Annotated in this window: 62 protein-coding genes and 1 pseudogene (1 of these 63 cut by a window edge); 22 read left to right on the top strand and 41 right to left on the bottom strand. The window is 71.7% G+C overall.

Annotation, left to right across the window (positions count from 1 at the left end; translation table 11 throughout):
* The 4 genes from IO39_RS08625 to IO39_RS08610 all read right to left on the bottom strand — a co-directional run.
* On the bottom strand, positions 1–640 hold the 5' portion of the coding sequence (locus IO39_RS08625; protein ID WP_043618820.1) for a hypothetical protein. The gene continues 17 nt to the left of window position 1, outside the view; 640 of the gene's 657 nt are visible here — the first part of the coding sequence; it begins with the start codon at positions 638–640; the stop codon falls past the left edge of the window.
* 71 nt (positions 641–711) lie between these two features.
* Complete coding sequence (locus tag IO39_RS08620; protein WP_043618817.1) at positions 712–1998, bottom strand: ArsB/NhaD family transporter; 1287 nt, start codon at positions 1996–1998, stop codon at positions 712–714.
* Between the two features lie 162 nt (positions 1999–2160).
* Positions 2161–2619 carry a CBS domain-containing protein gene (locus tag IO39_RS08615; protein WP_043618814.1) on the bottom strand — a complete coding sequence of 153 codons (459 nt, stop codon included), beginning with the start codon at positions 2617–2619 and terminating at the stop codon, positions 2161–2163.
* A gap of 56 nt (positions 2620–2675) precedes the next feature.
* Positions 2676–2945: a cation:proton antiporter regulatory subunit gene (locus IO39_RS08610; protein ID WP_043618811.1), complete on the bottom strand. Its 270-nt coding sequence runs from the start codon at positions 2943–2945 to the stop codon at positions 2676–2678.
* Between the two features lie 164 nt (positions 2946–3109).
* On the opposite strand from IO39_RS08610, the gene IO39_RS08605 reads away from it, so the two are divergent.
* On the top strand, positions 3110–4264 hold the full coding sequence (locus IO39_RS08605; protein ID WP_084772510.1) for a sensor histidine kinase: 1155 nt from the start codon (positions 3110–3112) through the stop codon (positions 4262–4264).
* Entirely contained in the window at positions 4261–4911 is a 651-nt protein-coding gene (locus IO39_RS08600) for a response regulator (protein WP_043618808.1), read from the top strand. Before IO39_RS08605 ends, IO39_RS08600 begins: the two co-directional genes overlap by 4 nt.
* Positions 4912–4965: 54 nt before the next feature.
* Here the strand turns inward: IO39_RS08600 and IO39_RS08595 are convergent, their stop codons facing one another.
* Positions 4966–6078 carry an NAD(P)/FAD-dependent oxidoreductase gene (locus IO39_RS08595; RefSeq protein WP_052422610.1) on the bottom strand — a complete coding sequence of 371 codons (1113 nt, stop codon included), beginning with the start codon at positions 6076–6078 and terminating at the stop codon, positions 4966–4968.
* Between the two features lie 91 nt (positions 6079–6169).
* On the opposite strand from IO39_RS08595, the gene IO39_RS08590 reads away from it, so the two are divergent.
* On the top strand, positions 6170–6535 hold the full coding sequence (locus IO39_RS08590; protein WP_043618806.1) for a winged helix-turn-helix transcriptional regulator: 366 nt from the start codon (positions 6170–6172) through the stop codon (positions 6533–6535).
* Between the two features lie 80 nt (positions 6536–6615).
* Positions 6616–7164: a hypothetical protein gene (locus IO39_RS08585; RefSeq protein WP_245641866.1), complete on the top strand. Its 549-nt coding sequence runs from the start codon at positions 6616–6618 to the stop codon at positions 7162–7164.
* 18 nt (positions 7165–7182) lie between these two features.
* Here IO39_RS08585 and IO39_RS08580 read toward each other — a convergent pair whose 3' ends face one another.
* Positions 7183–8094, bottom strand: a complete 912-nt coding sequence (locus IO39_RS08580; protein ID WP_052422609.1) for a MurR/RpiR family transcriptional regulator — start codon at positions 8092–8094, stop codon at positions 7183–7185.
* 168 nt (positions 8095–8262) lie between these two features.
* Here IO39_RS08580 and IO39_RS08575 point away from each other — a divergent pair, with 168 nt between their 5' ends.
* From IO39_RS08575 to IO39_RS08550, 6 genes are all read left to right on the top strand, one after another.
* Positions 8263–9642, top strand: coding sequence for an MFS transporter (locus tag IO39_RS08575; RefSeq protein ID WP_043618802.1), 1380 nt, complete (start codon positions 8263–8265; stop codon positions 9640–9642).
* Positions 9639–10094, top strand: a complete 456-nt coding sequence (locus IO39_RS08570; protein ID WP_211266939.1) for a GAF domain-containing protein — start codon at positions 9639–9641, stop codon at positions 10092–10094. The genes IO39_RS08575 and IO39_RS08570 overlap by 4 nt, the downstream gene beginning before the upstream one ends.
* A complete protein-coding gene (locus IO39_RS08565; RefSeq protein WP_043618799.1) occupies positions 10091–11296 on the top strand; it encodes a metal-dependent hydrolase family protein in 1206 nt (401 codons plus the stop codon). The genes IO39_RS08570 and IO39_RS08565 overlap by 4 nt, the downstream gene beginning before the upstream one ends.
* Before the next feature lie 125 nt (positions 11297–11421).
* Entirely contained in the window at positions 11422–12282 is an 861-nt protein-coding gene (locus IO39_RS08560; protein WP_063765237.1) for an alpha/beta hydrolase, read from the top strand.
* 58 nt (positions 12283–12340) lie between these two features.
* Positions 12341–13735: a penicillin-binding protein 1A gene (locus IO39_RS08555; protein WP_157548056.1), complete on the top strand. Its 1395-nt coding sequence runs from the start codon at positions 12341–12343 to the stop codon at positions 13733–13735.
* 28 nt (positions 13736–13763) lie between these two features.
* Entirely contained in the window at positions 13764–14333 is a 570-nt protein-coding gene (locus IO39_RS08550; protein WP_043618795.1) for a hypothetical protein, read from the top strand.
* Positions 14334–14401: 68 nt separating this feature from the next.
* Here IO39_RS08550 and IO39_RS08545 read toward each other — a convergent pair whose 3' ends face one another.
* Positions 14402–15478 carry a C45 family autoproteolytic acyltransferase/hydrolase gene (locus IO39_RS08545; RefSeq protein ID WP_043618792.1) on the bottom strand — a complete coding sequence of 359 codons (1077 nt, stop codon included), beginning with the start codon at positions 15476–15478 and terminating at the stop codon, positions 14402–14404.
* 339 nt (positions 15479–15817) lie between these two features.
* Positions 15818–16075 carry a hypothetical protein gene (locus tag IO39_RS54185; protein WP_157548054.1) on the bottom strand — a complete coding sequence of 86 codons (258 nt, stop codon included), beginning with the start codon at positions 16073–16075 and terminating at the stop codon, positions 15818–15820.
* Between the two features lie 187 nt (positions 16076–16262).
* On the opposite strand from IO39_RS54185, the gene IO39_RS08535 reads away from it, so the two are divergent.
* Genes IO39_RS08535 through IO39_RS08525 form a run of 3 tightly spaced genes read left to right on the top strand, consistent with a single transcriptional unit; the run spans position 16263 to position 17556 of the window.
* Complete coding sequence (locus tag IO39_RS08535; protein WP_043618786.1) at positions 16263–16934, top strand: hypothetical protein; 672 nt, start codon at positions 16263–16265, stop codon at positions 16932–16934.
* Complete coding sequence (locus IO39_RS08530) at positions 16931–17239, top strand: hypothetical protein (RefSeq protein WP_157548052.1); 309 nt, start codon at positions 16931–16933, stop codon at positions 17237–17239. The genes IO39_RS08535 and IO39_RS08530 overlap by 4 nt, the downstream gene beginning before the upstream one ends.
* Positions 17236–17556 carry a hypothetical protein gene (locus IO39_RS08525; protein WP_043618780.1) on the top strand — a complete coding sequence of 107 codons (321 nt, stop codon included), beginning with the start codon at positions 17236–17238 and terminating at the stop codon, positions 17554–17556. The genes IO39_RS08530 and IO39_RS08525 overlap by 4 nt, the downstream gene beginning before the upstream one ends.
* 1789 nt (positions 17557–19345) lie before the next feature.
* Here IO39_RS08525 and IO39_RS08515 read toward each other — a convergent pair.
* The 18 genes from IO39_RS08515 to IO39_RS08430 all read right to left on the bottom strand — a co-directional run bounded on the left by IO39_RS08515 (position 19346) and on the right by IO39_RS08430 (position 28470).
* Positions 19346–19861 carry a hypothetical protein gene (locus IO39_RS08515; RefSeq protein WP_043618774.1) on the bottom strand — a complete coding sequence of 172 codons (516 nt, stop codon included), beginning with the start codon at positions 19859–19861 and terminating at the stop codon, positions 19346–19348.
* Entirely contained in the window at positions 19858–20091 is a 234-nt protein-coding gene (locus IO39_RS08510) for a hypothetical protein (RefSeq protein ID WP_043618771.1), read from the bottom strand. Before IO39_RS08510 ends, IO39_RS08515 begins: the two co-directional genes overlap by 4 nt.
* Positions 20088–20363 carry a hypothetical protein gene (locus tag IO39_RS08505; protein WP_043618768.1) on the bottom strand — a complete coding sequence of 92 codons (276 nt, stop codon included), beginning with the start codon at positions 20361–20363 and terminating at the stop codon, positions 20088–20090. Before IO39_RS08505 ends, IO39_RS08510 begins: the two co-directional genes overlap by 4 nt.
* Positions 20360–20818 carry a hypothetical protein gene (locus tag IO39_RS08500; protein WP_157548048.1) on the bottom strand — a complete coding sequence of 153 codons (459 nt, stop codon included), beginning with the start codon at positions 20816–20818 and terminating at the stop codon, positions 20360–20362. Before IO39_RS08500 ends, IO39_RS08505 begins: the two co-directional genes overlap by 4 nt.
* Before the next feature lie 59 nt (positions 20819–20877).
* Complete coding sequence (locus IO39_RS08495; protein WP_043618762.1) at positions 20878–21732, bottom strand: helix-turn-helix domain-containing protein; 855 nt, start codon at positions 21730–21732, stop codon at positions 20878–20880.
* The gene (locus tag IO39_RS08490; protein WP_043618759.1) at positions 21713–22240 is read right to left on the bottom strand and encodes a DUF6879 family protein; all 528 of its coding nucleotides are present in this window, start codon (positions 22238–22240) and stop codon (positions 21713–21715) included. The genes IO39_RS08495 and IO39_RS08490 overlap by 20 nt, the downstream gene beginning before the upstream one ends.
* Positions 22237–22440 carry a hypothetical protein gene (locus IO39_RS08485; RefSeq protein ID WP_043618756.1) on the bottom strand — a complete coding sequence of 68 codons (204 nt, stop codon included), beginning with the start codon at positions 22438–22440 and terminating at the stop codon, positions 22237–22239. The genes IO39_RS08490 and IO39_RS08485 overlap by 4 nt, the downstream gene beginning before the upstream one ends.
* A 182-nt stretch (positions 22441–22622) precedes the next feature.
* Positions 22623–22868: a hypothetical protein gene (locus IO39_RS08480; RefSeq protein ID WP_157548046.1), complete on the bottom strand. Its 246-nt coding sequence runs from the start codon at positions 22866–22868 to the stop codon at positions 22623–22625.
* Positions 22865–23242, bottom strand: a complete 378-nt coding sequence (locus IO39_RS08475; protein ID WP_211266938.1) for a hypothetical protein — start codon at positions 23240–23242, stop codon at positions 22865–22867. The genes IO39_RS08480 and IO39_RS08475 overlap by 4 nt, the downstream gene beginning before the upstream one ends.
* 120 nt (positions 23243–23362) lie before the next feature.
* On the bottom strand, positions 23363–23710 hold the full coding sequence (locus tag IO39_RS08470; RefSeq protein WP_157548044.1) for an HNH endonuclease signature motif containing protein: 348 nt from the start codon (positions 23708–23710) through the stop codon (positions 23363–23365).
* Between the two features lie 137 nt (positions 23711–23847).
* The gene (locus IO39_RS54180) at positions 23848–24063 is read right to left on the bottom strand and encodes a hypothetical protein (protein ID WP_157548042.1); all 216 of its coding nucleotides are present in this window, start codon (positions 24061–24063) and stop codon (positions 23848–23850) included.
* On the bottom strand, positions 24060–24695 hold the full coding sequence (locus IO39_RS08465) for a hypothetical protein (RefSeq protein WP_043618751.1): 636 nt from the start codon (positions 24693–24695) through the stop codon (positions 24060–24062). The genes IO39_RS54180 and IO39_RS08465 overlap by 4 nt, the downstream gene beginning before the upstream one ends.
* 1 nt (position 24696) lies before the next feature.
* Positions 24697–25134: a helix-turn-helix domain-containing protein gene (locus tag IO39_RS55965; RefSeq protein ID WP_043618748.1), complete on the bottom strand. Its 438-nt coding sequence runs from the start codon at positions 25132–25134 to the stop codon at positions 24697–24699.
* Complete coding sequence (locus IO39_RS55960; protein WP_169789033.1) at positions 25131–25388, bottom strand: hypothetical protein; 258 nt, start codon at positions 25386–25388, stop codon at positions 25131–25133. The genes IO39_RS55965 and IO39_RS55960 overlap by 4 nt, the downstream gene beginning before the upstream one ends.
* Positions 25370–25597 carry a hypothetical protein gene (locus IO39_RS54175; protein WP_043618743.1) on the bottom strand — a complete coding sequence of 76 codons (228 nt, stop codon included), beginning with the start codon at positions 25595–25597 and terminating at the stop codon, positions 25370–25372. The genes IO39_RS55960 and IO39_RS54175 overlap by 19 nt, the downstream gene beginning before the upstream one ends.
* Positions 25594–27108: a winged helix-turn-helix domain-containing protein gene (locus IO39_RS08445; RefSeq protein ID WP_052422605.1), complete on the bottom strand. Its 1515-nt coding sequence runs from the start codon at positions 27106–27108 to the stop codon at positions 25594–25596. Before IO39_RS08445 ends, IO39_RS54175 begins: the two co-directional genes overlap by 4 nt.
* A complete protein-coding gene (locus IO39_RS08440; protein WP_169789032.1) occupies positions 27105–27890 on the bottom strand; it encodes a bifunctional DNA primase/polymerase in 786 nt (261 codons plus the stop codon). The genes IO39_RS08445 and IO39_RS08440 overlap by 4 nt, the downstream gene beginning before the upstream one ends.
* Positions 27891–28251: 361 nt before the next feature.
* Positions 28252–28470 carry a helix-turn-helix domain-containing protein gene (locus tag IO39_RS08430; protein WP_043618737.1) on the bottom strand — a complete coding sequence of 73 codons (219 nt, stop codon included), beginning with the start codon at positions 28468–28470 and terminating at the stop codon, positions 28252–28254.
* Between the two features lie 92 nt (positions 28471–28562).
* Between IO39_RS08430 and IO39_RS51845 the strand changes: the two genes are divergently transcribed.
* Both IO39_RS51845 and IO39_RS08420 read left to right on the top strand, forming a co-directional pair.
* Complete coding sequence (locus tag IO39_RS51845) at positions 28563–29015, top strand: helix-turn-helix domain-containing protein (RefSeq protein ID WP_157548040.1); 453 nt, start codon at positions 28563–28565, stop codon at positions 29013–29015.
* Positions 29015–30250, top strand: coding sequence for a site-specific integrase (locus tag IO39_RS08420; protein WP_043619263.1), 1236 nt, complete (start codon positions 29015–29017; stop codon positions 30248–30250). The genes IO39_RS51845 and IO39_RS08420 overlap by 1 nt, the downstream gene beginning before the upstream one ends.
* Before the next feature lie 23 nt (positions 30251–30273).
* Here the strand turns inward: IO39_RS08420 and IO39_RS08415 are convergent, their stop codons facing one another.
* Entirely contained in the window at positions 30274–30936 is a 663-nt protein-coding gene (locus tag IO39_RS08415) for a lytic polysaccharide monooxygenase auxiliary activity family 9 protein (protein ID WP_043618734.1), read from the bottom strand.
* A 298-nt stretch (positions 30937–31234) separates the two neighbouring features.
* Here IO39_RS08415 and IO39_RS08410 point away from each other — a divergent pair, with 298 nt between their 5' ends.
* Positions 31235–31810 carry a Uma2 family endonuclease gene (locus tag IO39_RS08410; RefSeq protein ID WP_052422602.1) on the top strand — a complete coding sequence of 192 codons (576 nt, stop codon included), beginning with the start codon at positions 31235–31237 and terminating at the stop codon, positions 31808–31810.
* A gap of 57 nt (positions 31811–31867) precedes the next feature.
* On the opposite strand, the gene IO39_RS08405 is transcribed toward IO39_RS08410, so the two are convergent.
* Genes IO39_RS08405 through IO39_RS08395 form a run of 3 tightly spaced genes read right to left on the bottom strand, consistent with a single transcriptional unit; the run spans position 31868 to position 34805 of the window.
* The gene (locus IO39_RS08405; protein ID WP_043618731.1) at positions 31868–32566 is read right to left on the bottom strand and encodes a sigma factor-like helix-turn-helix DNA-binding protein; all 699 of its coding nucleotides are present in this window, start codon (positions 32564–32566) and stop codon (positions 31868–31870) included.
* Complete coding sequence (locus IO39_RS08400; protein WP_157548038.1) at positions 32536–33654, bottom strand: hypothetical protein; 1119 nt, start codon at positions 33652–33654, stop codon at positions 32536–32538. The genes IO39_RS08405 and IO39_RS08400 overlap by 31 nt, the downstream gene beginning before the upstream one ends.
* Entirely contained in the window at positions 33651–34805 is a 1155-nt protein-coding gene (locus tag IO39_RS08395; protein ID WP_052422601.1) for a sensor histidine kinase, read from the bottom strand. Before IO39_RS08395 ends, IO39_RS08400 begins: the two co-directional genes overlap by 4 nt.
* A 501-nt stretch (positions 34806–35306) precedes the next feature.
* On the opposite strand from IO39_RS08395, the gene IO39_RS08390 reads away from it, so the two are divergent.
* Complete coding sequence (locus IO39_RS08390) at positions 35307–36293, top strand: endonuclease/exonuclease/phosphatase family protein (protein WP_084772504.1); 987 nt, start codon at positions 35307–35309, stop codon at positions 36291–36293.
* Positions 36294–36387: 94 nt separating this feature from the next.
* On the opposite strand, the gene IO39_RS08385 is transcribed toward IO39_RS08390, so the two are convergent.
* The 8 genes from IO39_RS08385 to IO39_RS08350 all read right to left on the bottom strand — a co-directional run bounded on the left by IO39_RS08385 (position 36388) and on the right by IO39_RS08350 (position 45962).
* The gene (locus IO39_RS08385) at positions 36388–38841 is read right to left on the bottom strand and encodes a beta-glucosidase family protein (RefSeq protein ID WP_043618722.1); all 2454 of its coding nucleotides are present in this window, start codon (positions 38839–38841) and stop codon (positions 36388–36390) included.
* Positions 38842–39173: 332 nt separating this feature from the next.
* A complete protein-coding gene (locus tag IO39_RS08380; RefSeq protein ID WP_157548036.1) occupies positions 39174–39362 on the bottom strand; it encodes a hypothetical protein in 189 nt (62 codons plus the stop codon).
* 370 nt (positions 39363–39732) lie between these two features.
* Positions 39733–40464 (bottom strand): class I SAM-dependent methyltransferase, encoded by a 732-nt coding sequence (locus tag IO39_RS08375; RefSeq protein WP_043618716.1) that lies wholly within the window; start codon positions 40462–40464, stop codon positions 39733–39735.
* On the bottom strand, positions 40446–41564 hold the full coding sequence (locus IO39_RS08370; protein ID WP_063765235.1) for a LacI family DNA-binding transcriptional regulator: 1119 nt from the start codon (positions 41562–41564) through the stop codon (positions 40446–40448). Before IO39_RS08370 ends, IO39_RS08375 begins: the two co-directional genes overlap by 19 nt.
* Before the next feature lie 303 nt (positions 41565–41867).
* Entirely contained in the window at positions 41868–42716 is an 849-nt protein-coding gene (locus IO39_RS08365) for a cupin domain-containing protein (RefSeq protein ID WP_084772502.1), read from the bottom strand.
* Entirely contained in the window at positions 42713–43618 is a 906-nt protein-coding gene (locus IO39_RS08360) for a DUF6807 domain-containing protein (RefSeq protein WP_043618713.1), read from the bottom strand. Before IO39_RS08360 ends, IO39_RS08365 begins: the two co-directional genes overlap by 4 nt.
* Positions 43615–44706, bottom strand: a complete 1092-nt coding sequence (locus IO39_RS08355; protein ID WP_043618710.1) for a Gfo/Idh/MocA family protein — start codon at positions 44704–44706, stop codon at positions 43615–43617. The genes IO39_RS08360 and IO39_RS08355 overlap by 4 nt, the downstream gene beginning before the upstream one ends.
* Positions 44707–44939: 233 nt before the next feature.
* The gene (locus tag IO39_RS08350; protein ID WP_043618705.1) at positions 44940–45962 is read right to left on the bottom strand and encodes a LacI family DNA-binding transcriptional regulator; all 1023 of its coding nucleotides are present in this window, start codon (positions 45960–45962) and stop codon (positions 44940–44942) included.
* 223 nt (positions 45963–46185) lie between these two features.
* On the opposite strand from IO39_RS08350, the gene IO39_RS08345 reads away from it, so the two are divergent.
* Positions 46186–47478 carry a serine hydrolase domain-containing protein gene (locus tag IO39_RS08345; RefSeq protein WP_084772498.1) on the top strand — a complete coding sequence of 431 codons (1293 nt, stop codon included), beginning with the start codon at positions 46186–46188 and terminating at the stop codon, positions 47476–47478.
* A gap of 76 nt (positions 47479–47554) precedes the next feature.
* Here IO39_RS08345 and IO39_RS50385 read toward each other — a convergent pair whose 3' ends face one another.
* On the bottom strand, positions 47555–48778 hold the full coding sequence (locus IO39_RS50385; protein WP_052422600.1) for a phosphotransferase: 1224 nt from the start codon (positions 48776–48778) through the stop codon (positions 47555–47557).
* 270 nt (positions 48779–49048) lie between these two features.
* On the opposite strand from IO39_RS50385, the gene IO39_RS08340 reads away from it, so the two are divergent.
* The gene (locus IO39_RS08340) at positions 49049–49909 is read left to right on the top strand and encodes an alpha/beta fold hydrolase (RefSeq protein WP_043618702.1); all 861 of its coding nucleotides are present in this window, start codon (positions 49049–49051) and stop codon (positions 49907–49909) included.
* Positions 49910–50054: 145 nt separating this feature from the next.
* Here IO39_RS08340 and IO39_RS08335 read toward each other — a convergent pair whose 3' ends face one another.
* Positions 50055–51488, bottom strand: a complete 1434-nt coding sequence (locus tag IO39_RS08335) for an FAD-binding oxidoreductase (protein ID WP_084772494.1) — start codon at positions 51486–51488, stop codon at positions 50055–50057.
* Between the two features lie 195 nt (positions 51489–51683).
* Between IO39_RS08335 and IO39_RS08330 the strand changes: the two genes are divergently transcribed.
* Positions 51684–52169, top strand: a complete 486-nt coding sequence (locus tag IO39_RS08330; RefSeq protein ID WP_043618699.1) for a MarR family winged helix-turn-helix transcriptional regulator — start codon at positions 51684–51686, stop codon at positions 52167–52169.
* A 45-nt stretch (positions 52170–52214) separates the two neighbouring features.
* Here the strand turns inward: IO39_RS08330 and IO39_RS08325 are convergent, their stop codons facing one another.
* Positions 52215–52721: a cupin domain-containing protein gene (locus IO39_RS08325; RefSeq protein WP_043618696.1), complete on the bottom strand. Its 507-nt coding sequence runs from the start codon at positions 52719–52721 to the stop codon at positions 52215–52217.
* A gap of 115 nt (positions 52722–52836) precedes the next feature.
* On the opposite strand from IO39_RS08325, the gene IO39_RS08320 reads away from it, so the two are divergent.
* Both IO39_RS08320 and IO39_RS08315 read left to right on the top strand, forming a co-directional pair.
* Positions 52837–53721 (top strand): LysR family transcriptional regulator, encoded by an 885-nt coding sequence (locus tag IO39_RS08320; protein WP_043618694.1) that lies wholly within the window; start codon positions 52837–52839, stop codon positions 53719–53721.
* A gap of 183 nt (positions 53722–53904) precedes the next feature.
* Positions 53905–54121, top strand: a pseudogene (locus IO39_RS08315) (hypothetical protein); the annotation flags it as partial.

Here is a 54121-nt window from a genome sequence, read left to right as displayed (position 1 = left end):
GGGGGCGGGGCGCGGAGGAGGGCGTGCCGGGGACCTGGTCGCCGGGCAGGCCCCGGCCCAGCAGCAGCGTGCCCAGCCACATGACCGCCATGCCCACGGCGACCAGGGCGGAGCCCTTGCCGTCCTCGAACGTGGCCACCACCATCAGCGCCACGCCCGAGGCGGTGACGGCGGCGCTGACGGGCGTGACGCGGCGCAGCAGGGCCAGGACGACCGCCTGGGCGAGCACGGCGGCGAAGAAGAGTTGCGCCCCGGGGCCGTACACCACCGCTTCGACCCCGGGATAGCCCTTCACCTGGTCCAGGACGCCCCGCATCGCCGCGCCGTCCGCCGCGGCGAACCCGGCGTACAGGCTGGTGGCCGACTGCGCGAGGTTCACCGCCACGCCGAGCAGCGCGAGCGCGGTCACCGTCTCCACCACCGCGCGGCGCCCGCCCGACACCGGGCGGGCCAGGCCGCGCATGGCCAGGGTCATGACGGCGAACATCAGGAAGGCGACCAGCCACAGCGCGTGCGCCGCCGTCCACCAGGGCCCCGGCTGCAGCGCGCCCTGAATGACGCGCATGAGGGACCAGCCGCCCAGCAGGGCGGCCGGTCCGGCGGTGAACGAGATCTGGGCCAGGCGGTTCGCGGGGTTCATGCCCGCCACGATGCCGCCCGTGGCCCGTCCGGTTCATCGGTGAACGTCCCTGATTTCTCCCTGGGGTCACCTTAGGTGAAGTACCGCAGCCACACGTACACCCAGGCCATCAGCGTGCTGAGGACGGTGACGACGATGCCGTAGCGGGTGAACTGCCAGAAGGTGATCTTGTGACCGTTGCGCGCGGCGATCCCGATGGCCACCACGTTGGCGCTGGCCGCGACCGCGGTGCCGTTGCCGCCGAAGTCGGCGCCCAGGGCGAAGGCCCACCACAGGGCCTGGCCGACCTGCGGGTCGGGGGCGGCGTCGACCACGCCCTCGACGATGGGGGCGGTGGTGGCGACGTACGGGATGTTGTCGAAGAAGGCGCCCAGCGCGCTGGAACCGAACAGCAGCGCCGTCGCGGCGACGAAGTAGTTGTCGCCCAGCGTCTCCAGCGCCCACGTGCCGATCGCCGCGATCACGCCGGTGTGCACCAGGCCCGCGACCATGACGAACAGGCCCATGAAGAACACCAGCGTGGGCCACTCGACCTCGCGCAGCACCTCGGAGACGTTCGCGCGGGAGACCAGCAGCATCACCCCGGCGCCCACCAGCGCCACGATCGACGGCTCGACGTGCACCACGGCGTGCAGCCCGAACCCGGCCACGACCGCGCCCAGCACGATCAGGCAGCGCACCAGCAGCCGCATGTCGGTGATGGCCCGCCGCTCCTGCAGCGCCATCACCTCGGCCACGCGGTCGGCGTTGTACTGGAACGAGCTGCCGAACAGCACCCGCGTGAACAGCACGAACGCGGCGAAGACCACGATCACGATCGGCGCCATGTGCACGAGGAAGTCGTTGAAGGTCAGCCCGGCGCGGCTGCCGATGATGATGTTGGGCGGGTCACCGATGAGCGTGGCCGCGCCGCCGATGTTGGAGGCGAGGACCTCCGCGATCAGGTACGACTGCGCGGCGATCCGCAAGCGGTTGCACACCACGATCGTCACCGGCGCGACCAGCATGATCGTGGTGACGTTGTCCAGGAAGGGGGAGGCCACGGCGGTGATCACCATGAGCATGACCATCAGCCGGTACGGACGCCCTTTCGACTTCTTGGCCGCCCAGATGGCGAGGAAGTCGAAGACGCCCGTCTGCTTGATGACGCCGACGATGATCATCATCCCGAGCAGCAGGAAGATGACGTTCCAGTCGATGCCCTCGTGCTCGGAGAAGAACACCTCGGCGCCCGGGATCAGGCCGAGCACGGCCATCAGCCCCGCGGCGACGAGCACCACTTTGACCTTGTCGGCCTTCTCCGTGGCGATGAAGAAGAAGGCCACCAGGAAGATCGCCAGTGCGGCGAAGGCGCTCATCCGGCCCGCCCCGGCGGGCCGGCGGACATGGCGGCGGCACAGGATTTCTCCGGACACAGGTGGTGCGAGGACATGGCAGGGCCTTTCCGATAGTGGGCATGCGCAAGCGGACGTGGCCGTCGGCACACGCCCGGTTGACGAGGGTCAGCAGGTTGTCCGGGCTCAGTCGTCCGAGCCGGAGAGGGCCAGGCTGGTCAGCAGCCGCTCAAGGGTGATCGCGCCGGTGAGGACGCCGTCGGGGCCGACGACCGCGACGATGGGGCTGCGCAGCCGCGCCATGAGCGCGGCCACCTCCAGCAGCGTCGCGTCCAAGGGGACGGTCGCGGGCGTCGCCGGCTGCCGCGGCAGGCAGTCGCCCACGCTCAGCTCGCCCAGCTCGCCCCAGAACAGGTCGGCGTGCTCCTCGTCGATGGTCCGGCACAGCGCCGGGTCCTCCTGGTACGCGCCCGGCACCGCCAGCCGCAGCACCTGCGTCCCCGGCAGCACGCTCGACGGCCGTCCCCGGCCGTCCACGACGATCAGGCCGGGCATCCGGCCCAGCGCCATGATCCGCACGGCCTTGGTGACGGGGTCGTCGGCGGTCACGGTGGGCAGGTTCACGGCGATATTGCTGGCATGCATGAGTTCATCCCGTTCGACATGCGGTACGACACCGCGACCGGTGGTCCCCGGCCAGGTCACCGCGCCGCCTCGGCGATCTCCCTGACCCGGCGTTCCAGTTCGGCCAGCCGGTCCGGCACGGGCCTGCTGTGCAGCAGGTCGGCGACCTGGTCGGCCTCGTCCTGGTCGAGGGGGATGCCCAGCGCCGGCGCGTCCGGCTCGGCGGGATCGTGGACGAGCAACCGCCGGCCGCCGTCCTCCACGAGAACGCCGAAGCGCTGCCCCCTCCTGGTGACGAGGTGGTGCAGGGTGCCTCGGCCCGGCACGGTCGTGCGGGTGACGTCCATGTCGCTGTCTCCAATCCGGCTCCGCTCCAGTCTCCGGGCGGACGCGCCCGCGAACCATCGGGTCCGGCACCCATCTGGGCAGGGATAGAACATGTAGGGATGAACTTCCGGATGGGGGACAAACCGCATGGACAACCACACCCGGCGGCGAACAGGCTGGTGAGATGAACGATCGCGCCGACAGGCGGCCCCGGGCAGAGGGGGCGGGGGACGTACGGCGGGACTCTACCCGCCCGGCGGAAGCCGGCACCGAGACCGGAACCGGAGCCGGAGCCGAGGCCGGCACCGAGACCGGAACCGGGGCCGAGGCCGGTGCCGGCACCGCGGCCGGGGGCGGGGCGGCGCCCCGGCCGCCGGCTCAGGCGTTGTTCCGCCGGCTGGTCCTGATCAACGGGCTGGTGTTCGCGGCCGGGACGCTCGTGCTCGCGCTCTCCCCCGCCACGGTGTCCGCCCCGGTCGTGTGGGCCGAGGTGCCGGTCCTGCTGGTGGGGCTGGCGGTGATGCTGGCCGCCAACGCGCTGCTGCTGCGCCGCAGCCTGGCCCCGCTGGACGCGCTGACCACGCTCATGCAGCGGGTGGACCTGCTGCGCACCGGCGACCGGCTGTCCCGCAGCGGCAACAGCGACCTCACGCACCTGATCGACACGTTCAACGCCATGCTGGACCGGCTGGAGGCCGAGCGCAGCGCCAGCAGCGCCCACGCGCTGGCCGCGCAGGAGGGCGAGCGGCAGCGCATCGCCAGGGAGCTGCACGACGAGATCGGCCAGAGCCTGACCGTGGTGCTGCTCGGGCTCAAGCGAGTGGTCGACCGCGCCCCCGCCGACCTGCGCGAGGAACTGCACGGGGTGCAGGAGACCGTGCGCGCCAGCCTCGACGAGGTGCGCCAGGTCGCCCGCCGCCTGCGCCCCGGCGTGCTGGAGGACCTCGGCCTGCACGCCGCGCTCAGCGCCCTGGCCGGCGACGTGTCCCGGTCGAGCGGCGTGCAGGTGGCCCGCGCGCTGCAGCACGACCTGCCGGAGCTGGGCGCGGACGTCGAGCTGGTGCTGTACCGGATCGCGCAGGAGAGCCTGACCAACATCGCCAGGCACGCCCGCGCCACCCGGGCCGAGCTGGCGCTCGCCGCCGAGGACGGCCGCCTGGTGCTGCGCGTCACCGACGACGGCCGGGGCGGGGCGCGCAAGGACGGCGCCGGGATCCGGGGTATGCGCGAGCGCGCCCTGCTCATCGGCGCCCGGCTGACCGTCGACTCCCCGCCGGGCGGAGGCACCCGCGTCCGCCTGGTCATCCCGGACCTCGCGAATCGGAGCGCAACCTCGTGAACAAGACCCGGATCCTGCTGGCCGACGACCACGCGCTGGTGCGGCGGGGGCTGCGGCTGATCCTCGACGCCGAGCCCGACCTCGAAGTGGTCGCCGAGGCCGCCGACGGCGCGCAGGCCGTGGCGGCGGCCTCGGAGGACCAGGTGGACCTGGCCATCCTCGACATCGCGATGCCGCGCATGACCGGCCTCCAGGCCGCCAGGGAGATCTCCCGCCGGGCGCCCGGCATCCGCATCCTGATCCTGTCGATGTACGACAACGAGCAGTACTTCTTCGAGTCGCTCAAGGTCGGGGCCTCCGGCTACGTGCTCAAGTCGGTCGCCGACCAGGACCTGCTGGAGGCGTGCCGGGCCACGATGCGCGGCGAGCCGTTCCTCTACCCGGGGGCGATCACGGCGCTCATCCGCGACTACCTCCAGCGGGACAAGGAGGGCGAGCGCATGCCCGAGAGCATCCTGACCCCGCGCGAGGAGGAGATCGTCAAGCTGATCGCGGAGGGCAACTCGGCCAAGGAGATCGCCGAGACGCTGGTGATCAGCGTGAAGACGGTCGACCGGCACCGGGCGAACATCCTGCAGAAGCTCGGCATGCGCGACCGCCTGGAGCTGACCAGGTACGCCATCCGCGCCGGCCTGGTCGAGCCCTGACCCCCGGCCGCCGCCCCGGCGCCCGCCGGGGCGGAGGGTTGTGCCGGACCCGCGTCAGGCCACCGCCGATTCCGGGGCGTCGAAGTGGGCGGCGGTCATCTCCACCAGCATGGCCCGGCCCTTGATCTGGGCCGTCGCCTCGGCCCCGATGAGCCCCTGCCCCGGGAGCTGGCCCGCGCCGCCCTCGGGCCCGAGCGGCACGAGGATGACCGGGGCCTGCCGCTCGTACGCGACCGCCTCGCCCTCGCCCGTGATCTCGGCGCGCAGGTTGGCGGCCAGCAGCTCCCCCTGCCGCCCGGCGTACGCGGCCATCTTGCGGTCGGCGTCGGCGATGTCGCCGATGGCGAAGACCCGCTCCTGTCCGAGCACCCGCAGGAACGGGTCCACCCGCACGTGCCCCTGCCCGTCCGTGGCCTCTGCGAGCGCCCCGCGCAGGTAGTCGGTGCGGGGCGAGACGCCGAAGCAGCGGAACCAGACGTCGGCCGTCAGCTTCTCGCCCGCCTCGGTGGCGATGGCGATCGGCGCGGCGGTGGCGGGCGGCGCGTCCGGCAGCTCCCGCAGCGGGCTGCCGAGCTTGAGCTCGACGCCCAGCTCGGCGAGCTGCCGGCGCAGCTCGACCCGGAGCTCCTGGTCGAACGGGCCGGGCAGGATGTCGGGCGCGACGTCGGCGAGCGTGACGTGCTTGCCGGGGAAGGCCGACTTGATCTCCCCCGCCAGTTCCAGCCCGGCCGGGCCCGCGCCGACCAGCAGCACCCGCTCGGCCCGCGCCAGCACCTCGTGCGCGGCGCGCAGCTCGGCCTTGGCGGCCTCGGTCTCGGGCCGGTCGGTCTTGGCCGGGAACGGGTACGCCGAGCCCGTCGCCAGCACCAGGTAGTCGGGCTCGATCGTGCGCCCCGAGGCGAGCGTCACGTGCCGGCCGTCCACGGCCACGGCGCGGTCGCGCAGGAACCGCCCGTTGACCAGCAGCCGGCGGTAGGGCAGGAAGATCCGGTCCAGCCACTCGGGCTCGACCAGCGCCCGCCAGGACGCCACGTTGTGCACGAACGCGTCGGTCGGGTCGACGAGCGTCACGTCGGCCACGTCGTCGAGCAGCTTGGCGACCTTGTAGCCGCCGTATCCGCCGCCCAGCACCACGACGCTCGGCCGCGTCTCCGCACTCCGGCTCATCATTCACTCCTAACTAGCCATCACGTTGCAGCTAGGTTATTCATATCCGCTAGGAAAATCAAAGCAGCGGTCGTCAGGCTAGCATGGAGGCATGGCGACGTCAGCTGCGCGGCCCAGGATCGGCCCCGACGAGTGCAAACGCGGCGACGCGGCGTTGACGCGCGCCTTCACCCTGCTCGGCAAGCGCTGGAGCGGCCCGGTGCTGGGCAGCCTGGGCTCGGGTCCCGCCGGGTTCCGCGAGCTGGCGCGGGCCATCGACGGGGTCAGCGACTCCGTGCTGTCCGACCGGCTGTCCGAGCTGACCAAGCACGGCCTGATCGCGCGCACCGTCGATCCCGGCCCGCCCGTCACCGTCAGCTACGAGCTGACCGAGAGCGGCAGGGCGCTCATGCCGGCGCTCCACCAGATCTCGGCGTGGGCCCAGGAGCACCTGCCTCCCGATCCCGCCGACTCCTAGAGCCGCCGGAGCCGGTCGTGGCCGCGGGGAGCGCCGCGGGTTACGTTGAAGTCCAGGCGTGCCCGACACCTGCGAAGGACGTGGTTACCGTGCTCTACCTGTTCGGCTTCGAGCGGATCGGCGTGGCCGTGAGCGACATCTACTTCGTCGACCCCCATCCGCTGGAAGGGCAGGAGGGGGCGGAGCGCGGCGTGCGGCTGGAGCTGCGCCGGCTGGAGCCCGGCGAGCTGAAGGGCTCGATCTACTCGTCCCGGCCCATCACCGTCGACCGCCCGCTCTGGCGGGTGGACCTGCTGGAGTCGGTCTCCGGCACGCCCGGCAGCTTCGACCGCACCCACCACCACCCCGGGATCAGGGGCTGGGAGCCGGGGCGGCGGGTGTTCGACGAGCGGCTGTCGCAGGAGCCGCTGAAGTGGCTGGGCGAGCGGCTGGCCGACCTGGAGGGGGTCCTCGACGAGGCCGGCGCCGGGCGCGACGAGGTCACTCCGGCCGACGTCACGGGCCTGCGCGAGCGCGCCCCGGAGATCGTCGAGACGGTCGCGCGGCTGCTGGAGACCGTACGCGCCGCGCACCCCGCCGCCCCGGGCGGCGCCGAGGCGGCCACGAGCGTCCGCGCGAGCTGGCTCTGAACCTTCCCCCGGAGGCCGTCAGAGGGCGGCGGGGCGGCGGTGCAGGAGACCGAACTTGGTCCACATCGCCTCCGCCGCCTCGATCGCGGCCCCCGTGCGCGCCGGGTCCACGGCGGCGAGCTGGGTGACCAGGGCCTGGGCCACGGCGACGCCCGCCGTCAGCGACGGGAAGAACGCCTCGCCCTCGGCCGGCACCAGCACGACCTCCTCGGCCGCGGCGGCCAGGGCGGGGCTGGCGGCGTCGGTCAGGGCGAACACCCGCACCCCCCGCGCGCGGGCCTCGTTGGCGGCCAGCACCGTGCTCTCGTAGAGCCGCCAGAAGCTGATCGCGATCAGCACGTCGCCCTCGCCGATCGCGGCCATCACGTTGGCCAGCTCCGCGTCCCCCGCCGTCACGGCCGCCACCGGATAGCCGGCCAGCCTCGCGTTGTGGGCCAGCGCCAGCCCGACGGCCGCGTAACTGCCGTCGGCGACGATCACCGTACGGCGGGCGGCCGCGACGGCCTCGGCGATCGTGGCCAGCACGCTCTCGTCCAGGCGGCGGTGGAGCAGGGCCAGGCTGTCGAGGTCGCGGCGCAGGGAGCGGGAGCTGGGTGAGCCGGCGCCCCGGTGCTCGGCGGCGACCTGGCCGGCGCTGAGCGAGGACAGGTAGCGGGCCCGCACCTCCTGCTGCAGGGCGGGCCAGCCGGCGAAGCCGAGCGCCTGCGCCGTGCGGGTGACGGTGGCCACGTTCACCCCGGCGAGCTGGGCCAGCTCCCCGGCGGAGCAGTATGAGGCCCGGCGCGGCTGCGAGAGCAGCACCTCCAGCACGGCGGCCGCCTTGCCGCGCAGCCCGCGCCCCGGCACCCGCCCGCGCAGCCACTCCTCGAAGTGGTCGCCGCCCGGCCCGCCGCCGGCGGGCGGGCCGTCGTCCGTGGCGCGTCGAGTCACCCGATCCCTTTCCTCGGCCCGGGCCGGGGTCCCGTGCCCCTGGCCGGGAACATGCTACGCGCTCACGAGCAGACAAACTTGCAAAGAACATTGCAATTTTGCCTTTTCGCACTATATGTTGCTTCGCAATTGACTTGCAGGGCCATGACCTGGGGAAAGGTGTGTTCGATGACCTTGTTGGCCCGTCTGGACCGGCTCCCGCTAAGCCGTCCACACTACGTCCTGCTCCTGATCGGCGGCCTGGGCTACACCTTCGACGGCATGGACTCCGCCGTCGTCGCGTTCCTGCTGCCGAGCGCGCAGGAGGCCTGGGGCCTGTCCAACGGCCAGCTCGGCTTCATCGGGTCGGCGACACCGTTCGGGTTCCTGTTCGGCGCGACCATCGCGGGCCTGCTCGGCGACCGCATCGGCCGCAAGAAGGTGATGATGTACGCCCTCGCCTTCTACGCCGTCTTCTCGGTGATCGCCGCCTTCGCCCCGAACTACGAGGTGTTCCTGGTGTCCCGGGTGCTGGCCGGCGCCGGCGCGGGGGCGGAGAGCGCGATCATCGCGCCGTTCCTGTCGGAGTTCGTGCCGGCCAAGCGGCGCGGCTGGTTCATCGGGGCGCTGGCCGGGTTCTTCTCGTTCGGCTTCGTGCTGGCGGCGCTGATCGGCCGGTTCGTGGTGCCGACGTTCGACGACGGCTGGCGGATCGCGCAGGTGATCACCGCGCTGCCGATCGTGATGCTGCTGTGGTGGCGCCGCTCGCTGCCGGAGTCGCCGCGCTTCCTGCTCCAGCAGGGCCGTACGGCCGAGGCCGAGCAGGTGGTCGCCGACCTGGAGCGGCGCGTGGAGCGGGCGACCCGGCAACCGCTGCCGCCGGTGCCCGAGACGGCCACCGCCCCCGCCACCGCGAACGCGCCGAAGGTCAACCTGTTCAGCGCGCTGCGCTACCTGTGGAGCCCGGCGATGGCCCGGCGCACGGCGGTGATCTGGCTGATCTGGTTCGTGATCACGTTCTCGTACTACGGGTTCTTCTCCTGGATCCCGACGCTGCTCGTGCAGCGCGGCATCACGGTCACCAAGAGCTTCGAGTTCTCGATCATCATCTATCTGGCGCAGATCCCCGGCTACTTCTCGGCGGCCTGGCTGTCGGAGCGGATGGACCGCAAGAACACGATCGCGCTCTACCTGGCGGGCTCGGCGGTCAGCGCGTTCTGGTTGTCGCAGATGGACTCGCCGGTCATGATCACCATCGCGGGCGCGGTGTTGTCGTTCTTCCTGAACGGCACCTACGCCGGCGTCTACTCCTACACCCCCGAGGTCTTCCCGACCTGGATCCGCGCCACCGGCACCGGCCTGTCGAGCGCCTTCGGGCGCGTCGGCAGCATCCTCGCCCCGACCATCATCGGCCTGTCGGCCGCGAGCCTCGGCTTCGCGGGCGTGTTCGGGCTGACGACGGCGGTGCTGGTCGCCGGGGTGGTGTGCGTGGTCGTGTTCGGCCTGTCCACGGCCGGCCGGTCGCTCGAAGAACTGACGGAACCGACTGCTGAGGAGGCGGCCAAGTGACGGAGCTCAAGGAGCTGGAGGAGAGGGTGCGCCGGGAGGTGGGCGTGCGGTTGTTCACCGTGCTCGCCTGGGTGCCCGAGCGGCGGGCGCTGCGCCGCGTGCACAGCAGCCACCCGGAGCAGTACCCGGTGGGCGGCGAGAAGACCGTCGAGGTCGCCCAGGAGTGGCTGGCCACCTGCATCGAGGGGCGGCAGCCGTACTTCGGCGGGGACAGGGCCGCGGTGCGGGAGATCTTCGCCGACCACGAACTGATCGAGAGCCTGGGCTGCGGCTCGATCATCAACGTGCCCGTCCTCGGCGCGGCCGGCGAGGTGCTCGGCGTGCTGAACATCCTCGACGCCGAGGGCGCCTACGACGACGCCTCCGTGGCCACCGCCCGGTCCATCGCCGACGACTTCGGCAAGGGCCTCGGCAAGGACGCCGCCGCCGCGTTCGCCGGAGGTGCCGCATGAGCCTGCTGCTGCGTGACGCGCTGCTGCTCGACGTGACGACCGGCGAGTACGAGGAGGCCGACCTGCGCTGCGCCGACGGCCGGATCGCCGAGACCGGTCGCGGGCTGACCGTCCCCGACGGCACGACGGTGATCGACCTCGCGGGCGCCCGGGTCGTGCCCGGCCTGATCGACGCGCACGTCCACGTCACCGCCTCCACCGCGAACCTCGGCTCGCTCGGCTCCATGCCGCCCTCGTACGTGACCGCCCACACCGCCCGCATCATGGGCGACATGCTGAGCCGCGGCTTCACCACGGTCAGGGACGCCTCCGGCGCCGACTTCGGGCTGGCCGACGCGCAGGCCGAGGGCCTGATCCGCGGCCCGCGCCTGCTGTTCTGCGGCAAGGGGCTGAGCCAGACCGGCGGCCACGCCGACTTCCGCGGCCGGGGCGAGCACCTCAAGGACGACCACCCGTGCTGCGCGGGCGTCGGCCGGGTCGCCGACGGCGTGGACGCGGTCCGCGCCGCCGCCCGCGACGAGCTGCGCAAGGGCGCGCACCACATCAAGGTCATGGCCTCCGGCGGCGTGGCCTCGCCGACCGACCGCATCGACTCGACCCAGTACTCCATGGACGAGCTGCGCGCGATCGTCGAGGAGGCCGAGGCCGCCAACCGGTACGTCGCCGCCCACGCCTACACCGCCCGCGCCGTCAACCGGGCCCTGGAGGCCGGGGTGCGCTCCATCGAGCACGGCAACCTGCTCGACGACACCAGCGTGGAGCTGTTCCTGCGGCACGAGGCGTTCCTGGTGCCGACGCTCGTGACGTACTGGGCGCTCAAGGAGGAGGGGATGGAGTTCGGGCTGCCGGAGCGGAGCTGGCGCAAGGTGGACGAGGTGCTCGAAGCCGGGCTCGTCGCGCTGGAGCGGGCGTCGCGGGGCGGGGTGCGCATGGCGTACGGGACCGACCTGCTGGGCGGCATGCACCGGCACCAGAACCAGGAGTTCCGGCTGCGGGCCGAGGTGCAGCGGCCGATCGACGTGCTGCGCGCGGCGACCACCGGGGCGGCCGAGCTGGTCGGCATGGCCGGCGAGATCGGCACGCTGGCCGTGGGCGCGCACGCCGACCTGGTCGTGCTCGACGGGGACCCGCTGGAGGACATCGGCGTCCTGGCCGACCCGAAGCACGTGCGCCACGTCGTCCAGGCGGGCGCCCTCGTCTGAGGCTCGCGGGCACGGCGTCGTGCCGTCCGGACGGGCGTTCTCCGGGTGACCCGGGCAGGTGCCCCGTGCGCCGTCCGGGCGGGCGCCCTCGTGCGGCGCTTCCCGGCGCGCGTACCGTTGGGTGGGTGACGACGCTCGCGCGCACCGCCCTGGTCGTCGCCGCGGTGCTGATCCTGCTGCTGGGGCTGCTCTGGGTGTTCCAGCGCAGGCTCATCTACCTGCCGGACACCGCCCCCGTGCCGCCGGCCGCCGCAGTGCTCCCGGGGGCGCGCGACGTCACGTTCACCACCCGCGACGGCCTGCGGCTGTCCGCCTGGCACGTGCCCGGCGACCACGACGTGACCGTGCTGGTCATGGGCGGCAACGCGGGCAACCGGCTGCACCGGGCGCCGCTGGCCAGGGCGCTGGCGGCGCACGGGCTGCCGGTCCTGCTCATGGACTACCGGGGCTACGGCGGCAACCCGGGCAGCCCCACGGAGGAGGGCCTGCTCCTCGACGCCGAGGCCGCCCGCGACCTCCTCGGGAGCGGGCCGGTGATCTACTTCGGGGAGAGCCTGGGCGCCGCCGTGGCGACCGGGCTCGCGCTGCGGCGCCCGCCGGACGGGCTGGTGCTGCGCTCGCCGTTCACCGACCTGGCCGCCGCCGGTCAGGTCAACTACCCCTTCCTCCCGGTACGCGCGCTGCTGCGCGACCGCTTCCCCGTCGCCCGTGACGTCCCCCGGGTCAAGGCCCCGGTCGTGGTCGTCTACGGCACCGGCGACACGATCGTGCCGCCTGACCTGAGCCGCTCGGTGGCCGCGGCCGCGCGGGCGACGACCGTGGAGGTGGCCGGGGCCGGGCACAACGACCTGGTGCTGCTCAACGGCCGCGAGCTGGTGGCCGCGGTGGTGGACCTGGCCGGCCGCGTACGCGGCACGGGCGACACGGGTGGTGGCACGAGCGGCACGGGCGGCACGGGCGGCACGGGCGGCACGGGCCGGCCGTAAGCGGAAGCTCGTCCTCGACGGCATCGCGGCGCGGCCCGCGCCCGCGTAAGCTCCACACGTGATCCCCTTACGCATCGTCATCACCGCAGTGGCGACGGCGGGCGCGCTGGCCGTCGCGGGAGTCCTGGTCTTCGGCGGCGACGGCGGCGGCGCCGAGCCGGCGCGCGAACGCCTGGTGGTGGCCGCGGCCACCGGCTCCGGCCCGAGCGTGCTGGTCGATCGCGCGGGCACGGTCCTTGAGGAGTTCACCGGCGACTGCGCCGCCAGCCGCCACGTCTACGTCTGCGAGCGGGTGCGCGCCGAGCTGGCCGCGAGCGATCCCGGGCTGGTGTCGCGGCCCGGCCTGACGATCAAAACGGCGATCGACCCGCGCGCCCAGGAGGCCGCCCGGCAGGCCATCGAGCGCCACGTCGGCCGCGACGGCCGGCACCTCGCCCTCCAGGCGATGGTCGTTCCGGGCAGCGGCGAGATCAGGGCGCTGGCCACCAGCCAGGGTGATCCGCGCGGTTTCGTCACGGCCTTCCAGCAGGGCGCCACGGCGATGGTCTACCCGCTGGCCGCCGCGTTGGAGCGGGGCCTGCGCTACGGCGACGGCTTCCCCCACACCGGCTCCTACCGGTCGGCCGGCTACACGTCGTTCAAGAACTGCGCGGGACAGAACGTCGCCGACCCCACCCACTCGGTGCTCAACGCCGAGAGCGGCGGTCAGGGCGGCTTCACCACGCTGGAGACGGGCACGTCTGCGGCGGAGAACACGTTCTTCATGAAGCTGACCGAGCGCGTCGGGCTGTGCGAGAGCGTCAGCATGGCCAAGCGGCTCGGGCTGGCCCGCGCCGACGGCTCGCCCCTGCGGGAATATCCGACGTTCGCGCTCGGCGTCAACGAGGTCGACCCGGTCACGGTGGCCGGCACGTACGCCACCCTCGCCGCGCGCGGCCTGCGCTGCGCGCCCAGGGTGGTCACGGAGGTCACCGGCCCCGGCCTGAGCCGGTCCTTCCCCGCGCGGTGCGAGCAGGTGCTGGAGGCGCCGGTCGCCGACGCCGTCACGGGGATCCTGGCCCGGGCGCTGGCCGAGAGCCCGCTCAAGGGCCTCGGCCGCGACGCGGCGGGCATGACCGGGACGACGGCCGGCTATGAGAGCGCCATGTACGCCGGCTACACCCCCGACCTGGCCGCCGCCGTCAGCCTCGGCCACGCCCAGGACGTCCGGCAGGACGAGCCCGGCGACCCCGGGAACGTCCCGCAGGACAAGCCCGCCGCCCCCGTCCGGCCGGACAGGCTGGTCGACGTCACCATCGCGGGCGAGCACCACGAGCGTGTCACCGGGACATCCGTCCCGGGCCCCATCTGGAAAGACTCCATGAAGGCCGCCCTCGACGGCACCGAGGCCACGTCCTTCACCCCACCCGACACCGCCCGGTTCGGCGGGTGCAGCGAGGCCTGCGCCAACTGACCGCGAGCCCGGAGGTCCGATGAGACCCGTGGATCGTGCAGAGTACCTCGGATACACCCCCGTCACCGAGAGCCGCCGGCTGATCGCGAACGGCCTGCCCAAGGAGCTGCCCGAGACGCTCGGCGGCCGGCACCGCTTCAGCCCGCTCTCCCTGTACGTCGGCCACCGCCTGGCCGCCACGGCCTTCGCCAGGCTCGACGGCGTGGGCCTGTTCTGGCTGGACGTGTGGCTGCTGTCCCCCAAGCGCGGTGGACGCTGGAGCCTGCGTACGGGCGCCACGACCGCGGCCGACTTCGCCGACGAGGACGTGCTGCGCCCGCGCCCCGCCGCCTCCCTGCTGGGCGGTCTGGCCCGGCCCGAGGGCAACGTTCGTCACAACGTGAGCCCGGTGCCGTGGCTGCGCCGTCCCCGCCGCTGGGCCGCCTACGGCATCGTGCGGCTGCCGGCCGAGGTGGGGGCCGTACGGGTCGGCGGGCGGATCGTCGTCGTCCCCGAGCACGGCCTGCAGGCGTTCGCCTGGCCGGCCGCGCGCAAGGGGGTGGAGCTGGACCTGCTCGACCACCTCGGCGCCCGCCTGTCCACCCTGACCCTCCGCTGACGCCGGACCCTCCGCTGACGCCGGACCCGGCCGCGCGCGCACCCGGCGATCGCTCGGGTGCGGGACGGTCAGAACGTCTGCCAGGTCGTCTCCGTGACGCGGCAGGGCCCGCCCCGGTGCACCCGCAGCCGCCCGGCGGGCAGGTCGAGGCCGATCGTGGCGATGGTCTCCCAGCGCTGGTGGATCGGCTGGGTGAGGTCGGGGTGGGCGCAGACGGGCGCGCCGTCGGGCTCGTGGCCGAGCATGGCCAGCGCCCGCCCGTGCAGGTCCGCGCCGCGCAGGCCGGCGACGTTCTCCTCCAGGTGGCGCAGCCGGCGGTAGGTGCCGGGCCGGTCGTTGGCGTGCCGCTCCCCCGCCGCCAGGCCGTCGTCCAGGAAGTGGTTGCAGTGCAGCAGGACGCCGCCGGGGCGCGGCGGGATGACCGCCACGCCGGCCGGGGAGATCTCGATGGAGGCCGCCTCCGTCTCCGTGACGACCGTGATGACGGTCGAGGCCGACACCCGCGCGGAGCGGGCGATCTCGGCGGCCTGCGCCACCGTGTCCGCCTCGTCGAGGATGCGGCGGGCGATCAGGTGCACGGGCACGCCGATGTCGGCGCTGTCGGAGCGGTGGCGCAGGAGGTTGAAGTGCACGCCGAGCCCGGCCGTGGTGACGCCGATCTTGGCCAGCGCCCCCGCTTCGGTGAACGTGCGCACGACGCGGCCGGAGCCGTGCTCGTACTCCCACAACACGGGCGCGTCGCGCAGGTGGTCGTGCCAGTCCCAGGTCTGCACCGTACGCGGCGGGCCGTCCGGCGGCAGCACCACGGACGTCGAGCACTCGCCCTCCCCCGCCACGCCGGGCGCGCCCGTCATGTCGATGGCCGCCAGGATCTCGGTGCGGGCGTTGACCACGGCGACCTGCCAGGGCTCCAGCCCGGCGCCGGCCGCGATCTCCGCCATCTCGTCCGCCAGCCCGGGCGCCCACGCGGCCGAGCGCTCCAGCGCCCGCTCGCCCCACGCGCGCACCTGCGCGTCGCCGGCGCCGGCCACCCTGAACAGCTCGGTGTAGCCGGCGAGGTTGGCGGTGATCCGCGGGGCCAGCCGGCTGCCGAGTTCCTTGCCCCGGATCCGGGGATGGCTGGAGGTGAAAGTGGGGAATGTCATGACCTGTCCATCGAGTCGGCGGCACCGCGGGAGCTGCGCGGCGGAGGAGTCGCTGACGCGGGCGCACCGCCCGGCGTCGCTCTGAACAGTACGCACGCGTACCCGCCGATCTCCTACCCGGGCCCGCCGCAGGCGGAACCTCTCCTCCCGGCACGCCGGCCCGCGCCACCCCGCCGGGCGCGGAGCCCGGCGCGGCGGCGGGCACGACCGGTCAGTTGAAGGTGACGTCGCTGCAGAAGTAGTAGCTCTGAAGCAGGGAGGTCTCCCACCTGCAAAGACTCCTGCGTAACCCTTCTGAGCTGGGCCGATGCCTACTTAAACGATCTCAACAGATCTCGGTCAATCTTGGCGCGTTGTGCCCTCTGTGTGCCCTGACTTGAGACGGCCTGTCTCCCGAGCCCAGTCCTCGATGTGCTTCCACCACCACCAGTCGCGGCCGGAGATCTTTCCTCGCGGCTCCGGGAACTTGGCCACGTTGACCCACTCCTTCGCCGAGCGCCGGCGCCAGACGACAACCGTGTTCTCTGATACGCCCAACCTCTCTGCGATGGCGTCCACTCCGACCGGTACCCAGGGCGCTTTCGGCTCCTCATTCATGCTGCGAGTGTAAGCCCATTCTGTACGACTGTCGCCTATGGACAGTCATTCAAGGAGAGTCGTCTCTCCAGGGTTGACGGGTGTCATCGGTCAGCGTACGGTCGGAGACAGCAAAACGGGCCTGCCCGGTGTGCGACCACCGAACAGGCCCTTGATCACCAACCTGCCTACAACAGGGAGATGACCCATGGGCAACCTTACGCCCAACGCCGATCACACCCGCATCGACTTCGACCCCGAGACGCTCACGCCCGCCCAGCTTGCGGGCCGCGCGTGCGTCGTCTGCGGCAACGAGAACGGCAACCTCAAGGCGATGGAGTTGTACGCCCACGAGGGCGGCGAGACGTGGCTGTACGCCTGCTCCTGCGCCGACCCCGTCACTCAGGCCCGCTCCACCACCGACGCGGCCCTGCAGCACCTCCAGGACCTCATGGCGAACGGCATGGACGTCGGGCTGAGCCGGGAGTTCATCGAGGCGTTCACCGTCGAGATGTCCGCCACCAGGGCCAAGGCGGACCAGTTGAGCGCGGACATCGACGCTTTCGCCGAGAGGGCCAAGGTCGCGGAGGGCCACCTGCTCAAGGCGTTCACCTGGGGCAACCTGGCTGCCGCGCAGATCGCCCACGACCTCAACATGTCCGGCAGCGACATGCACGCGATGACCGAGGATCGGGACAGCGTGTTCACCGTCGCCGAGCGCGAGCAGCTCACCGCCGCGCTGAACTCCGTTCTCGACGCGCGCCGGGGTGCCACGGTCGCGGGTTGGAAGCCCGCGCCGATGCCGTTCGACTCCGAGGGGCGCTGCGACGACCCCTCGTGCATCTCCTGCCGCACCTCGACCGTCAAGGCGACGGCATGAGCTGCCGGTTCCCCTGGTGCTCGCGCGACCACAGCAAACAGCCGCGCGAGCACCGTACCGCCCCCGTCGAGCTTGGCGACCTGGCTGTGATCGCCATCCTGATCGACGGGCACCAGGACGAGCCTGACGGCCTGGTCCGGCTCGCCTACGCGGAACCGCGCATGCTGATCGAGTTCCGGCCCGCGGTTGCCGATGAAGTCGCCTACGTTCTCGACCGGATCGAGGGCGAGCACGCCGGCCGGGTGGCCGCCGCCGTACGGGGCGCCGCCCGCACTCTGATGGAGGCTCGGGGGTGGGATCTGTGACCACGATGACTGAGGCGCCCTACAGGGTGCCGCACCCGTGCCCGGTGCCGTGGTGCGAGGCGGACCACGTCATCCACCCGGACGAGCCGCACTGCGGCGATTCGGAGGAGTTCACCGTCACGGTCGACGCGGGCTGCATGGGCGTCTCCTTCCGGAAGGAGGGCTTCCTGGTGGGCCTGGAGGAGGCCAGGCACAACGGTGAGGTGATGGTGACCTTCGTCGGGATCAGCGCCAGCGCGCACATGTTCCCCCTGTCGGAGGCGCGGCGTCTGGCCGAGTACCTGGCGAAGATCTGCGACGAGGCGGACAGCGCGTAGGCTGTCCTCATCCTCGCCGAGCCCCCGTCACCTCCCCTTGGTGGCGGGGGCTCTTTCGTTCCCTGGCCGGTTCTCGTTCGGTTCTGAAGCGGTTCCTTCACGGTTGTCGAACCCTCCCAAGCACCTCTTCGTGGCGCGAAGAAGAGGTACGTGGGGGAGTACGGTTCCTGGTGGTCGCGTGTCCGGTCGCGAGCTGGTCGCGTCCACGGTCGCCGGCCGCGACCAAGTTGACCTGGAATCGGCGACCACTCGTGGTCGGTTTCGTGGTCACGGATGTGGTCACGAACGGCGTCACATGCTTTTCGCGTCCATGCAGGTCAAGCCCGTGATTTTGGTCGCGCTTCGGTCGCCTGGTTGGTCGCGGACACCGGCCGTGGTCGCGACCGGTTCGTGACTCGATCCGCGACCGGTCTCGTGACCTCCGGCGTGACACTCGGCGGACACTTCATCGACGCCGGCGCCGACACTTCGTGGTCGCGGAATGGTCGCGTCCACCTCATGGAAGTCAGGCGCTTTCCGCTGCCCTGTACCGGCCCGGTACCCCCTCCGTACAGGGGCGGTACAGGCGGGGCGACACCGCTGCCGACACTCGCACCGACACCTGTCCTCGGGTGTCGCTCCGGGGTGGCGCCACCCCTGGTGCTGTGACGGTGCTGTGACGAAGTTCCCGTGTTAGTCGGGTGACCTCGGACGACCTAACACGGTTAGTGATCTAGCATCCAGGTTACCCGTCTGCGTAGCCTTGCTGACCTGCGGATTGTTAGCCGGTTAGCCGGTTAGCTGGTGTTAGCTGAGGTCGTCGAGGTGCCCTCCCGCGCGCTACGCGGAGGGAGGCTCTACGACCCTTCCAGAGCCCGTTTTAAGGGGTGCAGGCGACCTAACTCCGCTCGCCTCCCTGGCCTCCCTGGGAGGGAGTTTGGCTGCTCAGCGTGATGGAGGAGGGTCAGGGAGGCGGTGAGGGAGTTCTCCCTGCCTCCCTGCCTGCCTCCCTCCAGCCGACAACGGAAGTTGTCACGCGCGTAACGGGGCCGTGCGCGCGTTACGTAACGGGTCTGCGTTGGAGGCTCAAGGCAGGGTCAAGTCCTGGACCTTGAGGCTCAAGAGCGGCTCAAGAACGACCTCCTGAGGCTCAAGTCCTTGACCCTCGGCCGCAGGCTCTTGAGGCACCTCTTGACCCTCTCCGAGACCCCCTAGCCAGGGCCTAGGAGTAGACGTCGAGAGTCTAGGAGCTAGACGGCCGGCCTAGGAAGCTAGGGGCTCGCACCCTGGGAAAACGCGCTCCTAGACGGCCTAGAGGGGGCGACGGTGGCCGCTACCCCTGGTCGTCCTTCGGCCAGGACTCCTTGGGAGGTACGCGGCGGGTTCGGCTTCCTGGCAGGTGCCGCCCCCGGAGTGCGTACTGGCCCGGTCGCAGCGAGCGCCAGGACCGGTCGAAGTCCTGCGGCGCGATCCGTGCCCTCCCGGGGGCGGCGCTTGGTGGCCCCACCCTGCCTTTCCTCCACGGGTGGGGCCGGTGGCCCGGCGGACCGTTCTAACACCGGGCCGTCTGCGGGGGTGGCCCCGCCACACCTCAAGGGCGGGGCCACCCGGCCCTCCGGCTGCCGGGAGCTCATCCTTCCCAGCGCCCCGGAGGGGGTCTTGCGTTGCCCTGCCCCGAACCCGGGCTCCCCTGGGCGAAAGCTGGGGGCAGGGCCTTCCCCTCCGGGTGGCGATGCTCTGCGGTCTGAGCTCCCGAAAGGGGGTTGTGCGCCCGGCTCCCGGCGCGTGTGCCCGCCGGGAGTCGGGCCGTTCAGGTGGCGTCGCCGCCGGTGAGAGCCTCGCGGGCCAGGTCGGGATACTTCCGCACCAGCTCCTGGAGGCGGCGCTTGTCGTCCTTCCGGGTCCTCTTGGGCGTCAGGTCGTCCGTCAGAGGCGGCTTAGCGGGCGGCCGGCGGTTACGGCGGATCTGCGCCCTGAACTCGGCCAGCATGCGGCGCATCTCGTTGCGGTGCGTCCACTGGCGGGCGAGGTCCTCGATGCTGCCCGCCTCCCGGATCGCGGCTGCCAGGCCGCGCTCCAGGGCGTCCGGGTCGCAGCCGGCGTCGAGCGCCTGCTGATGCAGCAGCCGGATGTCGTCCGGGGTGACCGGCTCCTTGTGGTCGATCCAGTCCGGGTCATAGCTGGTTTCGTCAGGCACGATCTGCTCCACCTGGTGTTCTCCACGCCCGCGGCGCGGGCATGTGGTGCTGCCGTTGTCGTCCGCCCACCCGTCCGCGGTGGGGTGCAGCTCGGCGCCGCACGCCAGGCACAGGGGGTTGCCGCTCACGCCTGTTCCTCCCACTCCCAGATCTTGATCTGGTTCTGGGCGGCGGCCCTGCGCATCTCCTCCTCGGTGGTGGCCCACACCTGCTGCAGGCACCCGTACTCGATCGCGTCAGGGGGAAGCCGGCGGTAGAGGAGGGCGTGGTAGCCCTCCTCGTCCAGCCATGTCGCGTACGACATGAGGTCGCGGGGCTGCGGTCCGGTGGCCGGCGCGGGCCGGTCGGGGCCGGTCATTGCTCACGTCCCAGCAGTCCGAGCTCCAGGAGCGCCCAGCCGAGGTCCACCGCGTCGTCCGGCGCGAGCCGCACGATGTGCGTCCCGCCGAGGCCGACGTGCACCTCGGGCCGGTCTTCGTCCAGGGCCTGCAGAAGGTCGGCCCACACCGTCTTCGCCTGGCCCAGGGGCCTGTCCAGGGGAACCACGCACACGATGCCGTGATGCTGCTCATGCGCGTCGTGCGCCGAGGTGCACCAGGGCGGGCAGCCGGCCGGGGGGTGGGCGATCATCGCGTGCCGCCGCTCTCCGCCGCCGGGGACGGCATGTTCCGCAGCAGGGACGACTGCCACGCCAGCGAATCCGCGAGCGTGCCGCCGTCCTGCTTCTGGACGGTTCCGACGACGCCGGCCTCATGCATCTCCGGCGTGATCGCGGCCAGCAGCACCGCGACCCACCACTCCCGGCCCGCGTCGTCGCGGCGCCGCTCGATGTGCCAGCCGGGATAGGAGGCGCGCAGCTGCTCCAGCGTGCGGATCGCATGCTGCTCGCGGGCCGCGCCCAAGCGGGCCGCGAACGCTGCCCGCGCGACCGCCTGCTGGATCTCCTGGCCGCTCAGGTTGGGGATCTCGACGGCCGGCCGACACCCGGTCACGGTGTCGGGGCCGGCCGGCCTGCTCGTGGGGGCGCCCGTGCCAGGCACCGGGGCGGGCGCTCGCATCGGGGGAACGGACCCGTGACTGTCCATGTCAGGACCGTAGAAACTGGGCTTCGCGCAGGCCAGGATGTTGCGGAATGTTGCGGCGATTAGTGCCTGTGGAGCTCGCCAAGCACATCGAGAACGAGTTCACGCGCCGCCTGGCCCTTCCGCGCCACGGTGGCCAACCGCTCGAACATCCGGGTGTAGAGCTCAACCTCCCGTGGTCGCGTGACCTCCAAGCTTGCGGTGGGAGTCTCCAGCGTCACCATGGCATCGTCGTAGATCCAGAAGCCGGTCGAGGCAACACAGGGGCGCTCGATCATCAGGGGGATGATGCGCAGCGAGACGTGCGGGTGTGACATGACCGTCAGCAGCCGCTCAAGCTGCTCCGCCTGCACGTCGGCTGTCCCGAACCAGGTCCGTAACGCCTGCTCCTCCAAGAGCACGTCGAAGCGTTTGCCCCGGGAGTGGATCACGCGTTGCCGGTCCATGCGAGCGTCCACCGCCTCGTCGAGGTCGTTGGGCGCGTCGAGGAAGCCGAACCAGAACGTGAGCATCGCCCGCGCATACGCTGGCGTCTGGAAGAGACCTGGGATGACGTTGTGTTCGTAGATCCGAAAACGCCTGGTGCGCTCGTACAGCGGGACGGGGGCCCGCATCAGGCGCTTCATGCCTGCTCGGGTCTGGCGGCGCAACTCCTGGTACATCGTCTGGATGGCGCGGACGGTGGCGACAAGGTCAGGTATCTGGTCTTCAGCCCGGCAGATGCGGCACCAGATGCGGATCTCTTCCTCCGTGGCGACCTTCACGCCGTGTTCCATGCGGCTGACCTTGGTGAAGTGCCAGCCTGCTTGCGCGGCGAGGGCGCGGCCGGTGAGGGCCGCGCCCTGACGGATCTCCCGTAGGCGGATGCCGAGTTCTTCGGCGACCTGCTGTGCTGGGCTAGGTGGGCGAGTAGTCACGGTGAGGGATGGCGAGCTTCCAGACGTCGGCGAACGCGTCCTCGCAGGCCGCGATGTCGAGGGGATCGGTGGAGCTGATCATCTCGCGCACGAGACCGTTGCCTACGTAGGTCAGGAACACGACTACGCGCCCGTCAAAGACGTAGAAGTCGTTCGCGGGGATCAGGACGATGCCGCCCGGTTCAGTGAGCCGGTGACGCGGCACCCAGCGGATGTCCTCGCCGGCATCAACCATGGGATGGGCGATGCTGTGGGACCAGCGCTGGTAGTTGCTCAGGGGCTCTGAGACGATCCGTGCGCGGCGTACGGATCGCCCGGCGGCTGTGTGCTCCCGGAGCGTCGCGCACCAGTCCTGGAGCCATTCGAGGTCGTCGGGTTCGCCGGCTTCCCACTTCGCCATGTGCGGCAGTTCGACTGCCGTGCCGTAGGCGTCGCGAGTCTCCAGATGGATGGCCTCGCGCTGGAAGCTGCCGAGCAGACTCTCGAACTCATCGTCAGAGACGATCATGCCCCGTCCCGGAAGAACGGGACCAGCCGGTCGGGGATCTCGACAGCGGTCTCCCCCTCGGGGATGTTCATCTGTCGGAGAGCGTCATCGTCTGTGACCACCCATCCCTGCACGACCCAGCTCCCCCGGTCTGTCCGGTAGAGCGTCGGCGACTGAGTCGGGTTGCTCTCGGGGTCCTTCGCGACGAACGTGAGGCGCATGCTCGCTCCTGTGGGGTTGCGGTGTGTTGCGCCCTCAGATCGTCTTTCGGCACCACTGGCTCGTCAAGGCATGACGCGAGGAGAAGTCCCGCCGACCTCGCGCGCACGCGCGTAGACCTGTCCGGAAAGTCCGGAAACTCCCCGCGCGTATGCGCGCGAGGAGCCTCTCGAAACTCCCAGAATCACCGCCAAACAGACAGGCCGAACCTCTCCGCCCACTCGTCGATCAGCGCCGGCCGCTCGACCAGCTCCCGCCACGGCGGCGGCTCCTCGAACCCGAGCGCCTCAACGATCTCCACCAGGCGCACCCGGCAGCGCGCCGCCTCGACGTCCCCGCCGAGCGCCGCCGCGTAGTACGTGATAGCCACCAGGCCGTGAGCCTCCTGCCGCAGCGCGGCCACGTCCGCCGAACCCCTACGCCTCCTCACGCCACCACACCACGCACGCCGTACGAGCCGCGAGCAGCCCCACGGCGCTGCGGCCGGTTAAGGTCGTCCCCGCCCTCGACCAGACCGGACGGGAGCCGCAGCGACGCCTGCAGCCGCGCCAGCGTGAGCGACTGCTGCCGCTGCTCGACGATCAGTGGGTGCGTGACCAAGTCACCCTTGCTGTTCTCGACCGTCTGAGGCGCGTTCTGCAGCTCCTCAGCGATCAAATCCAGCCGATCCACGCACCGAACCGCCTGCAAAAGCAGCAGTTCCTCATGCGCGTCCAAATCCAGATCATTCATGATCGAATTCCACAACTTGCGGCCCGACCTGCCCGAACCCTTCGGTGGCGGCGGAGTCTTGCGGTCGTTCACGGGCACCTCCCATGGTGCGTTTTAGGTCTCAGGGGATCGGAAGCGCTATGCCGATACGGGCTCGCGCGGAAACGATCAAGGGGGGATGCCCCTGGGTGATCTCGGCTCGCTGATCGTCGATCATGTGTCGCCGATCAGTCCTGGATGCGCTTCCTCTGTCCTCTGCCTGCGTCGCTTGGCGTGGTACGCGCGGATGCCTGCGACCTTCTGCGCGTTGGTGCGCTGCGTGTGATGCGGCTTGCACAGCAGCCGGAGGTTCGACAGGTCGTGGTCGGCGGGGTCTCCGATGTGGTCGACTTCGAGGTCTTGGCCGGAGCCGCAGATCCTGCCGTGCTCGATCCATTGGCACACGCGGTCGCGTGTCTTGACCTGCTGGACTCTGGCCGGCCAATCGACAGGCCGCGGGCTGCTGCGCCATGAGCCGTTCTCTACGCGGTCACGCGGGTTCTTCTGTATGCGCCTGGTCATGAGGTTCCTTCCTTGTGTAGGGCGGACCGACTCCCCAGTCATGGAGAGTCGGTCCGCTTGGCTGCCACGACGTACGAGGCTGAAAGGAGGAAAGGGCCTGTACGTCTGCCTCCTCTCGGGTCACCATTCCGAGCCGTCTACTGCCATGCGGTTGTGGAGCCGTACACGCCGTCGAGCTGGTCGCGTAGGAAGCTGTTGAAGGCGTCGGCCACTGCCGGGTCTGACACTGGCTTGCCTGCGGGCACGAGGGACTCGGAGGGGTACGGGTCGGCGGCCGGCGCCGCTGGCGGGTCGGGAAGTGTGAAGCCCCGGTATTGCCTGGCCTGGTGCCAGGCTCGGATGGGGTCGTTCACGCGGCACCCCCCTGGGTCTCTTCTGTGGCGAGTCGGTCTATGTCGGCGTCGGTCATACGGCTGAGTTCGGGGGCCCTGCTGTGGCCGCAGATCATCTGGTCCTGCATGCGCACTTGGGGGGTGTCGGCGTCGAGGAGGTCGCCGAGCTGCTGGGCGGTGGCTCGCATGTCGGGGTGGTGGTCGAGGTAGTCGCGGACGATGCCGCCCCACTTCTGCGCGCCGAGGTCGGTCTTGCACTGGTCCCATGCGCGGGCGAAGATGGCGCGTTCGAGCAGGGTGTCTCCGAGCCGGCGGGCGGTGGCCATGAGCTGTTCGGCGTCGGCAACCCGGTTGATGGCGTTGGCCCGTTCGGTGCAGGCGCGGAGTTCTCGCGCGGCCTGGATGGGGTCTCCGTCTTCGGGGCGGATGCCGAGCAGCGTGCGCTGCCCCTTGTGTACGGCTGCGGTGTAGCGGTTCTCCCCGTCTTGCCGGAGCGCGCTGATCGCTGCTCGCTCTTGGGCGTCGAGGACGGCCAGCTTGCGGCGGATACCTTCGGGGCTGTTTCGCTTGTCTTCGCGGATGCGCTTGGCTTTGGCGGCGTTGGTCTGCTTGAGCCGGAGGATCGCCTCGCGGGTCTGCTTGTCGAGCGGCACGTTAGGAGCCTCCTGGTCGGGCTGGTGGGCGGGTCCGGTACATCTCGGCGTCTGCGCGGGAGATGGTCCATCGGCCGTTGCTTCTGGTGGCGTCGAGCTGGCCGCGGTTGATCGCTTTGCGGATCCCGGACGGGCTGATGCCGATCAGGTCTGCGGCCTGCTGTGTGGTCAGTTCCAACGGTGGCGGTTGTCTCGTCGTGTCCGCTACGGCGGTCCCGTTCGCGGGACTGGCGCCGTGGCGGTTGTGCCAGTCTGCGGCGAGTACGCCCATGTGGAGGAGTGTCTGCGTGATCTCGTCGTCTACGAGGGCGGCGTACCGGGTTCGGAGCTGGCGGAGGTCGGCGTACTTGTCGAGCCATGCGCAGGCGCGGGCGGAGATGACGACGGCCGGCCCGTCGAGCCCGACGACGGCGGTGGTGCGGCGGGGCGCGTCGGTCATGCGGCGGCCGGCCCGTCGTCGGGGAGGTCGTCGTCGCAGTAGTAGCCCGTCCGCTGGTAGTTGCGCCCGCGGGTGCGGATCCGCCAGACGGCGATCTGCTGGCAGGCGCGCTGCCCGTTGAGGGCGCGGGCGAGGATAGAGCCGCATCGGTGGACCCCTGGGTATCCGTGGTCGTACGGGGCGAGCGGCCACCCGCCCGCGCTGTGGTCGGTCGTCGTGGTGGTCCGCTTGCAGGTCATGAGGTCGCCTGCCACTCGTCAAGCGTGGCGGCCAGGAAGGTTCCGCTCGCCTGGCAAGGGTGACCCTCGGGCGTGCGGTGGTACCGAACGACGTCATCGATGCGGCGTGCGATCTCGCGGTGGCATCCGGGGCAGTTCACCCGCGTCATGAAGTGGATGAGCCGCTGTTCCATCTCTGGCATGGTGATGTCGAGGTGGTCGGCGAGCATGGTCAGTGCGGTCACGAGTTCTCCTGTTCACGGGCCTTGCGGCGGAGTTTGTAGTTCTTCTGCTGGCATGAGGTGCCGCACCACTTCGACGGCAGCTTGATCGGGGTGTACGACTTCCCGCAGTGCCCGCACTTCTGCTTGGGGAGCTTCCGCTTGGCGGGCTTGCGAACGGAGCGCGATTTGCTCGGTGCTGGCTCGCGCGACGGAGTGCCCTCAACCTGGAGTTGGCCCGGGTGGATCTCGGGAGGGGGTTCGCCATTTTTGGTCAACCTCGCCCCGTCATCCTGGGGGAGGGTGTCGCCTTTTTTGGTGGCCTTCGGTGGCGCACCATCTCCCCCGGGAGCCCCTTCGCCATTTTTGGTTAACCTCGCCAATGCCGACCTGTCGATGTGTTCCGCGATGGAGAAGACGTCGCGGGTTCCCTGGCCCCATTTCTCATCTCTGGTCTCCAGCACGCCAAGTAGGTGCAACTCATCCAGGCCGCGTTCGACGGTGGTCCTGGGGAGCTTCAACCCGTTCTTGACGTCGCCAACGGGCTTTGGTCCCTCCTTGAAGAGGTAGGCGAGGATGCGACGACGGAGAGGGGGCAGGCTGTCTCCCGCGCACCGGGCCGCAACAGCGAAGGCGTGGGCCCGGTCCATCCCGAGGGCGATCCCGCCGCGCACGATCTGTGCGAGCTGCTTCGTGAAGCGGGTCGGCATCTCGGGTGCGTGGGCATAGACGACCTTCGGCCCTTCGCGCTCGACGGCGGTCCGAGCGAGGGTGACGACGTCCGCCAGGTCGAGCAGGCTCTCCATCTCTCGATCGGTCAACTCGATGACTGTGCCCCGCTCCACGGAACCGATCAGCTCACCTACCAGCTTGCGCAGTTCCTCTCGCATGGCGACCTCATAGCCGACGTTCCTGAGCGCCTGAAGGCCGGCCTCGCGACGGTTCTCAGTGGAGTCGATGCGGACGAGAACGAACCGGTCGCCCATGCTGGAGATCACCGCATGAGCGGAGTCCCATGCCGTCGTAACCGCTCCGATGACGGCAATCTTTCCGCGCCAGGAAAGCGTCTTGCCCCCTTCGGTTCCGACCTCACGGTTCCATCGGCCGTCGTACACCTCGCGGAGCGCAGCCAGCACTTCGGCCCTGGAGTCACGCGACATGCTGATGATCGTGGTCACGTCCTTGACAACCAACAGCCCCGTGGAGCCGAGCTTGCACAACAGGCCACCTGTCGCGTCTGCCGCCCGGTCCTTCTCGCTCGTTCCGGACAGGAGCGCTGCCTCACCTGAGATCGTTGACACGACCAGGGCACCAGCACCCTCCAGCGGCATCACGGTCTCGGTCTTGGCCGCTCCGGACCCGGACAGCACCAGGAGCCAGCACGGGTCACCTTTGAGCCTCTCGGCAGCGGCGGCGGACAGGACGGCGTCGAGGGCATCGAGGTCGTACTTGTCGCCGAACCACTTCCTGTAGGCACCCCTAACCGTCTCCAGGAGTTCACCAAATTTGGCGGAGGGGGTCTCAGGGTCGCTCACGCGCTCCTCCTGTTCGTGATGCGGAACGCGTCGGCCACCGTCCGGGCGGCCTGTCGCTCGTCGAATCCGTTGCCGAACTGCATCGACCGGTACAGCTCGTGTAGCTCCTGCTCGGTGGCGCCGTTCTCGACAGCTCGGCAGGCGGCCCAGAACAGGGCTTGGTTCCTCCCGGGCTTAGTCTTGCCGGACAACCAGGTGGCGAGGTGGTCGACGCCGGTGCCGTTGCTGGCGCGCAGGCGGGTGACCTGTACGGGCTTGGGCGGGTCGAGGAACGACCTCACCTCAGACCAGTTGAGTTGGTTCCGCGCGCCTGGACGCTCGGTGATGAGCGTGTACGCCCGTCCCTGAACGACGGACGGCGGCATGAGGATGTATCCGCCCGCCGCCTTGAAGTCGAGGTGGTGCTTGCGCAGACTTCCGCACGCCTGGTCGGTGCCGACGTACATGGCGTGGATGCCGCCCGAGGGCGTGCCGTTGATGGCGTACGGCTCAGGCAGCAGACCCGCGGCCTTGCACCGGTTGAACGCCGGCCATCCGGTGCCGTCCGGCTTCTGATCGACGTCGAGCACGTCGAACGTGTCCCGGCCGGTCGGGATCGCGATGTTCGCGTCGGGCTCAGACGTCCACCACCACGAGACCAACTCAATGTCGGTGGTGGCGTTGTGCAGGCCGTTAGGAGCGAACCGGCCGATCGGCCGCTTCCCCCCCGGGATGCAGGGGAATACCGGCCAACCCTGGCCCACATAGGTCAGGGCAGCGGCGAGCCTCTTGTGCTCGGTCACGCGGCCACCCCCTGCTGGCCGCGGTAGACCCTGGCGACGACGATCCACACGCGCTTGCCGCACCTGGAACGGCGTACGCCTTGTACGGCGCGCATCGCCGAGTCTTCGTCGGAGGCGCTGCGGAGGTGCCCCTGATGCCCGTACCCGCAGTGCTCGCACCTGTAGGCGAACCACCAGGTGCGCCGGCCGCGGTGAGGCGCGTACAGGGAGACGTGCGCGGCGGGGTAGCGGCGGCGGCTAAGGGCATGGCTTAAGTCGTAGCCACGCTGTACTCTGGCGGTGTCTTCGGCGACCTGATGGTCGTTCTCGGCCCTGGCGGGAGTTGCCGCTCCCCCAGGGTCGTTTTGTGTCTTCGGCGTGTTCATCGGGCAGCACCACCACACTGCTGCTTCTGCTGCTTCCAGTAGGACTCAACGTCCTTCCAGTCGTAGCGGACGTGGCGCCCCACCATGCCGAAGTCGGGGCCCTTGCGCTGGTAGCGCCACTGTCTGAGGGTGGCCTCAGGGATGCCGAGAAAGTCGGCGACCTCCTGAGGCGTGGCCAGGTTCCGCCTGACCTGCTCGCTGTACTTAACAGACATGAATTGCTCCCTATTAGGGACTGATCGCAACCTGTCTGGAAGCGTCTCAGCATGGCTTGCTACCTGTCAAGTTGGCATGGGATGCTCCCTATATGGCAGCAGTAGACGAGCCGAAACCTACTCGGCGCACGAACGAGGTCGGCCCCACTGGGGCACAGGTGGCAGAGAACCTGAGGCGTGTCAGGACCGCCCGTGGGCTCTCGACGGCTCGCCTCTCAAAGCTCCTGACTGACGTCGGGCGCCCCATCCAGCCGACCGGAATCACGAAGATCGAGAAGAAGGAACGGAAGGTTGACGTTGATGACCTCGTGGCGCTTGCTGCAGCCCTCCGGGTGAATCCCTCCGCTCTCCTGCTACCGCCCACGACCGCAGGAGAGGTCGAGTTGACTGGAGTCGGTGTCGTGCCTGCTGACATCGCCTGGAGGTGGGCGGACGGTGAGGGTCCGATCGCGATGGGAAGCGATGGCGAGCGGTACAGCGCCGTGTTCCTCGACTTCCTACTGCATGCGCGGCCTGAAGGCCGGCGAGACTTGGCGGTGGAGTGATGAGCGTCTACGACAGGTGGCACAAGACCCGGCCCAAGCCAGGCGAGGCCAAGTGCAAGTGCAGGCCCGCCAAGGTGCCGACCGCCGAGCATGGAATCGGCATGCGGTGGCAGGTCCGCTGGCGCGATGAGGCCGGCGAGCAGCAGAAGCTCAACTTCGAGACGAAGCCTGCGGCTGAGCGGAAGGACGCCCAGATCAAGGCGAGCTTGGATCGGGGCGACTACATCGACCCGAGCGCCGGCCGCGTCACACTGGCCGCGTACGCGCGGCAGTGGCGAGCCGGGATCACCGGCGACCCTACGACGTTGGAGCGCACCGACAGCCGACTCGCGTGGATCTGCGACAAACCGATCGGCGAGCAGGCGTTAGCCGTGCTGGCGAAAAGGCCCTCCCTGGTGCAGGCGTGGGTCAAGGACATGGAGGCGGCCGGGCTGCAGCCGTCCACCATCAAGGGCATCATGGGCGTGGCCTCCTCGGTGTTTGACGCGGCGATAGACGACCAGGTGATAGGCCGCAACCCGGTTCAGGCCAAGTCCGTCAAGTCGCCGAAGGTCGTCCGCAAGAAGGTCGTGCCGTGGACACTCGATCAGGTCGAAGCAGTCGACCAGGCGCTGCCCGACCGGTTCGCACCGATGACGATCCTCGGCGCCGGCTGCGCGCACCGGCAGGGCGAGCTCTTCGGCATCGCGCTCGACGACGTCGATTTCCTCGGCCGCGAGGTGCACGTTCTCCGTCAGGTGCGGCTCATCGAGAAGCAACTGGTCTTCTCGCCGCCGAAGGGCGGGAAGACGCGCACGGTGCCGCTGCCGGAGGCGGTCGGCCTGCGACTGTCGGCGCACATCGCTGCGTTCCCGCCGGTCGAGGTGACGCTGCCCTGGCTGCGGCCGGGCGGGAAGCCGGTGACGGCCGCGCTGCTGTTCGTGGGCGAGGACGGGAAGGTGCTGCATCGCTGCTGCTTCAACCGGGTATGGCGGGCCGGCCTCCAGGGGGCGGGGGTGCCAGTCTGCCGGGAGAACGGCATGCACGCGCTACGGCACACCGCGGCAAGCGCGTGGCTAGCTGCCGGCGTGGACATCCGCACGGTGGCGGAGTACTTGGGGCACGCTGACCCAGGGTTCACGCTGCGGACGTACACGCACCTGATGCCGGACGCGGCGGACCGCGCCCGGCGGGCGATGGACACGTTCTTCGCACGGGGCACTTCTGAGGTGTCGAGTGCCCTGGTTGTGCCCTAGGCGGGAACTTTTCGCACGTTTCCTCAGGTAAACGTGACGTCGCTGCAGAAGTAGTAGGTCTGGTCCATGTGCGAGGCCTTCCAGATCGTGAAGACCACGTGGCGGCCGGTGCGCGACCCCTTGTTGAGGCCGGTGATCATGTACGTGTTGGCGGGCGCGTACCTGGGCGTCTCGCGGATCAGCTCCAGGTGGTTCCAGCCGAGCCGGGTGGTGGTGGCGTCGTAGCCCTGGCGGGTGATGTAGACCCGGATGTAGTCCGCGCCGTGGTAGGCCTGGTCGGTCAGGCGGATGTCGAACGTGCCGGAGAGGTTCGACGTCTTCCACGCGCCCGGCGTGTCCATGGAGCGGTAGCGTCCGCCGTCGGTCTGGCCGGCGCTGCAGAGCTGGCCGTTGGGGATGACGGCCTGGTGCTGGCCGCCGACGTTGTCGCGGTAGAGCCCGTTCCAGTTCCACATGGCGTTGGGGTTGTCCTGCCAGGCCTGCCAGCACATGGGGTCCTGCTGCTGCATGGCGGGGTTCTGGAAGTCGCTGCCCCAGCGCAGCCAGCAGCCGTAGTTGCGGGAGGCGGGGTCGACGACCGACCCGTGGGCGGAGGCGGTGCCGGTCATCGGGATGGTGAAGATCATCGCCAGGGAGATCAGCAGGATCAGGGCGCGCTTCGCCCGGCGGGGTGCTGCGTGGGGCATTGTGCGGTCTCCGTGTTCCGGTCGGGGGATTCCGGTGGTGAGGAGCGCTCCCGGTGCGCGACGGTATCTGACGAGCCGGGGCAGGCCAAGTGATGGCGGATGTCAACGGCCGGCGTCGTTCGGCGATGCCCCCGGTGAACAGCGGAAAGGGTTTTCCCCGAACGGGTCAGAGAGTTGAAAGTTTCAACCGCCGACATCTCTGCCCGTTATGTGATCGCACCGAAACGTAAAGTGACGGAATTCGGGGAAGTAGCATGTCGACGAGGGCGAGACTCCCGATACTGAGCAGGTGACCTTGATGGCAACGATCGAACCGAGCAGGACGGACCCGTTCCTTCCGAGCGGCCGGCCCTTCACGATCGACGACCTGCTCGAGTTCCCCGACGACGGGAACCGCTACGAGCTCTTCAACGGGAGCCTACTGGTGAGCCCTGCCCCCACCGTCCTCCACCAACTGGCGATCTCCAACGTGATGTTCGCCCTGCGCTCCGCTGCCCCACCCGATCTGGTGGCCTTGACCGCCGTCAACCTGCGGGTGTCCGAGAAGGACTACTACATCCCCGACGTCGTCGTCGTGCCGAGAAGCGCGCTGAGGATCAGGCAGCTCATGTTCGCACCCCAGGACATGCTGCTCGCGGTGGAGGTGGGCAGCCCGAGCACCAAGATGCTGGACGAAGACCTCAAGGCCAAGGCATACGAGAAGGCGAAGGTCCCCGTCTACTGGCGGATCGAGCTGGACGAAGGCCCGGTTCTCTACGTTCACGAACTCAACGGCGACACCTACGAACCGCCCGTCGCCCACAAGGCCGGCACCACGGTCAAGCTCACGAAGCCGTTCCCCGTCAGCATCGACCCGAGCCAGTTCGTCGAGTAGACCTGGACCCCGGTTCTGCCGGCCCCCTCCTGCCGGGAGTGCCGGGGTCCAGGAGTCTCACTCCTGCTCGGACGGCGTCCGGGCGGCCAGGGAGGTGTAGACGGTCACCTCGTCGGGCCGCACCAGCCCGTCCTGGATGGCGCAGATGAGCAGTTTCTCCTTGGTGGGCGCGGGCCTTCCGGCCGCCGCGTATTTGACCCGCGCCCGGTCGATGTACTGCCGCACCGTACGTTCCTTGATCCCCATGCGCGCCGCCACGGACGCCTTCGACATGGACTGGAACCAGTACAACAGCGCCGCCCGCTCCTTGTCGGAGAGCTGCGGCCGATGGGGGCCCTCATCGGTGGCGATGGCCTGGGCCATCGGGGGCGTCACGGAGGGCCGGTCGGCGGCCACCTCCAGGATGGTCTCCAGGCACGTCTCCCGGGTCGCCCGGCCCTTGCCGATGAAGGCGGAGGCCCCGGCGTCCAGCACCGCGCGCACGGTCTCGGGCTCCTCGTGCTCGGAGAAGACGATCACCCGCTGCCCGCCCGCGCACAACTCGCCGACCCGGTCCACCACCATGGTGCCGTTGAGGTTGAGGTCGAGCAGGAGCACGTCGGCGGCCACGCCGCGGACGGACTCGATGGTGGGGCCCTGCGCGACGAGCTCGACGGGGCTCGGCGGCCCGAACCACGACCGCACGCCGTCCACCACCACCTGGTGGTCCTCCACGAGGGCGACCGTCACGGGCCCTGCCAGACGCTGTTGACCCATACCTCACCTCCCTGCCGCTGGTAGCTGACGACGACCCCGCTGGGCTCGCGCACGGGCGCGGGGCTGATGGGCAGATCCTCGTTGTCGGCCACCACGGCCACGCTCACCATCGTGGACATGGCCGACACGGTGACCCTGGCCCGCGTCCTGGCGCCGTCGAGGGCGCGTACGGGGGCCCGGAGCAGGTCCTCGCGCACGCCGTCCGGCAGGTCGGGCAGCCGCTCGCCGAACGGCGGGGCCGTCACGAGGACCTGGCGCCGCTCGGCCGCGTCGATGCGCTCGCGCAGCACCGACACCAGCTCGTCGGGCACGTCCTCCCGCTCGGTGATGAGCCGGCGCAGCCGCATGGCGCCGGCGGTGCAGTCCTCGCGCACCCGCGCGTCGCCGGGGTCGGCACCGTTGGCGAGCTGTTTGAGCAGCCCGTCGGCCACGTCGCGGATGGCCTCGTAGCGGCGCAGCCGGTCGGCGTGGATGCGCTGGGCGGACTCGCGCCAGGCGTCGTCGGCGGCGAGCCGGCGGGCCAGCAGCACGGTCTCCTCGGCGCGGGCGATCAGCATGTGGCAGCCGGCCATGTAGCCGAGCTGCATGGTGACGCCGCCGGCGATGACGACCAGGTATTTGGCGATGGAGACGCGGTCGAGCGAGCCCGAGACCGCCATCGCGGCCAGCATGATGGCGGCGTTGGCGGCCAGGAAGGCCGTGACCTCGCTCTTCCAGCGGGGCCGGTTCCAGCTCAGCATCACGGCGAGCCAGCCGACCGAGCCCCATCCCCAGTCGCTGATGCCGAGCAGCTCCTCCGGCCGGACGGCCGCGATCACCGCGACGTCCACGGCCAGCGCGGCGAGCGCCAGCTCCCTGATCCTGCCGGGGCCCCGGCCGGTGCGCGACAGCGCGAGCGCGCCGACGACCAGGACGGCGGAGTAGACGATCCAGGCCGCGAGGGCGACGACGGGCCAGCGGAAGGAGCTCCAGCCGGTGAGGGTGACGGTGAGGTCGTAGCCGAGGTGCCAGACGGCGGCGATGACGACGGCGCCGAGCGCGGTGTAGCGGGCGTAGCGGCGGGCTATCTGCTCGATCTCCTCGGTCATGGCCGCCACCACAGGCTCACGCGGGTGCCCCGGTCGCCGGAGGAGATCTCGGCGCCGCCGTTCGGCAGGGAGCGCATGGTGTCGAGGATGGAGCCGCGCACGCCGAACCGGTCGGGGGGTAAGCGGTGCTGGTCGAAGCCGCGCCCGGCGTCGGCGACCTCGACCAGGATGCCGCCGTCGCGCCGGGCGGAGACGAGCTCGGCCTCGTGCACCCCGGCGTGCAGGGCCACGTTGGCCAGGGCCTCGGTGACGGCGCGGGCGAAGCGCTCGGCGACCTCGCCGGGCACGGTCTCGGGGGTCAGCCGGCGGTGCACGTCGAGGCCGGTGGCCCGGCCCGCCACCTCGTCGAGCAGCGTGTCCAGGGCGATGGGGGCCGGGTCGGCGCCCGGCTGGTCGCGCAGCCGCTCCAGCGCGGCCAGGTCGGTGGCCACCTGCGCGCGCAGGGTGGGCGACGGCTCGTCATAGGTGCCCAGCCCGACCATGGTCAGCGTGTGCAGCGCGGTCTCGTGGATGCTGCCGACCTGGCGCAGCTCGTCCTCGCGGCGCAGCCGTTCGACGATGAGGGAGATCTCGGCGCGCGCGCTCTGCCGCAGGAACGCGTCGGCGGAGCGGGCCGCGCGGCGCAGCAGCGTCATCAGCAGCACGATCGCGAGCAGCTGGACGAGGTGGATGCCGAGCGGCCCGAGGACGCCGTGGCCGGGCGAGGCCAGCCGCACCCCCGTCGCGAACGCCGCCGCCAGGAGGAGCCCCGCGGGGATCGCCAGTGCGGGCCGCCAGGTGACCCCGGCCATCACGATGGTCATCGTGACGGCTCCGTGCACCCAGCTCGACCCCGTGACGAGCGTCTCGGTCGCCACGAGGTGGACCTGCGCCAGGCACAGCGCGACCGTGATGGCCACATCACCGGCCACCAGCCAGTGGGGCAGCGGCCGCTTGCGCCAGAACACCCGGATGTACAGGCCCGTCCACACGAGGTGGACGGCCAGCACCGGCGCCAGCCACGCGGCGGAGACCGGCGGGACCGCGCCGAACAGAGCCGCCACGACCGCCACCGAGCCGACCGCGCTGCGCGCGCCTGCCCCCGTACGCGCGACCGCCTGGTCCAGCTGCCTGGTGGCCGAGTCGTATCTCGTGGAGCCGGAGAGAGCCATGAGCCGTCCGCACGCGAGATGGGCACAGGACGGGTCTCACGATAACGCAGGTCAGCAATGGCATGGCAGTCTTCCTGGGCAGGCTCAGGCGGGTATTCGTCCACCTCGGGAGGATGATCGTGCACCTCCGGTGGAAGATCGTTCACCTCCGGCGGAGGTTCGTCGTCCTCCCCCGAAGCCTGTCCCCGCCGGGGCCGCCCGGCATGACGGCTGAACGACCGTCACGGGACGCCACGACGGCCGATCGGCCGTCATCCGCGCCGGGCGCGCGCGAGCGTCTACTGGGACGCGGGGCCGCGAAGATCGCGCTGGGAGGGAACCGACCGGATGACAGTGTTCGTGATCACGTTCCGGCCGCGGCTCGGGTGAGCGGGTGAGCGGCTGATCGTCGCGGCGGGCCTGGCAGGGGGCAACCTGAGGACGAGCTGAGGATGCGCGTCGCACCGCTCCGAGGCCGTTTAAAGTTCAACCTATGGAACGGATCGGGGACGGGAAGGCGGAGTGAGCACGACGATCGGTGTCGAGCGGTCCGCGGCCGATCAGCCCCAACCGAAGAAGCGGCGCAGGCGATGGTTGTCCTGGGCGATCGTCGTGTTCCTGGCCAGCTGGGCCGTGCTGCGGGCCGGCGGGTGGGAGCAGGGATCGTTCCTGACGCAGCTCATGACCGTGACGCCGTACGGCGCGGGGCTGGCGGCGCTGACCGCGCTCGTGGCGCTGCTGCGGCGCGACCGCTGGGCGGCGCTCGTGGCCGCGCTCGCGTGCGCGGTGATGGCGGCGGTCGTGGCGCCGCGGGCGTTCGGCCAGGAGCAGCCCGCGGCCAAGGGCGAGCCGCTGCGGGTGCTGACGGTCAACCTGTTCGGCCGGGGCGACGCCGAGACCGTGGTGGACTTCGTGCGCGAGCACGACGTCGAGGTGTTCAGCGCCCTTGAGCTGACCCACGCCGAGGCCGAGCGGCTCGACGCGGCAGGGCTGCGGGAGCTGATGCCGTACCGCGTGCTGCAGCCCGAGACCGGCGCGACCGGCAGCGGCATCTACTCCAGGCATCCGATGGCGGAGCTGTCCGGCTTGTTCCCGCCGATCGGGCACAACATGCCGGCCGCCACGGTGACGCTGCCCGGTGGCGGCAAGGTCGAGGTCGTGGCCGTGCACCCCAACCCGCCGCTGGGCCGCATGGAGGAGGAGTGGAGGAGCGCTCTGCGCTCCTTCCCCCCGGCCTCGGCCTCGGCGGTCAGGGTGCTGGCCGGCGACTTCAACGCCAGCCTCGACCATCGTGCCTTCCGCGACCTGCTGGAGCGGGGATACGTGGACGCGGCCGAGCAGGTGGGCAAGGGGCTGACCCCGACGTGGCCGAACTTCCGGCCCATCCCGCCGATCATCTCCATCGACCACGTCGTGGTGGACCGGCGGGTGGCGGTGAACGGGGTGGAGATCCTCGACGTGCCCGGGACCGACCACCGCGGCGTCTTCGCCGACCTCCGCCTCCCCTGAGCCGCCGCCCCGGCGGGTTTCGGCCTCCCTGCGCCGCCGTCCTGAGGCCGGCGGTCCCGGCCGGGCCGCCCCGCGTGGCGTACGGCGGCCCCGGTCAGCTCTCCAGGAGCCGGCTCGGGGTGGTGAGGCGGCGGGCGCCGCGCAGCTCGCGCAGCTCGCCGGTGACCCGGATGGCGGCGCGCAGCGGCGGGTCGTCGGCAGAGGGACCCGCGGAGAGCGTGATCGCGCCCGGCTCCACGATGCGGCGCAGCTCGGCCCCGGTGTAGGAGAAGGCGTCCGCAGGCACGCCGAACGCCACCGTACGCGCCTGCCCCGGCTCCAGCGCCACCCGCGCGAACCCGATGAGCTGGACGGCGGGCCTGGCGACCTGCGCCACCGGGTCGGAGGCGTAGAGCTGCACGACCTCCTCGGCCGGGCGGTCCCCGGCGTTGCGCACCGTCACCCGGGCCTCGATCTCCCCGTCAACAGGGCATTCCGGGCGGTCGGTGGTCAGGGAGACGTACTCGATCGGCGCGTACGACAGCCCGTGCCCGAACGCGTACGCCGGCGTCGGGTCGAGCACCGTGATGCCCTCGGCCTTCCTGCCCAGGGGCGGCTGCAGGTAGGTGGAGGGGTTGATCGCGGGCGAGGCGGGAATCTGCACCGGCAGCCGCCCCGACGGGTTCACCCGGCCGCTGAGCACGCCGGCCAGCGCCGCGCCGCCCTCCACGCCGGGGAAGAACGCCTGGAGCGCCGCCGCCACCCGGTCCTTGTAGGCCCCCAGCGCGTACGGCCGCCCCGACACCACCACCAGCACCGTCGGCGTGCCGGTGGCCAGGACGGCCTCGACCAGGTCCGGCTGCAGCCCCGGCAGGCGCAGGTCCTCGGCGTCGCAGCCCTCGCCCGAGGTGCCGCCGCCGAACAGCCCCGCCCGGTCCCCCACGAACAGCAGCGCCAGGTCCGCGCCGGCGGCCAGCTCCGCCGCCGCGGCGATGCCCGAGGCGTCGTCGCCCGCCACGTCCGCGCCGAGCGCGTACGGCAGCTCGGCCCGCGGGAACTCGGCCGCCAGGCGCTCCCTGACGGACGGGATCGGCAGGCCCGTGCCGTGCCCGGGGTAGCGGTCGAGCACGTGATTGGGGAAGGCGTAGCAGCCCAGCAGCGTACGGGGGTCGTCGGCGCACGGCCCGAGCACCGCGATCCGCGCGGTCGTGTCCGGGCCGAGGGGCAGGAGGGCGGCGGTGTTGCTCAGGAGCACGATGGAACGTTCCGCGACGGTCGCGGCCAGCTCGCGGTTGCGCGGACTGTCCAGGTCCAGGTCATCGGCGGCGCCGGGGACGAGCGGCCGGGCCTCGGCCACGTCCTTTCCGTCGAGGGCGAACGGCCTGGCCTCGGTCTCACCCTTCCCGTCGAGGGCGGGCGGCTGGGCCTGCGTCTCGCCCTTCCCGTCCGCGCCCGGGGTCCCGGGGGTGGCGTCCAGGAGGCCGAGGTCGATCTTCTGGCGCAGCACCCGGCGTACCGACTCGTCCACCAGCGCCTCGTCCACCCGCCCCGCGCGGACGTGGGCGACCAGGTGGGCGCCGTAGCCGTGGGTCTCGGGCAGCTCCACGTCGATGCCCGCCCGCAGGGCCAGCTCCCCCGCCGCCGCGAGGTCCTCGGCCACCCCGTGCATGGACGCCAGGAACGGGATCGACCAGTAGTCGGCCACCACCGTCCCGTCGAACCCCCATTCATCGCGCAGCAGCCGGCGCAGCAGCTGCGGGTTCGCGCCGACGGGCAGGCCGTCGAGGTCGATGTAGGCGTTCATGACCGACCGGGCCCCGCCCTCGCGCAGCGCCGTCTCGAACGGCGGCAGGATCACGTCGGCCAGTTCCCTGGGCCCGATGCTGACGGGGGCCTGGTTGCGGCCGAGGCGGGAGGCGGCGTACCCGGCGAAGTGCTTGAGCGTGGCGATCACGCCGGCGGACTCCAGGCCCCGCACGTACGCCGCCCCGAGCTGCCCGGCCAGGTACGGGTCCTCGCCCAAGGTCTCCTCGACCCGGCCCCACCGGTAGTCCCGCACCACGTCGAGGACGGGCGAGAGCCCCTGGTGCACCCCGGCCGCCCGCAGGTCGTCGCCGATGGCCGCGGCCATGCGCTCGATCAGGCCGGGGTCGAAGGTCGCCGCCCAGGCCAGCGGCGTCGGGTACGCGGTCGCCCCGTACGTCGCGAACCCGGTCAGGCACTCCTCGTGGGCGATCGCCGGAATGCCGTGCCGGTTGGCGGCCCTGACCTGCTCCTGCAGCGAGCGCAGCCGGGCCGCGCCCTCGGCGGGGCTCACGGGGGCGGTGCCGTAGACGCGGGTGAGGTGCCCGAGCCCGTAGCGCAGCCGTTCCTCCAGCCCGCCGTCCACCGCGAAGCGGTCCTGCAAGGGCGCGACGTTGCCGGTCTCGCCCGTCTGGATCCACACGGATCCGAGCTGCGCGACCTTCTCTTCGAGGGTCAGCTCGGCCAGCAGGCTCTCGACCCGCTCGCCGGGGGTGCGGGCGGCGTCCTGCCAGGACGCGAGGCCCGCTGCGTTGACAGATGTCATGGTTGCGACTTTCGAGAGATTCATCCCGATCATTAAGCCGGGACTTTATGTGCCGTCCGCAGGGTCGTCAAGAATGTTTCGCTGTTATTCCGAAAATTTCGGCATCGATTGTTTGACGCGCGGATTATCCGTCTTCGCCCGTCTTTCTGACCAGCGGGCCGAAGGGGCTGACGAGCATGAAACTTTCAGTCGCGATCTCCCGGGCGGTGACCGGACACATGCCCTCCGTCCGGTTCGCGGGCACCGTCAGGACCGCGTACGGGAGACGGACGCCGTACAGGCGGAGGCGCCCGCCCCCTTGTGGGGGACGGGCGCCCGTGTGCTGCGGAGGGTCAGGCCGCGTTCTCCTCGGCCTGCCGGTTGAGCGTCTCGAGGTCGAACGCGCCCGACTTGACGGCCGCGGTGAACGCTTCCCAGTCGCGGCGTGGAACCTCCAGCACCGTGTCCGGGTTGTCCACGTGGATGAGCTCCACGTGGTCGTTGATCCGCTTCGCCTCGACGCGGCTGGCGTCTTGTGTCATCAGCAGCACTCCTTCCGGTGCATTGCGGACTCCGCCCCGGTCACCCGTTCGCAGGAGGACCGGGGCGGTTGCGGGCAGCCTTCCATCACGGCGGGCGCCTCGGCCACCGGTTGAAGAAGGCAACCGGTAAGGAAACCCTCCACACGGAGGTCGATCCTTTGACCTCGGTGCTACAAACCCTGCCCGCCAGACCATCCACCGCGCCCTTCGTGCCGGACGAACGCGGGGGGCGAGCGGTCCGGCACGCGGGTGCCGGGGTCCATGAAGGCTGAGCCGTCACGGCGAGCGCCAGGACAGTTTTTATCGGAGGCCACGGCCGTTCCACCGGGCAGCGGAGCCGTTTCCGCCGCGCGGCGGGGCAGGGGCGGTGTCAGCGGGTGGCCGTGAGGGCGAAGCGGTGGGCGGTGGCCTTGAGGGGGTGACCGCGTTCCATCGACTCGTGCAGGGCGCGCAGGCGGCGCTCGTACCGGGTGACGTCGAAGTCCGGGATCTGCCAGGAGATGACGCGCAGGAACAGCACGAGCGCGCCGACGTCGTGGAAGGCGGTGGTGAAGGTGCCCTCCTGGCTCCAGGTGACCTTCAGGCCGGCCTCCTCCAGGGCCGACCGCGCCGTGGCCAGGTCCCAGGCGCGGTCCTCGTGCGCCGGTCCGTCCAGAGCGGCGTTGAGCTCCTCCAGGTCGCGGCCGCCCACCTGCTGGGTGAGGTACGTGCCGCCGGGGGCCAGGAGCCGGCGGAGCACGGCCGGGTCGCACGCCTCGTGCCGGTTGACGATCAGGCCGAAGGCGGCGTCGGGGAGCGTGCCCGGGTCCTCGACCGCCTCCACGCCCAGGGGCTCCAGGCGGGCGCGGGCCACCGGGAGGTTCGGCGGATAACCCTCGGTCGCCGCGGTGCGGGGCGGCAGCGGGGCGAACGAGGCCAGCAGCTCACCTCCCCCCGTGCCCAGGTCCAGGAGGGACGCGGCGTGCGGGAGGCGGTCACGCACGAGCCGCTCGTAGTCCCACGGCAGGCCGCCGTCGTAGGTGAGGCGATCTCGGAAGAGGGAGAAGTCCCAGCCCTCGAACGGGGTGGCCAGCGCCTCGTGGATCAGTGCCTCGAAGTCCATGGCAGGTGATCGTGCCCCATCGCGGTGACACCCCGCATCACCTTTAGGTCATGGTGGGGTCGGGGTGGGGTGCTGGCGCGGAGGACGACGGTGGCAGGGAGGGCGGTGGGAAGGGGTTCGCCGTCGGACAGGGCCAGGCGCATCGCGCTGAGCCCGGCCTCGTGGAGCGGCACCGCGACCGTGGTCAGCGCGGGCACGACGTCCCTCGTCGAGGCGATGTCGTCGAAGCCCGCCACCCCGATGTCCCGCCCCGGGATCACGCCGGCGTCGCGGAAGGCCGTCATCGCGCCGATCGCCATCACGTCGTTGACCGCGAACACCGCCTCCACGTCCTCGAACCCCCGCTCCACCAGCCGCCGCGCCGCCTCGTAGCCGCCCGTGCGGGTGAAGCCGGTCTCGACGGCGAGCGGCTCGGGGACGTCCGCGCCCGCCAGGCCGGACAGGAAGCCCTCGTGGCGGTCGCGGGAGGTGCGCAGCGCGGGCGGGGCGTGGAAGACGGCGAAGCGGCGGTAGCCCGCGCCGAGCAGCGCGCGGGCCAGGGCGGCCGACCCGCCGTGGTCGTCGATCGTGACGGTGCCGAACGGCAGGTCGCGCTGGCTGATCAGGACGACCCGGCCGCCCGCCGTGCGGTACTCCCGCAGCTCGTCGATCAGCGCTTCCCTGGTGCCCGCGCCGTCGATGCGGCTGCCGGTCACGATGATGACGCGCGGACGGCGGCCTCTGAGGGTGCGGACGATCTGCAGCTCGCGTTCCGGTGAGTCGCCGGCCACCGCCATGGTGACGATGAGCCCGGCCGCCTCCGCCGCCTGGGTGACCCCGGCGGCGATGGAGGAGAAGTACGGGTCGGCCACGTCGCGCACCACGAGCGCGACGGTCCTGGTCGAGCCCTTGGCGATGGCCTGCGCCGACAGGTGGGGCTGGTAGCCGAGCCGGGCCGCCGCCTCGCGGACCCTGGTGACGTTCTCCGCCCTGACGTTGCGGGAGCTGCCGTTGAGCGCGCGGGAGGCGGTGGCGACCGAGACGCCCGCCTCCCGGGCGACGTCGTGCAGCGTCGGGGCCGCCGCCCCCGCCCCGGTGGGATCAGCGAGCCCGTCGTCCATGGCGGTCATTGTGTCACCGAGATGATCCGCTCACAGCACGTCGCCGCTCCTCCTGGCCGGGGGTGAACACCGGAGCCGGCCGAGGACGAGAACCGGCGGCCGGTGCGCACCCTGACGAGGTGAGCGCCCGTGACGGGGCGAGCGCCCATGACGGGGTGAGCGCCCATGACGGGGTGAGCGCCCATGACGGGGTGAGCGCCCGTGACGGGGTGAGCGCCCGGGACAAGGTGAGCGCCCGTGACGGGGTGAGCGCCCGGGACAAGGTGAGCGCCCGTGACGGGGTGAGAGTCGGTGTGGTGGGCATCAGTCGGGGGTGTGGATGACGGGGTGGGTGACGTCGTGGGCGCGCAGGCGCCCGCACATCCCCCATCGCTCCTCCGGCGGGCTCTCCATCAGGGCGGAGCGCAGGAGGTGCGTGCCGTCCCCGCGTTCCAGGGCGTCGAGCACCCCGGCGGTGCGGCGGGTCTCCTGGGCGACCGTGCCCTCCCACAGCTCCCGCCAGCGCGCCACCTTGGGCCGTACGAGCGCCACCGCGCTGTCGTAGAAGCGCCGCAACGCCTCCGGGCCCTCCTCGGCCAGCCGCAGGAAGCCTTCCACGGCCAGCTCCCGCCGCCGCGCGACCGCCTCCTCGACCGTCCCCGAGCCGCCGGCCCCCGAGACACCGGCCCCCGAAACCCCGGCGACCGAGCCCCCGGCGACCGGGAGCGTGGCGGCCTGCCGGTAGCGCTCCGGGTCGGACACCACCTCGGGCGGGAACGTCATGACGGCGTCACCCGCCTCCGGCAGCCCGGCGTTCGACATGATCACCACGACTTCCAGGCCGCCCCGGTTGACCGCGCGGTGGATGGTGCCGGGCGTGAACCAGACGGTCGTGCCCGGCCGCAGCTCGGTCTCGCGCAGGCCGTGCACGTCGAGCGTCTGGAGGGCGCCGCGCCCGCCGATCACCACGTACGCCTCCGTGGAGGCCGTGTGCAGGTGCGGCGTGCCGCCTTCGAGCCCGTCGGCGCAGGCGCCGGTGTAGACCGTGAGCCGGCTCACCGACGTGCCGCCGGGGAACACCGTGCCACCGGGGAACACCGTGCCACCGGGGAACACCGTGCCGCCCGGGAAAACCGTGCCGGCGCCGGCGGGCACGTCCGGCGGGAGTGTCATGCCAGTGCCGTCCTGCCCTGGTCGGCCAGCAGCGCCGAGCCGTCCTCGCCGCGGTCGCCGTCGGCGACGACGACCGCGTACCGGAAGCGGAGGGTCTCGCCGTCGGGCAGCGGCAGCTCCTCGCTGAAGAACGGCGCCGGGTTCAGGCAGGCGAACTGCTCGGTGCGGGCGAACCACTGCGGCGGGTGCCGGGGGTTGGCGGTGTCGTCCACGATGACGATCGTCGAGTGGTCGCCGGTCTCGTCGTGCCGGCCGCGGAAGCCGAACCACTCGGCGCGCGTGCCGCGCAGCTCGTCGCCGCCCGCGCCGTCCGGGGACTGGATGATCCCGTCGGTGAACGAGCGGGGGCCGCGCCAGAACAGGCCGCCGTAGCCGGCGTTCTCGCGGCCCTTGGTGGTCGGGGAGCCGAAGTCGATGGTGGCGCCGGAGACGTTCGTCATCTCGGTCTCGAAGACCAGCGCCCAGGTGTCGTCGTCCACCAGGGTGGCGGTCAGGGCGCGCCGCTCCGCGATGACGGGCGCGCCGGCCTGGGAGGTCCAGTCGAGGGTGTGCCCGATGGTGGCCCGGTCGCCGGTGGCGGCCAGCGTGGTCAGCTCGCGGTGCGTGGCGCTGCCGTTGTTGTCGAGCTGCACGTACGACCGGCCGTGCACGTACGTCGGCCCGCCCCAGAAGTTGTGCTCGCCCACGTGCGGCAGCGACCAGGCGATGCCCTTGTGCCAGACGTGGTCGTGCGGCCGGTACAACGACACGAGCCGGCCGCCCCGGGTGCGGATCGGGTGCAGGTACGGCTTGGGCGACTCCAGCACCGGCGTGCCGGGGCGGTAGACGTAGGTGAACAGCTCGGCGTCGCCGGCCGCGACGGCGACCGAGTAGTCGAGCCGGTGGGTGACGTGCAGGGTCACGCGGTCCTCCAGGGGGCGCCCGAGCCGTCCATGCGGCGGGCGAACGGGTGGTCGGCGCCGATCTGCCCGGCCCGTACGCGCTCGCCGGTGAAGGCGGAGGCGTACAGGGCGGCGATGAACTCCATCGTGCGGCGGGTGTCGGTGGCGGTGACGGGCGGGGCCTGGCCGGCGTCGAGCGCGTCGAGCACGGCCGCGAACCAGCCGGTGTGCCCGCTGGAGCCGCCACTGGGGCCGGTCGCCCACAGGGCGGTGACGTCGTCCTGGCCGGGGGCGGGGGTGACGGTCCAGTCGTCGTCGGTGTAGCCGTACAGGTGCTCGACCTCGACCGTGGCGCGCTCGTAGTCGAAGCGCAGCTCGGAGGTCTGGCGGGGGGACACGACCGAGTTGACGACGGTGGCGACCGCGCCGCTCTCGAACGTCACCAGCGCCATCGACACGTCCTCGGTCTCCACCGGGCGCGCCCGGCGCGTGGCCACGGCCGTCACCTCGGACCAGGGGCCGAGCACCGACAGCAGCAGGTCGAACTGGTGGATGCCGTGCCCCATCGTGGGGCCGCCGCCCTCGGACTCCCAGGTGCCGCGCCACGGCACCGCGTAGTACGCCTCGTCGCGGTACCACTGGGTGAGGCAGGTGGCCAGCAGCGGCCGGCCGAGCGCGCCGGAGCCCGTCAGCCGCCGCAGCCGGATCGCGCCGGCGCCGAAGCGGTGCTGCAGCACGGTCGCGACGTGCGCGGTCGAGCGGGCCTCGGCCGCGATCAGCGTGTCGAACTCGGCGAGCGAGAGCGTCGGTGGCTTCTCCACCAGCGCCGTCACCCCGGCCTCCAGGCAGGCGAGGGCGAGCGGGGCGTGCAGCGCGGGCGGGGTGCACAGGTGCGCGATGTCCGGCTCCTCCGCGCCCAGCAGCTCCTCGGTGCTCGTGTACGCGTGCGGCACGCCGTACTTGTCGGCGAACTCGCGCGCCCGCCCGGCGTCCACGTCGGCCACGGCCACGATCTCGGCCCGGCCGCCGGACGCCTGCACGGCCCCCGCGTGGGCGTGGGCGATCCCGCCGGTGCCGATGATCGCGGCCCGGTATGTGCGTTGAGACAAGGTGTTCCTTCGTGAGAGGTGGGGGTCGGAGCGCCGTGGAGGTCGGCCTGCGGCTCCGTCCTGACGAAGAGGCGAGGGGTGGACGGTTGCGGGAAAACGTATTCCGCAGTCTGCATGGCGGTGACGCGAGCGTCAAGAGTGCCGCGAGGGAACCACCGGCCACTGACGCACCGGGCGCGGGTGCGCCGCGACCGGGTCACGCCCCGGACGTGATGTCGCCGCCGCCCCCCGGGCTATCGGCGGGTGCGGGTGCTGTCGCGGACGATCAGCCGGCCCTCCAGGAGCAGGCGCCGCGGGGTGTCCTGCTTGGACAGCGCGAAGCGCATCGCCTCCACGCCGTAGCGGGCGAGCGGCAGCGCCACCGTCGTCAGCCGCGGCGTCACGTCGCGGGCGAGCGGAATGTCGTCGACCCCCGTCACGGAAACGTCGCCGGGCACGCTCAGACCGGCCTCGCGAAACCCCGACAAAGCGCCGATCGCCATGGTGTCGTTGGTGGCGAGAACCGCCTCCACACCGTCCATTCCGGCGTCCGCCAGTTTCCGCGCCGCGGCGAATCCGCCCTGCCTGCTGACCGGGCAGCGAATGACCCGTATTTCGCCCTCGCCGACGCCTCCGGCGCGCAATCCCGCGACGAATCCGGCCGTGCGCTCGGCCATGTTGCGCAGCTCCGGGCCGCCCGTCAGAATCGCCACCCGGCGGTGCCCGGTCTCGGCGACGAAGGCGCCCATCAACCGTCCGGCGCCCTGGCTGTCGAGGACGATCGAGTCGAAGGCCAGCTCCGTGTGACCGACGATCACCACCCGCCCGCCCTCCCGCTCGTACGCGGTGAGCTCCTTCGCCAGCCGCTCGTCGTCCAGCCGCCGGCTCGACGTGAGCACGAGCGCGCGCGGGCGCAGCGACCGCAGCACGCGCACGGTCTCGGCCTGCCGCTCGGGGGCGGCCATGGTGGACGACACCGTGACGAACGCCCCGGCCGTACGGGCCTCGCGCTCCATCGCGGCCACCACGACGCCCATCGACGGGGTCGTCAGGTCGTCGGTCACGAGCGCGATCGAGTCGCCGGCCCGCCGCATCGCCCGGGCCGAGGCGTCCACCGTGTAGCGCAGGGCCGCCGCCGCGGCCAGCACGCGGGCTTCGTACTCGGGCGCGACCTTCCTGGCGCTGCCGCCGAGCACCCGGGACGCGGTGGCGACCGAGACGCCGGCCGCCGCGGCCACATCGTGCAGCGTGACCGTGGGCCTCGCCGCGTGGGGCATCGGCTGTTTCCCTTCCGCAGAGCCGGACCGGCCGGATAAACGTCCGGCAGTGCAGAATACTGTCATTTCCCGGTGCCGCGCCGCCCGCCGCCGGTTTTCCCCCGGCGGAAAATGCGGGACGGCGCGCCGGCATTTTCCGCGGCGTCGATCATGACTCCTGTCATGCGGACCTGATGACACTCACGACTGACTCCCGCGCCCTTGTTTCCCGCATGCTTGCGCCATGAATATCCGGACATTGGGAAAGAGCGCCACTGCCGCCGCCCTCACCCTCGGCGTGCTGTTCGCCGCGGCCCCGGCCCAGGCCGCCGCCCCGCGGGACACCGCGCAGGCCACCGCGCAGGCCGCCGCGCAGGCCACCGGGCTCGACCGGCAGGCGCTGCGGCAGTCGCTGAACGCCGTGCACGAGGCCGGCATGTACGGCATCTACTCCGCCGTGCGCGACGGCGCGCAGGACTGGCGGGGCGCCTCCGGCGTGGCGGACGTGGACAACCGCCGCCCCGTGCACAGCGGCATGTCGCACCGGGTCGGCAGCATCACCAAGACGTTCACCGCGGTGGCCGTGCTCCAGCAGGTCGCCCGCGGCACGATCGAGCTGGACGCCCCCATCGGCCGCTACCTGCCCGACCTGGTGCCCGGCGAGCGCGGTGAGAAGATCACCGTACGGATGCTGCTCAACCACACGAGCCACATCGCCGACCACGTGGGCCCGGCCTTCCCCTCGCTGCTGCAGGGCACGTTCGAGAGCCTGGACGACAACCGGTTCCGCACCTTCACCCGCGAGGAGCTGGTGCGGATGGGCCTGGACGCCGCGCCGACCGGCGAGCCCGGCGCCACGCCGGGAATCTACTCCAACACCAACTACCTGCTGGCCGGGCTGCTTCTGGAGAAGGTGACGGGCGAGAACGCCGAGCGGCACATCACCCGCAACGTCATCCGCAAGGCGGGCCTGCGGCACACGTCCTTCCCGCGCACGCCGCACATCCCCGGCCCGCACTCCAAGGCGTACGAGTCGATGTTCGGCTACATCGACCCGCCCAAGGACTACAGCGTCTACAACATGTCGTGGATCAGCACGGCGGGCGCGGTGGTGTCCACGATGGACGACATCAACCGCTTCTACCGGGTGCTGCTGCGCGGCGAACTGCTCGGCCCGGCGGAGCTGGCCGAGATGCAGAAGACCGTGCCGGTGCTGGGGGTGTCGCCGTCGTACGGGCTCGGCATCTACGCCAGCGACCTGCCGTGCGGGCGGTTCTGGGGGCACAGCGGCAGCGTGTTCGGCATGGGCACGGACTCCTACACCAGCGAGGACGGCAACCGGCAGCTCTCCATGGGCGTCAACCGCACCAAGTACCAGAGTCTCGACGAGAACGGCCTGCCGGTGATGAGCCCGATCGACCAGGCCACCATCGAGTACCTCGCGCTGGGGCTGTGCGGCATGAGCATGCCGCGGGCCAAGGCGGCGCAGCCGTCGTTCACCCCGTTCGCCGTGGACCGCCTGAGCGTCAAGCGCTGACCACACCCCTCCGGAACCGGGGCACGGGTCTGGAGCGGGATGCGGACGAGGGCCGGGATCGGCTGTTCGGCCGGTCTCATCCCCTGGTCAGGGCAGGCAGGGCGGCGGTGAGGTGCCGGGGTGCCGGCAGGATGCGCAGCGCCTCGTCGATCTCGCGCTCGGCCCACGCCCGGTGGCGCGGCTCGGCGCGCGGATCGGTCGCGACGCGCGTCTGGGCCAGCAGGAAGTTCAGGCGGGACGCGACCAGCATCGTGAAGTCCGCCGGGCGCAGGATCCGGCCGGGGCCGCCCTCCGCGAGGTACGCCTCGTACATGCGGCGCATGGCGTCCAGGTCGGGCACGGGGTCGCAGAACCAGTCGAACAGGGCGCGGGCCAGCTCCCGCCCCGGCGTCGCGGGCCCGAGGCGGTCCCAGTCCACGACCACCAGCGGGCCGACGGGGTCGGCGGGGTCAACGGGGTCAGGGTCGGCGGGGTCGGGGGCGGCGGGCCGGCCAGGGTCGTCAGGGTCGGCGGGGTCGGCGGGGTCGGCGGGGTCGGCGGGGTCGGCGGGGCGGCTGAGCACGTTCTCGGGGTGCAGGTCCCGGTGGCAGACGATCAGCTCGCCGGCGTCGGGCGCGGTGGTCAGGGCGCACAGCTCGGGCAGGTCGGCCAGCCGCTCCCGCAACCGCGCCGGCCATCCGAGGCCCGCCGCCGCCCCGGCCGTCACCGCCGCCTCCCACGCCCCCGGATCGGGAGCACGGTGATACCAGGGATCACTCCCCTCCCCACCCGCCTCGCCCGCCGGAACGCCACGCACGGGCATCACGCCCTCGCAACCGGGCTCCGTGCCGCCGGGAGTGGCCGTCACACCGCCGGGCGCGGACCTCGCCCCACCGGAGCCGGGCGGCGTGCCGTCCAGCTCGGTCGTCGCCGGCGGGGCGCAGCGGTGGAGCCGGGCGAGCAGGGCGCCGAGCCGGGCCGGGGTGGCCGGCGCCGTCAGGTCGACCGGGCGCAGGTCGATCCAGTCGTACAGGCGCAGCCACGTCCCGTCCGGCGTGCGCACCAGGTGGCGGCCGTGGCGGTCGGGGTGGCTGCGGGGCAGCCGTACCCCCGCGCCGGCCGCCCGCCGCGCGAACGCCAGCTCGGCCTCGACGAGCGCCGCCGCCGGCGGCTCGCCGAAGAGCTCCTTGAGCGCGTATGACGCCGTCCCCGCCTCCACCCGCCAGACCTGCCCCAGCGCGCCCCTGCTCCCCGCGCGCACCACGACGTCGTCACCCCACCCGTACGCCTCCCGCGCGTACGCCACCAGCCTCTCCCCCACGCGGCCACCTCCCGCACCCTCGGCCTCACCGCGCCCTCGCCGGCCGCACCGCATCCCGTCGGCCTCTGCCGCGTGCCCCCAGCCTCCGCCCGTGACGCGGATCCGGGAAGACCCGGCCGAGACCGAGGGCCGAGACCGAGACCGAGGGCGGGGGCGGGGGTCGAGGGCCGGGGCTCCGGCCAGGAGCCGGGCTCGTACGGTTTCGGCGGCACGGGGCAGGCCCCGGCGCCGGCCGCGTTGATCGACACCGGGCCCGGGTAGAAGCGGCGGATGTTCGACGACTTCGCAACCGAAATGATCGACGTGGGCGAGACGGAGCTCTACGTCCGGCACGGCGGCTCCGGGACCCCGCTCCTGCTCCTGCACGGCCATCCCCGTACGCACGCGACCTGGCACCGCGTCGCCCCGCTCCTCGCCCCGCACCACACGGTGGTCTGCCCCGACCTGCGCGGCTACGGCCGCTCGGGCAAGCCGCCCACCACCCCCGATCACACGCCCTACTCCAAACGCGCCATGGCCGGTGACATGGTCACCCTCATGCGGAGGCTGGGCCACGACCGCTTCGCCGTGGCGGGTCACGACCGCGGCGCGTACGTCGCCCACCGCCTCGCCGCCGACCATCCCGGCGCCGTCACCCGCCTGGTCGTGATGGACGGCATCCCCATCGGAGAGGCACTGGCCCGCGCCGACGCGAGGTTCGCCTCGGCCTGGTGGCACTGGTTCTTCCTCGGCCAGACCGCCAAGCCCGCCGAGCGGGTCATCAACGCCGACCCCGACGCCTGGTACATGGCGACCGCCGAACACATGGGCCAGGAGGCTTACGAGGACTACCACCGGGCCATCCACGACCCGGAGACCGTCCACGCGATGTGCGAGGACTACCGCGCCGGCCTGACCGTGGACCGCGCGGCCGACGACGCCGACCGGCGCGCGGGCCGGCGCGTCACCTGCCCGACCCTGTTCCTCTGGTCGACCGAGGACGACATGGAGGACCTCTATGGCGATCCGCTGGCGATCTGGCGCACGTGGGCCGACGACGTGACCGGCCACGCGATCGGCAGCGGCCACCACATGGCCGAGGAGGCCCCGGACGACCTGGCGCGGTCGCTGCTGGCGTTCCTCCGCCCGTGAGCCCGGCGGTGCGCGGGTGCGCGGCGGTGCGCGGGTGCGCGGCGGTGCGCGGGTGCGCGGCGGTGCGCGGGTGCGCGGCGGATCGCCGGCGGTGGTGACGGCGGTGATGACGACGGTGGTGGTGGTGACGGCGTTCGCGGCCGCGTCAGGAAGTGGCGTGAGCCGACGGCGGGATGTTGTGGTTGACGCGGAAGAGCTGGTGCGGGTCGTAGGCCGCCTTCAGCGTGGCCAGCCGCTGGTAGTCGGCCTCGGTGTAGGCGCGCCTGACCCGCTCGGGAGCCGAGTCGTGGTCGAACAGGAATCCCGGGAGCATGGCGCCGGTGTCCCACCGCCCGAGCCGCTCCAGCACCTCGTCGGCCGCCGTGCGCGCCTCCTCGGCGCGCCCGGCGGGCGCCGGCATCCGCAGCCACAGGTGGAAGGCCGCGCCCTGAGTGCTGACCGCGTGCGGGCGGGCGGGCGGCCGGTCCAGCGCCCCGCCCAGGTGACGCAGCTCCATCCCGGGGAACGGGCCCGCGGGGTTCGCCGGGTCGATGAACGAGACCAGCTCCTTCACCGCCTCGTCGTCCAGCTCGCGCAGCAACGCGCCGCGCAGGTGCACCGAGACCGGATTCTTGGGATCCCGGTAGATCTCGGTGATCTGCGTGTACGGCAGTGCGGCACAGGTGTCCTTCTCCGGCCCGAGCGCGCGCAACGGCTCCACCAGCCGCGCGCCCTGCTCCTCGCCCCCGGTGTGGACCACCCGGATCTGCACGAACGACCGGCCCCGGAACTCCTCGGGCAGTTGCGGCGCATCGGGCAGGCGCATCAGGGTCACCGAGGACGACATCTCCTCCGGCTGCTCTCCGGCCCAGGCCAGATAGGAGCCGAGAACGTGGGCGGCGTGACGGGGGTCCTCTCCCGGGTACCAGAGCTCGCCGCCGTAGACGGTGCGCAGCGGCAGCAGGTCGATCTCGGCCGCGACCACGACGCCGAAGTTGCTCTTGCCGCCCCGCACCGCCCAGAACAGGTCGGGCTCCCGGGTGGGCGAGACGGTCCGGAGCAGGCCATCGGCGGTGACGACGTCGAGCGCGCGGACGTGGCCGGCGGCGAAGCCGTACGTGCGCGCGGTCAGCGGCAGCCCGCCGCCGGTCAGGTAGCCCATCACCCCGACCTGGCCGGAGGAGCCGCACAGCGGCGCGAGGCCGTGCTCGGCCGCCGCGGCGACCGCCTCGCCCCACGACAGACCGGCGCCGATCCGCGCAGTGCGGGCGCCCGGGTCCACCGACAGCTCGCGTAGCCGTTCGGTGGCGATGAACACGGCTCCGTCCGCGGGCACCGACTTGCCGTGCCCGGTCGACTGCACCGCGACCGGGCGTCCCGTCCGCGCGGCGAACCGGACGGCGGCGGCCACGTCATCGGCGTCGGCGGCCAGCACGACCACCGCGGGGTGGTGCTCGACCGTCAGCAGCCAGCCGGAGCAGGCCTCGGCGAAACCCTCGTCACCGGGGTGGAGCGTGCGCCCCCGGATCTGCTCGCGCAGGCCGGCCAGGTCGGTCGTTGATGTCGTAGGGGACATGTCGATCATCTGCCTTTCGGGCATGTCACTGTTGCGCCTTCTCGAAGGAGGTCGTCTCGTCACCGGTTCCGGCGGGCGGCGGAGGGCCCGGCATCCACGCGTCGCGCAGCGGGCTCACGGCCGCCACGGCCGGCTCCGCCACTATCCGGCTTCAAACGTTGGTGCGACCAACAATACAGACAGTCGTGGGTCCTGCCAACAATTTGCTAGATTCGGCTCGTGGACACTCCCGAGGGGCCGCTGCCGGAGCGGCTGCGCACGCTGCCGAGCCGGTTGACGAACGGCGCGGCATTGATCGCCAACCGGCTCGTGGACCAGGCGCTCGCCCAGGCCGGCGCCCGGCGCTACCACTACGCCCTGCTCGCCACCCTGGAGGAGTACGGCCCGGCCAGCCAGGCCGCCCTCGGGCGCCGCACCGGGATCGATCGCAGCGACATGGTGACGACCGTCAACGACCTCGCCGAGCGGCGGTTCCTCGATCGCGCGCCCGACCTGGAAGACCGCCGCCGCAACATCATCACCATCACCCCGGCGGGCCGCGGGCACCTCGCCGACCTTGATCGGCTCATCGCCGCGGCCCAGGACGAATACCTCTCCCCGCTGTCCGCGGCCGACCGGCAGAGCCTGATCGACCTGCTCACCCGCCTGGTCGAGCGCCACGGCGACAAGCGCCACCAAGGGGCGCGGCCAACGGCGCCGAGCTGACGAGGACGACCCGGCGGCGGCTCTGAGGCTCTGAGGCGGGCGCGGTCATCGGGCCTGCTCTCCGTGCCGAGACCGGGCGGCGGCCCAGGCCGGGTCGTCGAGGAAGTGCACGTCGTAGTGCTCCTGCAGGGGAAGCAGGCTGTCGAACGGCTCCAGACCGTGCTGGATACGTCCCAGAGCGCGGAAGTAGCCGAAGCGGTCGACGCCTGGAGTCAGGACGACCAGCAGGTCGGCCGGGGCATCGGGCGTGGCGCCGAAGGCGTGCGGCGTGCGGGGCGGGATCACCACCAGCCCGCCACGGCTCACGGTGCTCAGCAGGCCGTCGATGAGGAACTCCACCGTGCCGTCGAGCACGTAGAACAGCTCCGTCGACAGCGCATGGTGATGCGGCCGTGCGCCGTCGGCGCCCTTGCCGAGAAGGAGACGATTGGCTCCGAGCGCGCCACCGGTGGCGCCGGCATCGGCCAGCAGCTGGAATCCGCCGCCACCCGGCAGCGTCACATACTCGGCGTCGTTCGCTTCCAGGACCAGCGGGCCGGTGAAAGAGGACATGATCAGCTCCCTTGTCGTGAGATCCGGCATCCATTGGAGCGCGGGAAGAACGCGGCAACCAGGAGCGTTTGGCACAGGCAGCGATCACGGATCGTGATAGGTCGCAGGAGGGTGCGTGGAGCTGCGGCAGTTGCAGTACTTCGTGGCGGTGGCCGAGGAGGGTGGCTTCAGCCGGGCCGCCGAGCGGCTGCACATCGTACAGGCCGCGATCAGCCAGCAGATCGCCCGGCTGGAACGCGAGCTGGGTGTGACCTTGTTCGACCGCTCCACCCGGCAGGTGCGGCTGTCCAACGCCGGGGAGCTGCTGCTGCCCGAGGCGCGCGCCGTGCTGGCCGCCACCCATCGCATCCGCCAGGCGGCGGCCGACATCGTCGCGGGCGAGAAGGGCGTCCTGCACCTGGGCACGGTGCAGGGGCCGGGTGACCGCATCCATCGCCTGCTGAGCGAGCTGGCGGCCATCGCGCCCGGGCTCCAGGTCCGGCTGCACCGCCTCAGCCTGGTCGAACGGCTGGCGGCCGTGCAATCCGGGGAACTGGACGCGGCCTTCGTCCGCGCTCTCACCAGGGCGCCGCAGGTGGAGCTGCTGCCCCTCTGGAGCGACCCGCTGCTCGTCGCGCTGCCGGCGAGCCATCCGCTCGCGGCGGAGCCCGTTCTCCGGGTGGAGCAGCTGGCCGATCTTCCCTTGCGGCTCGCCCCCCGTGATCACAACCCGCCCTTCCACGACCTGATCGTCTCGGCGATGCGGGAGGCCGGGGCCGAGCCGCTGCCCGGGCCACCGTTCACCGCCTTGCTGGACACGCTCACCGCCATCGGCTCAAGCGCGCCGTCCTGGACGGTCTTCTACCAGGTCACCGAGCTGCCTTCGCTGCCCCGGGTGGCCATCCGCACCCTGGCCGCGCCGGCGCTGATCACCTCGCTGGCCGTATCCCCAGGCCCGCCCGCACCGGGCGTACGCCAGCTCCTCGAAGCCATCGCCCTGACCTCCGACACACGGCTTTGACCAGGTGGCGGCGGTCCGCGATCGCGCCGGCGACCCGGGCGAGGGTACGGGCCCTGCCCGTCCGGTGTGTCGCTGATCACGTCCGGTGTGTGCATTCCTCCACAGTTGATCGCTTGCGGTCTCCGTAATGTCCCTGCTGCCGGACGAAACCCGGCAGCACCGACCAGGGGGAGGAACCCGAAAATGCGCAAGACCTTCGCGATCGCCGCTCTCGCCGGCTCGATCGCCGTCACCGGCCTGGCCCTGAGCCCGGCCGCCGCCCAGGCCGCCACGGCCACGCGGACGGCCGCCACCGCCACCACCACCGCCCACGCCACGAGCTGGGGGAAGTTCTTCTCCGGCGACCGCAAGGCCTACACCTTCGGCAGGACGTGGGGCTCGCACGGGAAGGTGTTCACCA

Origin of the sequence: Nonomuraea candida (genome assembly GCF_000725485.1) — a bacterium.
Lineage (GTDB): Bacteria > Actinomycetota > Actinomycetes > Streptosporangiales > Streptosporangiaceae > Nonomuraea > Nonomuraea candida.
Note: the sequence above shows the minus strand (reverse complement) of the source record. Positions and strands in the feature narration are given on the sequence as shown.

Bases quoted from the DNA above. Each gene is read 5' to 3' on its own strand.
- IO39_RS08335 (WP_084772494.1), bottom strand. From the start codon at position 51,488: ATGCCCGAAAGGCAGATGATCGACATGTCCCCTACGACATCAACGACC.
- IO39_RS08500 (WP_157548048.1), bottom strand. From the start codon at position 20,818: ATGGACAGTCACGGGTCCGTTCCCCCGATGCGAGCGCCCGCCCCGGTG.
- IO39_RS08385 (WP_043618722.1), bottom strand. From the start codon at position 38,841: ATGACATCTGTCAACGCAGCGGGCCTCGCGTCCTGGCAGGACGCCGCC.
- IO39_RS08485 (WP_043618756.1), bottom strand. From the start codon at position 22,440: ATGCGCCTCACGTTCGTCGCGAAGGACCCCGAGAGCAACCCGACTCAG.
- IO39_RS08345 (WP_084772498.1), top strand. From the start codon at position 46,186: ATGAATATCCGGACATTGGGAAAGAGCGCCACTGCCGCCGCCCTCACC.
- IO39_RS08430 (WP_043618737.1), bottom strand. From the start codon at position 28,470: ATGTCTGTTAAGTACAGCGAGCAGGTCAGGCGGAACCTGGCCACGCCT.
- IO39_RS08505 (WP_043618768.1), bottom strand. From the start codon at position 20,363: ATGATCGCCCACCCCCCGGCCGGCTGCCCGCCCTGGTGCACCTCGGCG.
- IO39_RS08415 (WP_043618734.1), bottom strand. From the start codon at position 30,936: ATGCCCCACGCAGCACCCCGCCGGGCGAAGCGCGCCCTGATCCTGCTG.
- IO39_RS08395 (WP_052422601.1), bottom strand. From the start codon at position 34,805: ATGGCTCTCTCCGGCTCCACGAGATACGACTCGGCCACCAGGCAGCTG.
- IO39_RS08365 (WP_084772502.1), bottom strand. From the start codon at position 42,716: ATGACACTCCCGCCGGACGTGCCCGCCGGCGCCGGCACGGTTTTCCCG.
- IO39_RS08380 (WP_157548036.1), bottom strand. From the start codon at position 39,362: ATGACACAAGACGCCAGCCGCGTCGAGGCGAAGCGGATCAACGACCAC.
- IO39_RS08490 (WP_043618759.1), bottom strand. From the start codon at position 22,240: ATGATCGTCTCTGACGATGAGTTCGAGAGTCTGCTCGGCAGCTTCCAG.
- IO39_RS08620 (WP_043618817.1), bottom strand. From the start codon at position 1,998: ATGAGCGCCTTCGCCGCACTGGCGATCTTCCTGGTGGCCTTCTTCTTC.
- IO39_RS55965 (WP_043618748.1), bottom strand. From the start codon at position 25,134: ATGACCGACGCGCCCCGCCGCACCACCGCCGTCGTCGGGCTCGACGGG.
- IO39_RS08590 (WP_043618806.1), top strand. From the start codon at position 6,170: ATGGCGACGTCAGCTGCGCGGCCCAGGATCGGCCCCGACGAGTGCAAA.
- IO39_RS08595 (WP_052422610.1), bottom strand. From the start codon at position 6,078: ATGAGCCGGAGTGCGGAGACGCGGCCGAGCGTCGTGGTGCTGGGCGGC.
- IO39_RS54185 (WP_157548054.1), bottom strand. From the start codon at position 16,075: ATGAATGAGGAGCCGAAAGCGCCCTGGGTACCGGTCGGAGTGGACGCC.
- IO39_RS51845 (WP_157548040.1), top strand. From the start codon at position 28,563: ATGGCAGCAGTAGACGAGCCGAAACCTACTCGGCGCACGAACGAGGTC.
- IO39_RS08605 (WP_084772510.1), top strand. From the start codon at position 3,110: ATGAACGATCGCGCCGACAGGCGGCCCCGGGCAGAGGGGGCGGGGGAC.
- IO39_RS08470 (WP_157548044.1), bottom strand. From the start codon at position 23,710: ATGACCAGGCGCATACAGAAGAACCCGCGTGACCGCGTAGAGAACGGC.
- IO39_RS08615 (WP_043618814.1), bottom strand. From the start codon at position 2,619: ATGCATGCCAGCAATATCGCCGTGAACCTGCCCACCGTGACCGCCGAC.
- IO39_RS08400 (WP_157548038.1), bottom strand. From the start codon at position 33,654: ATGACCGAGGAGATCGAGCAGATAGCCCGCCGCTACGCCCGCTACACC.
- IO39_RS08510 (WP_043618771.1), bottom strand. From the start codon at position 20,091: ATGACCGGCCCCGACCGGCCCGCGCCGGCCACCGGACCGCAGCCCCGC.
- IO39_RS08410 (WP_052422602.1), top strand. From the start codon at position 31,235: ATGGCAACGATCGAACCGAGCAGGACGGACCCGTTCCTTCCGAGCGGC.
- IO39_RS08370 (WP_063765235.1), bottom strand. From the start codon at position 41,564: ATGGACGACGGGCTCGCTGATCCCACCGGGGCGGGGGCGGCGGCCCCG.
- IO39_RS08325 (WP_043618696.1), bottom strand. From the start codon at position 52,721: ATGTCCTCTTTCACCGGCCCGCTGGTCCTGGAAGCGAACGACGCCGAG.
- IO39_RS08405 (WP_043618731.1), bottom strand. From the start codon at position 32,566: ATGGGTCAACAGCGTCTGGCAGGGCCCGTGACGGTCGCCCTCGTGGAG.
- IO39_RS08575 (WP_043618802.1), top strand. From the start codon at position 8,263: ATGACCTTGTTGGCCCGTCTGGACCGGCTCCCGCTAAGCCGTCCACAC.
- IO39_RS08565 (WP_043618799.1), top strand. From the start codon at position 10,091: ATGAGCCTGCTGCTGCGTGACGCGCTGCTGCTCGACGTGACGACCGGC.
- IO39_RS08340 (WP_043618702.1), top strand. From the start codon at position 49,049: ATGTTCGACGACTTCGCAACCGAAATGATCGACGTGGGCGAGACGGAG.
- IO39_RS08545 (WP_043618792.1), bottom strand. From the start codon at position 15,478: ATGACATTCCCCACTTTCACCTCCAGCCATCCCCGGATCCGGGGCAAG.
- IO39_RS08420 (WP_043619263.1), top strand. From the start codon at position 29,015: ATGAGCGTCTACGACAGGTGGCACAAGACCCGGCCCAAGCCAGGCGAG.
- IO39_RS08530 (WP_157548052.1), top strand. From the start codon at position 16,931: ATGAGCTGCCGGTTCCCCTGGTGCTCGCGCGACCACAGCAAACAGCCG.
- IO39_RS08535 (WP_043618786.1), top strand. From the start codon at position 16,263: ATGGGCAACCTTACGCCCAACGCCGATCACACCCGCATCGACTTCGAC.
- IO39_RS08610 (WP_043618811.1), bottom strand. From the start codon at position 2,945: ATGGACGTCACCCGCACGACCGTGCCGGGCCGAGGCACCCTGCACCAC.
- IO39_RS08375 (WP_043618716.1), bottom strand. From the start codon at position 40,464: ATGGACTTCGAGGCACTGATCCACGAGGCGCTGGCCACCCCGTTCGAG.
- IO39_RS08350 (WP_043618705.1), bottom strand. From the start codon at position 45,962: ATGCCCCACGCGGCGAGGCCCACGGTCACGCTGCACGATGTGGCCGCG.